Raw genomic sequence first — 57,671 nt, 5'->3', positions numbered from 1 at the left:
GCCTCGACGAGATGAAGGCCCGCGCGGCCGAGTATCCGGTTGAAAAGGTCTCCGAGATCACTGACGTGCCGGTTGAGGACATCAAGCGCGTCGCGCACATCATCGGCACCGAGCGCCCGATCGGCTGGGCGTGGGGTTTGGCATTCGACCAGAACAAAAACGGCGTGCAGCTTTCCCAGGCGTTCATCGTCTTGGCTGCTCTCGCCGGTTCGATCGACCGCCCCGGCGGACTGACCCTCGGACCTCCGTCGGCGCTTCTCGGCAAGTGGCGTATGGAGCAGCGCGGCGCTATGGACGACGATGTATGGTCGAAGCGCATCGGCGCCGCCGCATGGCCGGGCCTGTCGACCGGCATGGCGACGACCCAGCCCGACGAGACGTTGAACACCATGGAGTCCGATGAGCCCTATGCCTTGAAGATGGGCTGGTTCAACAGCTCGAACTTCCTGACTCCCACCTGCTCGGCGCAACCGAAGCGCTGGCATAAGGCCTTGCAGAAGCTCGAGTTCGTGGTTGTCCAGGACCTCACCATGACCCCGACGGCCATGGCGGTGGGCGATTACTTCCTGCCGATGGCGACCTGGGCCGAGCACAACGGCATCGTGCTGACGCACTATGGTCGCAACACCGTGTTCATGGGCCCCATGAACAAGGCGCTTGAAGTCGGCGAGTGCAAGTCCGACGTCGAGATCTGCCTGATGTTCGGGCAGCGCCTCAACCCTTCGTGGTGGCCGTGGTACAAGCCCGCCGACGGCAAATCGCTCGATCTTGATGCTTTGGCGCAGGCCGTCGAAGACTTCTACAGCGATCAGCTGAAGGAAGTCGGCTACGACTGGAATTCCTTCCGCGAGGCGGGGCTGTATCAGCCCGGCGCCCATGGGTTCGAGTATGAGAAGTACGAGAAGGGCCTGCTCCGTTTCGATGGCGAGCCTGGCTTCAACACCATCACCGGCCAGATCGAAGCCTATTCGATTCTGTACGAGTCCTGGGGCGAGGATCCGCTGCCGTACTACGAGGAGCCGAACTACAGCCAGATCAGCAAGCCCGATCTTGCTGCTCAGTACCCGCTGTTCTCCACCTCGGGTTCGCGCCGCTACAGCTCGTTCCACTCCGAGCATCGCCACGTGCCGTCGCTGCGCCAGATCGATCCGTGGCCGTGGGTTCAGATCAACCCCGAAACCGCCGAAGAGTACGGCATCACCGACGGCGATTGGTGCGAGGTTTACAACATGTTCGGCGAAGCCCGCTTCAAGGCCGAGATAACCCCGGTCATCAAGCCCGGCATCTTGAACTGCGCCCACGGCTGGTGGTTCCCCGAGCAAGATGGCGAAGAGCCCAACCTGTTCGGCGTGTGGAAGTCCAACTTCAACAGCCTCGTGCCGCACTTCAACGTCGGCAAGCTCGGCTTCGGCGCTCCGTATAAGGGCGTTATGTGCAACCTTCGCCGCGTCCGTAGTCTCGACCAGGACTAACAGAAAGGAAGTGGCATAAATGGCAGATCAGAAATACGCTTTGCTCGTTGACTACACTTATTTCTCCGGCAATCACGCCGCAGAGATCGCCTGCAAAGAAGAGCTCGGCCTTCCCATCGACCAGTTCGGCATCAAAGAAGTCGAGATCGGTCCGTTCAAGAAGGGCGAGGGCAACGACGGCGACGCGTGGGAGTGGTTCTATATTCCCTGCCCGACGTCGATCTTCTCCGATCATTGGGGGACGAACGGCGACAAGGCCGGTCAGCGCCCATTGGCCGTGCAGGTTGAGGAATCCGCATCCATGTACTACGGAACCCTCGAGGACATGACCGCCAAGATGGCCGAGTTCGACCGTCCGATGGTTCTGTTCCAACTGTAAGCAGTACGAATGCAGCGACTGCCGCGGCCGTCGGCCCGCCTGGCTGATGACCGCGGCATCCGTGTTGAAGACCGACGAAGGAGGGCAACATGACCGAAGATGAGTTCTTGGCGCTCGACGCTCGCGAGGGCGCTGAGATGCTGAATGCGCTTTTGGCCGAAGGCAAGAGCCAGGATGAGGCGATGGCCGAGTTCGATCTGACTAAAGCGCACCTTATGAAGGCGCAGATCTTCTTTGTGAAGGATAAGTTCATCGCCCGCGCGTGGGGCGGCTATACCTCCACGAAGCGAACCGGCAACGAAGCCGGCGATGCTGAAAACGGCGTGGGCGCCAGCGATCCGTCGAAGGGCATCCTGGGCGTTTAACCGTCGTTCGCCGACTGCGGGAGGCCCGGCGAGGTTTGCGGGCCTCCCGCGGCGGCCGACGGCGCATGATTCGCGGATCCGCTCGATCGCCGCGGCGGAGATGCGCGCGGCGGCGATCGCAAACGAATGCAGGACAGGAAACAGGAAAGGTGGGCGCATGGCAACCGAAGAGGACATTCTGACGGAAATCGAACGCTGCGGGCGTTTGACCCCGGAGCAGGAGAACATCCTGTACAACATAAGCTTGAAGCAAGACGAGCTGGGAAGGGAACCCGTGAACATGCTGTTGAGCAAGGTGCGGGGCAGCTCGGTTTACGAGCCGATGATCGAGCGCGAGTTTTTGACGTACGATGTTTTCAACCACGGAAGCCGCCATGAGATCGCCTGCCTCTACGTTACCCTGAAAGGCCTGCGTTACTGCATCATGTTCGCCGACGAGCTTTCGCGCCGCCGCAAGCTGAATCCGGCAGGTGCGCCTTGGCAGACCGTCGCCGCAGGTGCGGAGGTGTAGGCTATGGAGCTTGGTTCTACGGTAACGCTCGCCTATACGGGAAGGCTCGACGACGGCACGGTTTTCGGCTATGCAACGCATGAGAATCCCATGAAATTCCAAACCGGCATGGACATGGCGATCGAGGGCTTCGAGAATGCCGTTCTCGAAATGAACGAGGCGGGCGAGAAGAAGACGTTCATCGTCGACGAGTACGAAGCGTACGGCGAATATCTTGAAGGCCATACGGCTCGGATTCCGATCGAACAAATTCCCGTAGACGGGATCGGGGTGGGAAAACGGGTCTGGCTCTCGAACGCCGAGGACGGCGCACCGGTTCCCGCAACGGTCATCGGGGTCTCGGACGGCGTGGCCACGTTCGATCTCAACCATCCGCTCGCGGGCAAAACCCTCATATTCGAAGTGGAGCTCCTCGAGGTCGAGGATGCGCCTGAAAACTTCGTTTCCGCAGCCGAGAAGGCTGCTCATATGAAGGAGCAGGCGAAGATGCTGGGCGGTGATCAGGGCGACGACTACCGCTGAGAACGCAGCGCGCCCGCTTTGCGCCTCGGTACGGCATGGATGCGCGCCGAGGCGCGGCATGCCGGTGGGCGTTCGTCCGGGAAGGCCGAAAGGAAGCGAAACGTATGTGTTGGTCCTGCAATCCGATATGCGGCGGCTGCCGACCCCCGCGCAAGCGGCCGGTGAAGTGCCCCGAATGCGGCGCCTTCAACGCGGTCGACCTCGAGCGGGGAGGCCGAAAGCTCTGCGTGAAATGCGAAGCCGACCTCACCGAGCTGGCTACGCCGAAACCGAAGGTCTGCCGCTATTGCGGGGAGATCTGCTACAACCCCTGCCGCAAGGCCGATCAGGATCCGCCCGGCGGCGAGATCGGCAGATGCCAGGTGAGGGTGAGAGAGCCGCTGTAGGCGCTGCCGCGCGTTCGACGGGCGGGCTTCGGGGCTTGCGATGCCGATCGGCGAAGGCCTGCGGGTTGATCCTTGGGATCGCTCGCAGGCCTTTCGCGTTCTTGCAGGCGATCAGCGCGTTTGGGGAGCGTCGGATTCGGGGATGAGGCGATTATCGCTATTCTTATGCCAGGCTAATATGCGCGATTCAGTTGATTTTTCGTTGACTATATACTAATTAAAGAATAATATTGACGGCATGCCGGACCGAAAAACGGCATTCGAACTGTAAGGACCAAGGAAGGGAACATATGAAAAAGCATATGCGCATCGTGCTTGCCGCCGTCTTCTCGTTTGCGCTCGTCGGAGCGTTTGCGCTTGCCGGCTGCTCGTCGCAGCCAGCTGAAGAGCCCAAGCAGGAAGAGAACACGCAGACCCAGGAACCGCAGGAGACCAACGACCCCGTTGAACTGCAGATCTTTGCGGCCAACTCGCTGTCGAAGGCGATGGAGGAAGTTCAGGATCTTTATAAGCAGGATCACGATTGGGTGACGTTCGCCGATACACAGTACGAGGCATCGGGCACGCTCAACGAAATGCTCGGCGCCGGCTCGTACGCCGACATTCTCATCACGGCGTCCAAGGGCACCATGGACACGGCCGTCGACGAAGGCTACGTCGATGCGAACACCCGCTTCGACATGTTCACCAACGAGCTCGTCATCGTGACGGGCGAGGGTTCCGACATCGAGAAGTCCTCGCTCGAGGACATCGCGACCGGTGAGTACAAGATCTCGGTGGGCGATGACAACGTTCCCGCCGGCAACTACGCCAAGCAGGCGCTTTCTACGACCGATCCGGCGTGCTGGATCGACCCCGACGGTAAGACGGGCTCCGATTCTGCGGGCAAGGGCGGCACGTTTGCGGGAACTCCGCTTGAGGGCATGGTCACCGAGGGCTCGAGCGTCGGCAACGTGTGCTCCTACGCCAACTCCGGCGATGTTGACCTTGCGATGGTCTACAGCTCCGACGTGTACCGCTTCGGCGGCGTGAAGATCGTGGGCACCGTTCCCGCAGACACGCACAAAAACATCATCTACCCGGCCGCCATCTGCGCCGATTCCGCCAACTCCGAGGCCGCACAGGAATTTTTGGATTGGGCCTTCACGAACGAGGATGCCATCAAGATCTGGCAGGAGTGGGGCTTCGAGCTGGCTGCGTAAGCCGTCGTTTGCGGTATGATTAAGCGCAACGCGCTTTCGATGGGGGATGGGAGGCCGCGCTTTCCATCCCCCGTTCTTGCGCGGGGCTCTGCGGTGATGGATGCGATGAGAATGGGGAAACGGGATGGGAAAACGCATAAGCGCCCTTGCGATGGCTTTCATGCTGGTGTTTGCCACGCTCTGCCCGGGCCTTGCGTTTGCGGATGACGATGCTTCTCTCGGGGACGTTCTTGCAGGCGAGCCCGCGATGCCCGGGGGGTCGGGCGGTTCTTCTTCGAACGATTCGACGGTTACCGTCGACGACGTCGTCGTTTCAGCCGAAGGCGAGGCGGCTGCCATAGAGGGGGCCTCGTTCGCTGTCGACAGCTTCAGCCGCGCCCAAAAGGGCTCGAACCGCGAGATTGACGGCCGGTATCTCGGGTACAGCTATTATCAGGGCTCATCGCCCGACTACGCGGTTGCCGTTGCAACCGATGATTACGTGCTCGCCTACATCCCGCCTTCCGCGCATGCGCTCTGCGATGTTGAAGACTCCGCTTCCCAAGACACCCTGAAGCGGTACTTCCTTGCGCTCGACGAGGTATCGCTGACGGGTGGTATCGTTATGGACGATACGGTTCCGTGGTATTTTACCAGCGAGTCCAGCATGGCTCTCGACGGCATTCTTTACCGCTTCGCCGTCGAGGCGGGCGAGGGCAAATACTACGTGTGCGCTATAGGCGAAGACGGAAGCGACGTGGTGTCGGCTGCCGCCGAGGGCCTCACGCGTCCGACCCACGTTGATTTTCTCAAGATCGTCGAACCTGGCGCCGTCGATATCGTGGCGGCATCTTCGGGGCTTGCGGCGTTCCAAGAGTTTCTCGGCGGCATCGATTTATCGCCTTTGTGGGTGACGCTCAAGACCACGGGCACCGCGATCGTGTTCATTTTCGTGCTCGGTCTGGCTGCCGCGTATTTTACTCTGCGCATCTCGAAGCGCGCTCAGGACATCTTCGATACCGTCTTCACGATTCCGATGGTGCTGCCCCCGACTGTCTGCGGCTTTCTTCTGTTGTTGCTGCTCGGTCGCAATACGGCGCTCGGGCAGTGGTTCATCGATATCGGTTTCCCGCTTATCTTCAGCTGGCAGGCGACGGTCATCGCCGCGGTCGTTGTGGCGTTTCCCCTTATGTACCGCAGCGCGCGCGGCGCGTTTGAGGGGCTCGATCCGAACATGCTCGACGCGGCGCGCACGCTCGGGTGGTCGAATGCCAAGATTTTCTTCAAACTCATGCTTCCGCTGTCGTGGAGTTCCATCGCAGCCGGCACGGTGCTCGCGTTTGCCCGTGCACTCGGCGAATTCGGCGCTACGCTGTTTCTGGCCGGCAACTACGTCGGCATCACGCGCACCATCCCCATCGCCATTTACTTCGAGTGGATGAGCGGAAACATGGACGTCGCGCTGTTCTGGACGGTCGTCATTCTGATCTTCAGCTTCGTCGTCATCCTGTTCATCAACCTGTGGTCAAGACGGACGACGCGTTACCGTAAGGGGGCGGCCGAATGAGCCTCGAAGTTGCCATCAAGAAACGTTTTTCGGGTTTTCAGCTCGACGTCTCGTTTTCGGCCGAAGACGAGACGCTCGGGTTCCTCGGCGCATCGGGATGCGGCAAGAGCCTCACCATGCGCTGCATCGCGGGAATCGAGAAACCCGACGAGGGCCGCATCGTGGTCAACGATCGGGTGTTCTTCGACTCGGATGCCAGAATCAACCTCACGCCGCAGGAGCGAAAGACCGCTCTGCTGTTCCAAAGCTATATGTTGTTTCCCAATTTGACGGTTGCCGAAAACGTTGCGGCGGGCATAGGGAAGGATGTCTCGAAGACGGATCGCAAAGCGATCGTGCTGAGCGAATTGAAGCGCTTCGGCCTCCAGGGGTTCGAGAATCGCTATCCCGCGCAGCTTTCGGGTGGGCAGCAGCAGCGCGTTGCGCTTGCGCGCATGCTTGCGGCCAAGCCGGGCATCCTCATGCTCGACGAGCCGTTCTCGGCGCTTGACGCCCATCTCAAAGGCGTGCTCGAGCAGAATCTCGTAAGCCTGTTCGACGCCTACGACGGTACGATCCTCTACGTGAGCCACGATATCGACGAGGCGCTTCGCTTCTGCGATCGCATCGCCGTGGTGGAGGACGGCCGTATCGTGGAGGAGGGTACGGGCGACGATCTGGTGAACCGCCCGCAGAGCCAGGCGGGCATCAAGCTTTCAGGGTGCAAGAACGCCACGCCCGCCGAGTATCTGGACGATCACCATGTCCGCCTGCCCAAATGGGGCATCGAACTGGCTACCGAGCAGGAGGTTCCGAAGGATGTCAAATGCTTGGGGGTGCGCGCTTTCTTTCTCGAACGCGCCGATGCCCCCGGCGAAAACGTGTTCCGCGTGCGGGCCGATCGCGTGAGCGATTCTCGGTTCGATCGTACGGTGCTGCTCGGTTTCGCCGAGCGGAACGAGACGGACGCTCCTGCCGTAACCGCCGACGAAGACGATATGAAGTACTTGCATCAGCACGTGTTCTGGCGCGTCAACAAGCTTTCCGTCGAATCGGGCATGCTGCCCCAGGAGGGCGACGAGCTCCTTATCCGCATTCCGAAAGACAGGCTTTACCTGGCGAGCCGATGACACGTTGTTCTGAACGCACCCGATGGGAGTCCGCAGCAGGTTGTCTGTCCGCGTTTTGGGCGGGCTTCGGGGCGGCTTGGATGTATGAAACGATACGAAACGGGGCGAATTATGACATTCGCCTCTGTTTGTTGCCGATGGCGCGGCTCTTTTCTCCGAGGAGCGCTATAATATCCTTTGTTGAGGAGAAGGGAAGGCCGGCATGAAAGACTCACATGGCCGCACTATCGATTACCTGCGCATCTCGTTGACCGATCGGTGCAACCTGCGTTGCATATACTGCATGCCCGAGGAGGGCGTCGATCAGATGTCCCACGAGGATATTCTCCGTATCGAGGAAATCGAGGAAGCTGTCGCCGTTGCCGCTCAGATGGGCATCACGCGCGTGCGCCTTACCGGTGGGGAGCCTTTGGTGCGCAAAGGCGTCGTCGACCTTATCCGATCCATCAAGAACACTCCCGGCATCGAGCATATCGCCATGACCACCAACGGCGTGTTGCTGCCTCGCATGGCGGACGAGCTGAAGGAGGCGGGTCTTTCGCGCGTCAACATCTCGCTCGACACGCTCGACCCCGATCAGTTCGCCATGATCACGCGGCGCGGCAAACTCGAGGATACGCTTGCGGGCATCGAGGCGGCGCTCGCCGTCGGGTTCGACCCCGTGAAAATCAATGCGGTCGCTGTGCGCAGCCTGAATCAGGATTACCTCGCCTTTGCGAAGCTCTCGATCGATCGAGAGCTGCACGTGCGGTTCATCGAGTACATGCCCGTGGGCGAAAGCTCGGGCGGCACGGGGTGCGGCTGGGGCAAAGAGGACGTCGTTCCTTCCGAAGAGCTCATCGAGATCATCGATCGGCAGGCGCGGGCCGAGGGAATCGGCGGTTTGATTCCGGCGGGGGGATCCCGTCCCGAGGGCTGGGGGCCGGCGCGCTACTATGCATTCGAAGGGGCACGGGGCACGGTTGGATTCATCTCGCCTCTTTCGCGTCATTTCTGTTCGGAGTGCAACAGGCTCCGTCTGACTGCCGACGGCAAGCTGCGCCCCTGTTTGTTCTCGGATGTCGAGTTCGATCTAAGGCCCGCTCTTCGAGCCGGCGATTTCGACGGCGCAAAGGCGGTGTTCGCCGAGGCGTTGGGCGCAAAACCCGATGATCATCACGACAAGGTGGGCACCGAGCGCGGCATGTCCCAAATCGGGGGTTAGGACGATATGCGGAGGCGGTCGGCAGGACCCTCTGCCGCATTGCGCGGAAAGCGAAAGGAAATGAGGATACGATGACCGAACAGAATCTGACCCATATCGACGAAAAGGGCGAAGTGCGCATGGTCGATGTGTCGCAGAAGGCCGACACGGAACGCGTCGCCGTGGCCGAAGGATTCATTGCCATGAATCCTGAAACGCTCGATCTCATCGTCGAGGGGAAGGCGGCCAAAGGCGATGTTCTCGCGTGCGCGCGCGTGGCGGGGGTCATGGCGGCCAAGCAGACATCGTCGCTCATCCCCATGTGCCACCCGCTCAACATCACGAAGGCGAAGGTCGATCTTGCGCCGGTTGTCGCAGGGGAGCGCGAGGATGGCAGAGTCGGCGTTCGCGTTCTTGCCACCTGCGGTGTGACCGGCAAGACCGGAATAGAGATGGAGGCGCTTACCGCGTCGAGCGTCGCATGCCTGACCATCTACGACATGTGCAAAGCGGTCGATCGCGGCATGGAGATCATGGACGTGCGCCTGCTCAAGAAGGACGGCGGCAAGTCGGGTTTGTGGGAGCGCAGCTAGTCGGCTTCGGCGACTTCCTATTCCGCGCTGCATTCCAAAAGATCCGTCTGTTTCGGCGGCGTTTTGAAAAACGGGCATCAGCTCGCTTCGTCTGAGGCGAGCTTTTTCATTTCGTCCACAAACAGGGCGCCGTTTTCGGACGAGGCGAACTCGTCGGTGTAGACGGCGTAGAAATCGGTCTTGAACGGCAGATCGACGAGCGAGAACGCGCGGCACTCCTCGCGCTCTCCGATGCCGAAGCGCGGCATGAGCGTTGTGGGGACGATACCGAAAAGATCCTGAAAATCGTAGTTGAAGTATTCGAAGTGATCGCTGAAGCTCATGGTTTGCAGCGCCACGCGCGCGCCGTGTTCCTCGAATCGCTCGACTACGCCGTCCCGCAGGTACCCTTGGTAGATGTCGGGAGGTACCATGATCGTCGATCCGTCGAGGTCGGCAGCGCAAACCGTATCTTTGCAAAAAAGCGGGTTATCCTGCGTCATGAGCAGCTTGATGTCTTCGGTGCGAAGCTTGAACCCCTGCATTCCTTCGGGGATCACGCGGTTCGCGCTGCCCGACGTATAGCTTTTGCAGCCTGCAACTACGATGTCGTTCGCCTGTTCGCGCAGCGCATCGATGGTGCTGTGCGGTCCGTTGGCCGTCACGATGTCGATTCTCTTTTCGGGATGCCGCCCTTGGACGGCGTGGCGCGCCTTGTAGAGAAGCGATTCGAGCCAGGGGAGGTTGGTTTGGGCGACCGTCACGGTGAGCAGGTTGTCGGCAAGCGTTTGGTACTCGTCGATTATCCCTTGCACCGTTTCAACGAGCTTTGCGCCCGTTTGCACGAACCGTCTGCCCGCCGGTGTGAGCGCGGCTTTACCCTGGCATTTTCCGACGAGTTCGCATCCGAGCTCCGTTTCGAGTTCCCGTATATGGTCGGATAGCGTTGGCCGGGTGATGAACAGCCGCTTCGCGGCGTTCGAATAGTTGAGTTCCGCCGCAAACACGAGAAACTCCTGAACGTAACGTGTATCCATCGATCCCCTTCCAGACGATGAATTCCGGCCCCTGCCTTTCCTGTCGAACCGCGGGCTTCGAAGCCGGGTTCGACCTCCAGCGGCGGGCGCCGACTCCGGTTGCCCCCTTCCCGAGGCGACGGGAGTTGTAAAAATTATTTTACATCGTTTCGACACTTTTGAACATGGGAGGCAAATATCGCGACACGCGTGGAAAAGAGCCTCCGGCATCTCCGATGGCAACGGGGATACGATTGGTGGTGAGTTTGGCGCCGGGATGACGGCCGGCGCCGTTCAGGGAAGAGGAAGGGGATTGTCATGGAGCTTGATCGCAGGAGTTTTCTCAAGGGCGCTGCGCTGCTTGGGGGCGCGGGGGCGCTGGCCGGCATTGCCGGTTGCGCGCCCGCTGCGGAAAAAACAGCGGGCGCAGGCGAGGGGGGCGTAGCGCCCGAGGCATCGGCGTTCGAGGCCGCCGCTTCCCCCATCGAGCCGGTGGAGCCGCCCGCAACGTGGGATGAGGAGGCCCAGATCGTGGTCGTCGGTTCCGGGGCGGGTGGCATGAATGCTTCGATTCGCCTTGCTCAGGCAGGTTATCAGGTGCTTATGCTCGAACGCAGCGAAGAGACGGGCGGCAACTCGAAGCACTCGTCGGTATTCTCGAACATCGGGGGGCACAAGCAGGCCGAAGAGCTCGGGTGGGCGTATCCGTCGTATCCTTACGACGTCGACAACATCGTCGAATTCTTCATGGATTGCCAGCAGATGACCGGCGACCCCGATCTTCTGCGTGCGATGGCGACCGAGGGCCCGAAGTGCATCGATTGGATGAACGAGAAGGCGGGCGCAAAGTGGGTTCCCATGAATCCCTCGCCTGCGGGTGCGGGACTGCTCGAGTGGGAGGGCATGTCGACGCCCACCAACGGCATCAACGTCAATCTCATTCCGTTCCAGGAACTTGAGCAGACGGCGCGCGATGCCGGAGTCGAGATCCGCACGAGCTGCACGGTCGATACGCTCGTGTTCGATGGATCCGCAGTTGTCGGCGTGAAGGTAACCGACCAGAAGGAGGAGAAATTCATCAAGGCCGATCGCGCCGTCGTGCTCACGGCGGGCGGCATGGAGATGAACCGCGCCATGATGGCGAAGCATTCGGCGACGTGTTTGCACGGCATCGCGAACATCGCCACGCCGCCGAACGGCACGGGCGAGTGCATCAGGATGGGGCAGGGCGTCGGCGCCGACTTGTCGGGCTACGATTCGACCGGCGCGTTCGACGGCGGCGTATGGTGGCGCGACTACAACGAATTCGACACCATGATGGACTCTCACATAAACAAGGACGGAAACCAGGCGCTGCGTCAGCCGTGGTTGCGCATCAACCGCGATGGTCAGCGGGTGCCCTTCATCTCGACCTCCGCGACGAGCTATCCCTACAACACCGATGCCGCGCCTTCCTCGGCGGGGCTGTGCGATACGGCTGCGATCGAGATGAACCAGCCGGGCGGCAAAACCTATTGCTGCTTCGATTCGAAGTTCGATCAGCTGGTGACCGATAACTTCTTCGGGCAGATCATCTGCCGCAAAGCGAAGATCGTTGCAGACGACGATCCGTACATCGATCGCGTGCCCGAGTGGCTGCGCGATTGGCATACGGGCTTCCAGCAGATGGTCGATGCCGGAGCCATTGCGAAATGCGATACGGTCGAGGAGCTTGAGGAGGCGCTCGGGTTGCGCGGCGGCGTGCTCGTCGATGCGGTGAGGCGATGGAACGAAGCGTGCGAGGCGGGCGAGGATTATGCGGCGTCGTACAAGTATCCGCCCGAGTGGATGATCGCGATCGACGAGCCGCCGTACTACGGTGCGAAGCTGGGCGGCCATGTGTTCGGCTCGAAAACGGGTCTGCGCATTACGCCGAAGATGCAGGTGGTCAACACCGACGGGCAGGTCATCCCCGGCCTGTATGCGGGATGGCATACAGCTGGGGGATCAGCAGGCGAGGGCAACCCCTCCGGCAAGCCTCTGACCGGCATGTACGCCGATCTCGGCCTTGCCTTTGTCGGAGGATACATGGTGGCGGGCGGCATCCTCGACGAAGACGGGAAGAGCGAAGCGTAAAGAGGCATCTTCGCGCAAGAGGGCTTCTCGCGCGTGCGCGCGAAGCGCCGCCGGGTGCCGCGGCATGCGCGGCGATACCCCTGCTGTCAAAACCGACGACGCAAGGCCCGGCTCTCTTCTGCAAAAAATCTGAATTGGGGTCTTGTCAACTAATAGACATGATCATATAATTGGTATGGTCTGAAACACAGGAAAAGCCGCATTCCCCCAATGCGGCTTTTCCTGTGTTTGATGCTGCTGGAAGGAAATCGGATCGACGGGACCCGATTTCCTTGTTTTCCGAATAGCTACTTCGAGAGTATTTCGCCGGCAAGATATCCCCATGTGAGTGCTCGGCCGTTCGAGTTGCCGGCCATGTTGATGGGGTAGTCGACCGCGTAGATGTCGCCCGATGCGTTGCCGATCGCGTACAGTCCCTCGATGGGCTGCTTGTTCGCGTCGAGCACCTGCAGATCGGTGTTGATCTTGAGTCCGCCGACGATGGCGAGCAGTGCGACGCCCACCTTGGCAGCGTAGAAGGGTGCCTTCTCAACGGGGAAGAGGTACTCGCTTTGCTTGTGGAAGTCGTCGTCTGATCCGGCGGCCACGAGTTCGTTGTAGCGAGCCACCGACTCCTTGAGCTTGTCTGCGGGAATGCCCGTGAGCTCGGCGAGCTCGTCAAGCGTATCCGCCTTGAACACCTTGCCGTCGTCGGCTTCGAGACCCGTGTTGACGAAATCGATGTAGTCCTGTGCGACGAAGGGCGCTCCCACATCGCCGCCCATGATGTCCCAGAACATGCCTCCGCCGCCGGAGAACTCGAGCGTTTTGACGTTTTGCTCGCCGAAGTCGGCGTCGAAGATCGACCAGGCGATATCATCGGTCTGGTGCATGACGTTCATCGATTTGCCCTGAACCCAGGTTGCTTCGTTCATGAAGCGCTCGCCTTCCATGTTGAGGAACATGAACGCACCGTGGAACTGCAGGCCCGCCTGCGGATGGAGCATGAGGGGGAAGGGTCCGTCCTGCACCGTGCCGCCTGCCCACATGCCCATTTTGATGCCGTCGCCCGTCGAGTAGCCAACCGGCGTGTTCTGGCATTCGAGTACGTGATGAACGTTTTCCTCGCAGTAATAATCGACCATCTCGGGATCGTCGTGGATGCCGCCGGTGGCTATGATGACGCCCTTGCTCGCCTTGAAGAGCAGCACGTTGTCGTCTTTGTCGGTAGCGAATACGCCGACGACCTTGTCTCCCTCTTTAAGAAGCTGGGTTGCAGTGGTTTCGAAGCGGTACTCTGCGGGCTTGCTGTGCTTTTCGGCGTCCTTCGAATCGACGTAGAGCACGTTGGTTGCTTGGAAGTAACTGCATTCGGCGGGCCACTCGGGCGTCGCGTCGGTTTTGTGAAATTGGTGGTACGAGAACGATTCGGGGATGATCGCCTTGGGCGCATAGGCGCGGAACGAATCGGGTTCAACGCCGTATTCGGCGGCTTTGTCGATGAGCCAGTCGCCGGCTTCGCCCGATTTGTTGAACCACAGGGAAACGAGCGCTTCGTTCACGCGGCTGCCGCAGCTGCGAACCCAGAGATGCTGGGCCTCGGGAATGTTGACGGTGAGATCCTGTCCGATCGATTCTCCGTAGGATTTGGTGAACTTGGTGTTGCACAGGCCGATTCCGCCGCCGCGCCCCTGTACGGTGCTGAGCTTTTCGAGCACGATGACGGATAGGTCGTGGTCTGCGCACGATGCCGCCGCCGCACACCCCGCATTGCCTGCTCCCAACACGATGACGTCTGCTTCCAGAACCTCTTTGGCATCGCTTTCCGAAAGCGGGGCGGGCGCGGTCATGAACGACGGGTTGGCGATTCGCCCGTAGCCCATGGTGGTGGAACCGCCGCCTCCGCCGAAGCCGATAGCCTCGGACTGGGTTGCAGCTGCGCCGTTTTCGGCACCCTTTTCGCCTGCCGCCCCCGTGGCTGCAGGCGCGCATCCAGCGAGCCCTGCTGCGCCCGCAGCAAGAGCCGCCGTCGCTCCAAGTCCGAGAAACGAGCGTCTCGACAGCGTGTTCTTCTCTGGCATGAATCCTCCTTTGTCGGTGATCCGAAGGCGCGTCGAGCGCCTTCTGCGACTCCCTTAGGCCGCAATGTCAAAGTACCTCTCCGATTCCCGATGCGCAGCGTATGAAACCTGCCGTTTTGCGAATCGGGCAAAAATGAGAGGTTTCCTGCTATGCGTTTGACAGGGCAAAACGACGGCCATGTAGTATGCTGTGTCGATATGTGAGGAGGGAGCCGCATGAAGGTAGACGCTGTGAAGCAGCCTGAAACGGATGGGACGCCGTTTTCGTTTCGTCTGCTCGGCATTGGATTTTGGCAGGCATGGTGGATGCTCGTGCTTTGCACGACGATCGTGGTACCGCCCGACCTGTCGTTTCTCGGCGTAAGGCCAAGCGTTTGGACGCTGCTGTTCACTTCGGTCGGTTTCGCGCTTGCGGCGGCCGCCGCCCCTCGGGTCGGATCGTTTATAGAGCGCGCGTCGATGTTCAAGCTGGCGGCTCTTCTGTGCACGGTTGGGACAGGGGCCTGCGTGGCGATGCGAAGCTTTTCCGGCCATGACGCCCTTGCGGTCTTGCTGCTGGTGTTTCTGACGGTCGCGGCGTTCGGCAACGCGCTTCTTCTGGTTATGTGGGGCGAGCTGTGGGCGACGCTGGCGACCGATCGGGTGAGCCAATACCTGTTCTCCTCGTACGCGTTCGCGTTCGTGCTGTTTTTCGGAGTCCAGCTTTTGCCCTGGATGGTAACGGCGGTTCTCGTATGCCTGCTGCCCCTTGCCTCGTGCGCCATCCTGTACGCTTCGCGCGATGAGACGCGCAGGGCTCCGTCTGCGGCGGACTTCGCGGTTGACCGGCCCCTTGTCGTCAAGGCTATGGGTGCGGTTGTGGTTGCGGGGCTGGCGTACGGCATCGCCCAGTCGTTTTACGCGAACATGGCGTCTTTGCACGTCGCCGAGGGCCGCCCTGATTTGCTTGTTGCGGGAGCGTGCTTCATAGCCCTTGCCGCCCACATCGCCTTCGAGCGCTCGGCGGCGGCTCCGATCGCAATGTATCGGCCGATCGTACCCGCGCTCTCGGTCGGATTGATCCTGTTCGCCATCCTTCCCCTCGCATACGGATACTTTGGCAACGGACTCATCATCGTGGGCGGATACTGCCTCGACATCCTCATCATGCTCGTTTCGGCGGATTTGGCGTTTCGGGCGAGGCGGTCGGTGGCGTTGTTCTTCTCGTGCTCCATCCTCGTGTTGCGACTGGCGACGATCGCGGGGCTTGCGGTCGTAGACATTGCGGTGGGGCGGGGCGTCGTTTCCGCCGAGAGCCAGCTGCATCTGCTGGCGGCCCTTGCCATTTTGGTGATTTTGGTCGGAACGCTGGTTTTTTCCCAGGGAGAACTGCAGAGGTTCTACCAGCCCCAGCCGGCGATTCGGGAGAACCGTGATCTGGATGATCACTGCAGGGCGCTTTCCGAACGCTGCGGTCTGACAGCCCGGGAAGCGGAGGTTCTTGTCCTGCTGGCGAGCGGTCGCAACGTTCCTTTCATATGCAAGGAACTCTGCATTGCGGAAAGCACGGCTCGCCATCATGTGGGCAGCATATACCGCAAACTCGGCGTCTACGATCGGCAGGGCATGATCGACGTGATCCTGCAGAGCTGAAATGTTCTTCCGTCTGCATTGCGACGAGGGGTTTCGATCGTTCTCAGGCAATTATGATGGAAAACATCATAATTATCCATGTTAATGAGGCGAGGGATCAAGTACCATCTACTCAGTCGTAATTATCAGTTGATGCGCGTGCGTTCGGCAGCGGGTTTGACTCGATGTCCGCATCACCTTGAATGGGAATGTGGGGTGCGAGCGTACAGATGCATCGCAAGCCAAGGGCTCGGAGCCCATTTGCACTTGCCGTGGCCGCTTTCGTGCTGGTATGCGCTGTTGCCGGGGGATTCTGCTTCCGGTAGGCTCTGCGCGAAGGGCTTGCGGGGACGGTGCGGGGCAATTTGGCCAAAGCCGACGCGGTGTACTCTATCGCCGTTATGGAAAACAGCGTGCCGGGCGAGTACGTGATCGAGAGCGTTTCGCTCGATGCAACCGTTACCGAAATGCTGGCCGAGGCGATCGAATCGTCGGGGACCGTATCACCGCCGAGCGATGGGCGGTTCGCGCTCGCAGGATAGCCTTCGTTTGCTTCGGCGCTGCCTTCCTGCCGTTTCCAGGCGCCGTGCACAACCTGGTGTTAGCGGTTCATCTGCGACGATGGCAATCTTTCGAGATTTTTACCTGCGCTTGACGGGCTTCTGATCGCCGCGGCGTACAGTGGTTTTCGAACAGAACGGCGAACGACATGAAGGCAAGGAGAATCCATGCAGGTATCGGGAGTGATCTTCGACTGCGACGGAACGTTGCTCGACACGATGGGTGCGTGGCGCGGCGCCGAGCGCGAACTAGCAAGCCGTGCTGGGGCGAAGCTTACGGGAGACGACGTTGCTTTGCTCAACACGCTGACCGTCGGCGAAGCGGGCGAGTTCTTCCATCGGCGTTTTTCCATCGGTGCGAGCGCGAGCGAGGCGGCCGATGCGCTGCAGGGCCTCGTTGTCGGCCATTACGCCTTGGCCGTGCAGGCGCGCAGCGGCGCGCTCGAGTTCGTCCGCGCGCTCCACTCGCTTGGCGTGAAGATGGGCGTGGCATCCTCGAGTCCGAAGCATCTGCTTGAAATAGGGCTCGGGCATGCGGGGATGAGGGAGTGCTTTTCGATAGTTGCCTCCACCGACGATGTGGGAGCATCGAAGCGCCGGCCCGATGTCTACGATTACGCCCGTGCGTTTCTCGGCACGCCGAAGGGGGGCACGTGGGTGTTCGAGGATGCCCGTTACGCGCTCGAAACGCTTTTGAGGGCGGGGTATCGCACGATCGGCGTTCACGATCGCGACGATTCGGGCACGTTCGACGAGCTGAGCGCCCTTGCCGACAAGGCCGTATGGGGCTTTGAGGATATCGATCTGGTCGAGTTCGTTGCGGGGCGGTATGCGAAAGACCGCGTTGGCCAAGAAACCCTTGCGGGCATCTGCTGAGGCCTCGGCGCCCGCCGCGGGTGCCGTCGGCGCTTTCGGCGACATCCATATATGGAGAGCATTCGCAGCGAAATGGGCAATTGCCGCCAGTATGCTACAATAATTCGCTGGAAATGCATCAGAGAGTTAGGGTAAACATATGTCAGGGCATTCAAAATGGGCAACCACGAAGCATCGTAAGGCCGCGCAGGACGCAAAGCGTTCGGCTTTGTTCTCCAAACTGTCCCGTAACATCACGGTGGCAGCCAAGGAGGGTGGCGACCCGAACCCTGACAACAACGCGTCGCTTGCGGCCGCTATCGAAAAGGCCAAAGGCTATTCGCTTCCTAAAGATAAGATCAAGACCGCGATCGACAAGGCGTTCGGCAGCGGAAAGGACGCCGCGAACTACGAGACGGTCATCTACGAGGGCTACGGTCCGGCGGGCGTAGCGGTTTATCTCGAAGCGCTCACCGACAACCGCAACCGCACCGCCGCTGACGTGCGCAGCGCGTTTTCCCATGCCAACGGAAGCCTTGGCACATCCGGATCGGTTGCGTTCCAGTTCGAGCGCAAAGGCCAGATCATGATTCCGAAAGAGGTCGAAACCGGAGACAAGAAGGCGCCCGTGAAGCCGAACGGCGCAGCTGCCGACGAGGAAGAGTTCATGCTCGCCGTTGCCGAGGCCGGCGGCGACGATTACGAAGACGCCGACGAGGAATGGATCGTCTACACGAGCCCCACCGATCTCATGGCCGTCAAAAAGGCCATCGAGGAAGCGGGAATCGAGACGAAGGGCGCCGAGCTCATCATGGAAGCTGCCACGCCGACCGAGGTGAGCGTCTCCGATGCCAAGAAGGTCATGCGGCTCATCGACAAGTTCGAAGAGCTCGAGGATATCCAAAACGTGTACCACACGATGGATATCACCGACGAGATCGCCGAAGCCCTCGACGAGTAGGACGATACTGCAATAGAGAGCCGATGCGGGCGCGCCGACAGGTGCGCCCGTTGCTTTTTCGGGCGTTTGATGCAGTTTCTATCGGGTGGGGGATGCGTTGCTCGGGCTGCTCTCGTCTGATTCGAGCAACGCCATAAGCTCTGAATGGGAGTGGATGCCGAGCTTGGCGTAGATGTTGCGCGAGTGCGATCGCACGGTGTTGAGCGATACCTGAAGATGGTCGGCGACGTATCTGCGACCATGGCCGCGGGCAAGCAGCACGAGGACTTCCTGCTCCCGTTCTGTCAGGCCGTAGCGCTGCGATACCGATTGGGAACGCAGGATCAAGCGGTCCTCCGCATCGGCCGGCTCTGATTTTCTTTTCGCAAGGTCGATCGCATCTTCATACGAAACCGGCAGCATGAGTTTATCGAGCTGCTTCGGGGGCGAGACGAGCAGGGCGAGCAGGATAAGGGCGTACGCTCCGACGAGAAACGGCGTGGAGGACAGGTTTTCTTCGGCGAGCAGGGGGCCGACATCGCCTCCGATAAGGTATCCGAGCAAGCTTCCGAGCAGTACGGCGGAGTATCCGAAGCCGAATATCCGCAGCGGGGAGGACTTCGATTGAAAGCAGATGTAGGCGAAGATGCAGAACGCGATGTTTCCCGTGATGCCGCTGAGGGTGCCGTTGAGCGCGTAAAACAGCGGAACGTGATCTTCGAACAGCGGGAGCACTACCAGGATGATCGTGGTGCCGACGAACAGGAAATAGCATACGCGCCCGTAGTCGACCTTTTTGCTGGCGTTGAACGCGTAGCAGACGAAGATGAGGGCGACGAGCATTTTCAGCAGGATATTGCCGACGACGCCAAGTTCGATCGCTTCTGAGGTTTGAAGCGTCGCGAGCATCGTTTTGATGTAGTTCGAGCAGAAGCGAAACGCGAAGATCATGAATACGAGCCGTGCGAAGGTTCTGCCGAACGATTTGGCGGTTTTGGGGCGGGCGACGGGGTTCTTCTTCGTGGGAACCAGTGCGAACGTGATCGCTCCGAACGCCGGCAGGAGGCAGAAGAGCACGGTTGATATCGGGGTGGGTGCAACGGTGACGATGAGGTACAGGCATGCCGCCACGAGTTGGGAAGTCATGAACAGGAGCATCGCCCTCCAGGGGGAAAGCGCGCTGTACAGGATGCCCGCTTTGATGAAGAGGACGGCGGCGCCGACTCCTGCGAGCAGAGAGCCGGCATGCAGCAGCATCGAACCCGACTCGGGGACAAGCCAGGATACCGCCAGGCAGACATCTCCTGCAACCGCCAGCGCGGCGATTGCAGGGATCGACCATCTCTTTTCGAAAAGCCGCGAAAGGCTGCTGCTGAGGATGCCGCAGGCGATGAGCGCGGCTATGAGCACCACCCTCGTTTCGACGTAGGCTGCAGAAAACGTCGATTCGGTTCCCGATGAAGGCGATATCCAGTCCTGGACGCCGCTTGTCGAAAGGATCCACGCCGACCAGAACGCGATGCCGAGATAACCCAGGAACGGCGCCTGGTCGTTCACCGATTCGAAGTACGATGCAATGCGTTGTTTGATGGAATCGATCAAGGCACCCCTTATTCCAGTCAGCTCACCCCGTTCAGCAATTGTAGGGAAAGAACCGCGTGCGCACAAGGATGGTTCAGTAAGAACTTCGCGGTGCGGCCATTGTCGTCTCACCCCGAAAAGACTAGTCCTCTTTTAAGCATTTCAGCTGCGAAAACAAATCGCATTGGTCCTTTTTTGACGTTTCTGCCATGAGGCGGGCGGGCTATCGTGCAGGTCGTCGATACGACAGAGGGAACAAGATATAAGGAGGAACCGATGGAAAAGGTAACTACGAGGCGCAGCTTTGTGGCGGCAACGGGTTTGGGCATGCTCGGTTTGGCGGGCGGAGCTCTCGGCCTTGCAGGTTGCAGCTCCGAGCCTGCGCAGAAAAGCTCGGGCGCTCAGGCGTCGGAGGTCGCGTGGGATGAGGAATACGACGTAATCGTCGTCGGTGCGGGCCTTGCCGGCCTGGCTGCCGCCATAACGGTGGCGACCGAGGGCGACGGGGCGACGTGCCTTCTCCTCGAAAAGAGCGATCAGCCCGCAGGCGGCGGCAACAGCCAGTTCTCGTCGGGCAGCGTAACCTATACCGATGACGCCGAAGCATTCGGGAGCTATCTCAAAGAGCTGCGGGGCGATTATACGGGTACGCCCGACGACATCCTCGAAGTGTTCGCACAGCGCAGCGCCGAACTGCGCGACTGGGTTGTCGGCCTTGGCGCCGACGAGTCGGATATGAAGTTCACGAACGAAGACGGGTCGAAGAAAGGCGAGTTCGGCGAACTCGAGAACTCGGAATCGTATCGCTACATGAGCTTCGACAAGAAGGAATCCAAGAGCTTCACCCACATATCGCACTTTGCCCTGTCGGTCGTCGAGGCCCATGCCGACGTCATCACCGAAAAGACAAAGGCTCCGCTGACCGATCTTGTCTGCGACGCCGAGGGCGCGGTTGTCGGCGTTGTGTACGACGACCGCGGCAAAGAGATGAAAGCGAAGGCGAACAAGGGCGTCATCATGTGCTGCGGCGGCTTCGAAAACGATACCGTCATGCGTCAGGACTACTTGTCGGCACCGCACGCCCACCCCGTTGCGGGCATCAACAACACCGGTGACGGCCATCGCATCTGCGCGAAGATCGGTGCCGACATGTGGCATATGCACTCGTGCGCCGGCTTCTGGACGAACGCCGTTTCGCTCGACGGCGAGAAATACTGCGCATACCGTAAGATCAACAAGCAAAACGGCATCACCGTCGGCATAAACGGCCGCCGATTCTTCATGGACTACGATATGGCGGTTTCGGGCTGGCCTCAGTCTGACGAGCTCGTGAGCCTCGAAGGGGATGTCGGCTGCCGTCACGGACATCAGCAGTTCGGCGGAGAGTGGCCTTTGCTGCCGCTTCCTTCGGTCATGTGGTTCGTCTACGATCAGGATCATGCGGAGGACGCCTACACCGACGGTTCGGGCGATCCGGTAGCCGACGGGTTCGCCGTGTCGGCCGACTCGATCGAAGAACTGGCGGCGCTCATCGACGTGCCCGAATCCGAACTGAGGGAAACGGTCGATTTGTGGAACTCCTACTGCGAAGGCGGAAAAGACCTTTCGTTCCACCGCCCGCCCTCCACGTTGAACCCTGTTGCCAACGGGCCGTTCTATGCGATGAAGTGCTGTTGCGAGTTGCTGAACACCGATGGGGGCCCGCGCCGCAACGCGAAGGCCCAGATCCTCGACACCGCAGGCGAGCCGATTCCCAACCTGTATTCGGCGGGAGAATTCGGATCGCTGTGGGCCCATCTCTACCAGGGTTCGTGCAACCTCTCCGAGTGCTTGGTGTTCGGCCGCGTTGCCGTGCAAAGCGCCCTCGGCATAGCGTAGGGTTGCCGAACTGCGCTGTTCTTGCCGCCCGCGAAACCTGCTTCCCAGGGTTTTCGCGGGCGGTTTCTTTTGCGGCGTCGCGCAGAGCGCACAGGGTTTGCCGTCGCCGTGCTCCGATCGTGGGGATTGCGTTCGAGGGCTTTGCGTTGCCGCCGTTTGTGGTATCATTCGAACAAGTGTTTGTTGATTTGCCAGGTGATTTTCGGACGGCGGGCCATTCTGCCCGCACGGCCGGCGGCTGGCTGGTATCGGAAAGGGCCGCATGTCTTCGGTGCGTCGCGTTGTTCTCGGAATCGATCCGGGGTTGGCCAATACGGGCTGGGGGATTGTCTCCCAGCAGGGCATGCGCCTGTCGTGCCTTGCCTACGGGTGCGTTTCGACGTCGAAGGATATGGAACTGGCGCAGCGCTTGAAGAAGATCCACGATCAGATGAGCGCCGTGATCGCGCGATTCGAACCCGAATGCGTGGGCATCGAAACGGTTTGGTTCGGCGAGAACGTAACGGCGGGTATCGGCACGAGCCAGGCGCGCGGAGCGGCGCTTGTCGCCTGCGCCGCAGGCAGCCTTCCCGTCGGCGAGTTCACTCCTCGCCAGATCAAGCTCGCCGTCGTCGGCACGGGCTCCGCCGAAAAAGAGCAGGTGCAGTACATGGTGAAGCAGCTGCTTTCGCTCGACGCCGTTCCCCATCCCGATCACGCAGCCGATGCGCTGGCGGCCGCAATATGCTATACGACGCACGAAGGAGTGCTATGATCGCGTTTCTCAACGGAATCCTTGCCGGGAAAACACAGGATACGGCGTATATCGAGGTAGCCGGCGTCGGGTATGCGGTCGGCATGGCCGCAGGCAGCCTTGCGAAGCTTCCCGAAACGGGGGAGCGGGTGCAGGTGCACACCCATCTGTACGTGCGCGAGGACGCGCTTTCGCTGTTCGGGTTCCTCACGGTGGAAGAGAAGAGCTTGTTTCTGCGCTTGAACAGCGTGTCGGGCATCGGACCCAAGGTTGCGCTTTCGGCGCTTTCGGTATTTTCGCCCCAGCAGCTCGTGACGGCTATCACCTCTCAGGATGTCGCGCTGGTTTCGAAGATTCCGGGGGTGGGGAAGAAAACCGCCTCGCGGATCATCCTCGAACTCAAAGGTTCGCTCGACGCCGACCTGCTCGGCGAGGCAGCGGGCTCTGCGGCTGCCGCTGGAAGCGCGATGCAGGGCGTTCAGGATGCGCTTCTCTCCATGGGGTTCACCACTGCGGAGATCGAAATTGCGCTCAAGGGCGCTCCTGCGGCAGCGGATGAGGGCGTCCTGTTACAATACGCACTGAAGCGGTTGGGCGAATAGGCCCGATCGCGCGTCGATACGGATGGCATTCAAGAACGGGCGGAAATGGCTAACGAAGGAATAGAAATAGAGGGATTGGTTTTTTCGGCATCGGAAGCCGATGCGGCCATGAGCGCATCGCGCGCGGTCACTCCCGACCTCGTCGAAGACGATCTCGCCCTCGATCGCAGCCTCCGTCCCAAGCTTTTGGCCGACTATGCGGGGCAGGAGAAGGTGAAAGATTCCCTTTCCGTGCTCATCGAGGCCGCTAAGGCGCGTGGCGAATCGGTCGATCACATCCTGTTCTCGGGTCCTCCGGGACTTGGCAAAACCACGCTTGCCACCGTTGTCGCAAACGAGCTCCATGCCAGCATCAGAACGACGAGCGGTCCGGCCATCGAGCGCACGGGCGATCTGGCGGCGATCCTCACCAACCTCGAAGAGGGAGATGTTCTGTTCATCGACGAGATCCATCGTCTGAATCGCATGGTCGAAGAAGTGCTGTATCCCGCCCTCGAGGATTTCGTGCTCGACATCGTGGTGGGGAAGGGTCCTGCGGCCCGATCGATCCGTCTTGATCTGCCGCGTTTCACCCTTATCGGCGCCACGACGCGAACCGGGCTTTTGACCGGGCCTTTGCGGGACCGGTTCGGCATGCTGTTCCGCCTTGATTACTACACTCCCGACGAACTCGCCACCATCGTGTGCCGATCCGCTTCGATTCTCGATATCGGCATCGAGCAGGATGGCGCGCTTGAGATCGCCCGTCGCAGCAGGGGGACGCCGCGTCTGGCCAACCGCCTGCTCAAGCGCGTGCGCGACTGGGCGCAAGTGCGCGGCGACGGCACCATCGACGAGGACGTGGCGGCGCAGGCGTTGAGCTTTTTCGAGGTTGATTCCCTTGGTCTCGACATCATGGATAACCGCATTCTCGAGCTTTTGGCCGTCCAGTTCGCCGGTCGGCCGGTGGGGCTCACCACGCTTGCGTCGGCGCTTTCGGAAGACCCCGAAACGCTCGAAGATGTCTACGAGCCGTACCTTTTGCAGCAAGGGCTCATGATCCGCACGCCCCGAGGGCGGCAGGCAACCGAAAGAACGTACGACCATCTGGGCATCGCCGTGCCGCCGACGAACTGATCGCCGGCCAGCGATCCCGTGCAACCGCGACCGAAAGAGAGACCATGTTTCAGCAAGATTACCTTATGCGCATCTTCCTTCAATTTGCCGAAGCCATCAGGCGCAGCATGCTTAAAGCGAACGGCGAGCAGGATCCTGCTTCTGCTGCTGGGATGCTCGAGGCGGCCGTCGGCGAGGCGACCGAGCTTGACGGCGATGTGTTCTTGTCGCTTGCCCCCGAATCGATGACGAGCATTCTCTCCGTTTCCGGAACCGATCCGCGCGTAGTCGAGTACATTGCGCGCAGCCTGCTGCTGGAATCCGAATACTTGAAGGATGCCGGACAGCCGGAAAAGGCGGAGCTTCGTGCAGAACAGGCTGCCGCGCTCGCGCAATCGTGCGGCATCGAGCTCGACGAGGATGCGATCACGCCCGAGGAGCTCGATGCGTTTTTCGAGGAAAGCCAAAAGGGCTTGAAGTAGGAGCATGGGGCCGGTTTCGCAAAGGAGCCGAATCCTGCGGGGCGTTTTTGGCAGGTTGGCATCCGATCGATGGACGAAAGCGCAAGACGATGGCCCTGAAAAACCGTCTTTGCGTCAACGAACGCCCGTCCAAAGCCTTACGGGACGGTAAAAAAACGCGAATCCCGATAAATGAGGGGTGCAACCGCACGACTTTAGTGTAAAGTGGAACAAAGCCCCAGCAATGGGGGCCAAGTGTTGCCGCCATGCAGCACGAAGAGTGACCTTCCCCGGGTAGGGGAAGAGGAAAGAGGAAACAATGGCGGAAGGTACTGTTAAGTGGTTCAACCCGGAAAAAGGCTATGGGTTCATCTCCCAGAACGATGGCGAAGATCTCTTCGTTCATTTCTCTGAGATCAAGATGGACGGGTTCAAGACCCTCGACGAAGGTGCTGCAGTGCAGTTCGACGTCACCACCGGTCAGAATGGCAAGCTCCAGGCGAGCAATGTGACGAAGGCTTAACTTTCGGGTTTGTCTTACATATGCCAGAAGCGGCCCCGCGAAAGCGGGGTCGCTTTTTTGTGCAAGAACTTGAGTCTGCCGGGCGTGATGCGCGCGAAGCGCGCCGTATGCAACGCTGCGTGCGAAACGTGCGAGATGCGGTATCTGCGATGCGATGCGCGGCAGCCTACACGATGAACATCGCATCGCCGAACGAGAGCATGCGGTATTCATCGGCGATCGCATGCTCGTAGGCCGCCATGATGTTCTCGCGCGTAGAGAACGCGCTCACGAGCATCATGAGCGTCGAGCGCGGTACGTGGAAGTTCGTTACGAGCGCGTCGACTACGTGGAACTCGTAGCCGGGAAGAATATAGAGCGACGTTGCCTCGCGGTCCCGCGCCTTGAGCTCGCCTGCTTGCGCATCCCAGGCGCTTTCGAGGCTGCGAACGCTCGTGGTGCCGACCGCGACGACGCGTCCGCCGCATTCTTTCGTGCGCGCGATCGCGTCGACGACGCGCTGGGGAACGGTGTAGTACTCGGTGTGGATGCGATGCTTCTCGGGATCTTCTTCATCGACGATGCGGAACGTGTCGAGCCCTACTTCGAGTTCTACGGTTTCCCAATCGACGCCCTTCTCTTTGAGCCGGGCGATCAGCTCGGGAGTGAAGTGAAGTCCCGCCGTGGGCGCGGCTGCCGACTTCTCGCGAGTCGAGAACACGGTCTGGTAGAGCTCCTCGTCGCCTGCGTAGTTTTTGATGTAGGGGGGCAGCGGCGTGTGGCCGACCGCGTGCATCGCTTCGTCGAGCGTGCCGTACGATTCGGTGGCGAGTCGGGCGAGGCGCTCGCCCTTCTCGGCGTTTTCGACCCAGTCGACGATTTCCGCCGCCAGCGCCACATTGCCTGCGGCGTCGCGGAACTCGACGGCGGCGCCTGGTTTCAGGCGCTTGCCCGGGCGCACGAGCACCTCCCAGAATGCGGTGGTGTTCGAAGCTTCGCCGTGCCCGAACGACTCGCGCAGAAGAAACACCTCGGCGGCTCCGCCGGTTCCCCGCTTCGCGCCGAGCAGCCGAGCCGGCATGACGCGCGTTTCGTTTGCGACGAGCAGATCGCCCGGCTCGAGGTAGTCGTAGATGTCGCGGAAGATGCGATCTTCGAGCGCTCCTGTTGCGCGGTCCATGACGAGCATCCTGCATGCGTCGCGTTCTGCGGCGGGTTCTTGCGCGATGCGCTCTTCGGGAAGGTCGTAGTCGAAATCGCTGGTTCTCATCTGCAATCTTTCTTCGGTGGCTAAGCTTACCGGCATCGGGTGATTCGGGTTCGCTCTCGCGCGCGGTTCGGGCGTCGGATCTCCCTTTGGCCGTCCGCCTTCGAGTACGTTGGATGCCGGGTTGCCATTATAGGCGTTTCGCTCGCGATTGCCCGGCTCAATCGTCCCGCTTTTTGCGGAGCTCCTTGAGTATGCGCCGTTTGCGCTCCTGTTGTTCGGCATAGGCTTGCCGCGCCCGCTTTTTCTCGGCGCGTTCGGCTTCGGTCGCGGCGCGCTCTTCGGCGTGCGCTTCCCGCTTCGCTTCGCGCTCGGCGGCCCGCGCCGCTTTCCTCTCGCGGCGCTCCGCTTCCGCTTCCGCCTGCGAGATGCGGCATCCGCAGTAATTTTGGCGATACATGCCGAGCGCACGGCTTCGGCGCGTGGCTTCGTCGTAGAAAGGACGGAAATCCTCGAACACCGAATCGACGCCGTATGCGCGGCTCGCTCGAACAAGCTCTTCTTGGATGACCTCGGTATACTGGTAGGGGCTTACGGTGAGTGTGGTGGAAATGCCATCGAAGCCATGCCCCGCGGCGCAGCGGGCGGCTTCCTCGAGCCGCAGGCGATAGCAGGCGCGGCATCGATCCCGCCTATCGGCTTGCGGGTCGGCCGCAACGGCGCCCGCCCGATCCTCCCATTCGCGTGCGTCGTATGCGCCCTCGATGACCGGAATACCGGCCTCTTCGGCCCATGCGCGCAAGGTCGCAAGCCTACGAGCGTACTCGCTTACGGGATGGATGTTCGAATTCATGTAGGCGATGGTTATGTCGTGGCCTGCCTGCGCCAAGAGCCTCGCGGGTTCAAGCGAACAGGGGCCGCAGCATGCATGGAGTAGTAATTTCATATGCTTATCGCTCGCTCCTTTTCTCCTGCCTTATACTACCATGCGAACGTATACGCAACCTGATACATAAGGATTACCACATGGAGCAAACACCCTATCGCGCAGTGTTCTTCGATTTGGACGGTACGCTGCTGCCGATGGATCTCAGCGAGTTCATGCAGTCGTACTTCGAGAGCCTCGCCGCCTACGTTGCCGCGCGGGGGATAGATCCCGCCGTGTTCACGGCGGGCCTCAAGAGCGGCATCAAGGCGATGGCGGCGCACGATGACGGACGTCTCAACGCAGAGGCGTACTGGGATGCCTTTTTCGAGGTCGTCGATCGCGGCGAGATCGATTGGACGCCGTTCATCAACGAATTCTACGAGAACGATTTCGGGAAGATCGGGAAGGGCGTCGTGCCGAATCCGGCTGCAGCGCGCGTGATCGAGACGCTTGCCGCAAAGGGCTATCCTCTCGTGCTGGCCACCATGCCCATGTTTCCCTTGCGCGCCGTGCAATGGCGCCTTGCCTGGGCGGGGGTCGACCCGAATGCGTTTGCGCGCATCACCAACTACGAGAACTCGACGTCGGTCAAGCCCAAGCTCGCCTACTATGCCGAGAACCTTCGTGCGGCCGGGCTCGAAGGCGCAGATGTGCTTATGGTAGGCAACAATACCAAAGAAGACCTCGCTTGTCTCGGCGTCGGCATGGACGCCTATCTTGTGACCGACCATCTGCTTGATCCCGAGAAGTTCGATCTGTCGCAGGTGAAGCACGGTACGATGGAGGAATTCGCCGCATGGGTGGACGCTCTTCCGGCGTGCGAGAATCCGGCAACCGGCATCGTCGCCGGTCCCGTGGACGACGAATTGTAGGCTCAGGATGGCATTGTTCGATTTTACCGTAGAAGCCGCGAGCGGCTACGCCCGCGCGGCGTCGTTCGAAACCGCCCACGGAGTTGCGAAAACCCCTATGTTCATGCCGGTGGGCACGCATGCGACCGTGAAGGGCGTCACGACCGACCAGCTTTCCGACCTCGGTGCGCAGGTGGTGCTCGCCAACACCTACCATCTGTCCATGCGCCCTGGCGCCGATCTCATCGCCGAGGCGGGCGGGTTGCATGAGTTCATGCAGTGGCACGGGCCGATTCTCACCGATTCGGGCGGGTTCCAGATATTCTCGCTTGCCGATACGCGCAAGCTCGACGCCGACGGCGTGACGTTTCGATCCATCTACGACGGTTCGAAGATCCGCTGGACTCCCGAAAGCAACATGGAGATACAGCAGAAGCTCGGCGCCGATATCGTCATGCAGCTCGATCAATGCGCCCCGTATCCCGCAACGCGCGAGTTCGTGGAAAGCGCCGTCGATCTTTCGGCCCGCTGGGCGGCGCGATGCCTGGCGGCGCACACCAGGGAGGATCAGGCGCTGTTCGGCATCGTGCAGGGCGGGATGCATCTCGACCTGCGCCTGCAGTCGGTCGAGCGCCTCAAGGAGGCGGGCCGTGCGAGCATCGAATCCGGGCATAAGGATTTCCAGGGTTTCGGCATCGGCGGCTATTCGGTCGGCGAGGAACACGACGTGATGTTCGAGACGCTCGGCGAAGTTGCTCGCGCCCTTCCCGATGACAAGCCGCGCTATCTCATGGGCGTCGGCAACCCCACCACGCTCGTGCGCGCCGTGCGCGAAGGCGTCGACATGTTCGATTGCGTGCTTCCCACCCGAACCGCCCGCATGGGCACGGCGTTTTCGTCGACCGGTCGCATGAACATGCGCAACGCGAAGTACACGCGCGATTTCGGGCCGCTCGACGATGCGTGCACCTGCCCGGTGTGCGCAAAGTACACTCGTGCCTACATCCGTCACCTCGTCAAATCGAACGAGATGCTCGGCGGCATGCTGCTTTCGGTGCACAATCTGCACTACCTGCTCGATCTCATGCGCCGCGCTCGAAGCGCCGTGCTGGCGGGCGAGTACGAAGAGTTCTACCAAGCGTGGATGGCATCGCCGGCGGCGAACGACTATTGATCGGGTAAAGGTTCGGCATCGACTCCGCCGGTCTATCTGGTTATGGGAGTGGACTTGTGGCACAATATGAAGGTTCGTGCACCCGAACGCCGTTGAATACGGCCATGCGGGTGCGCTCATCGCAATGAAACGACTCCGTGTAGACGTACGAGGAAGAAGAATCAGCATGGCGGTACAGACGAAGAAAAAGAAAAAAGGCTCTGCCGACAGGCGAAACATATGGCTCCTTGTGGTCACGACGCTTCTGGTGGTGGGATCGATATTTTTGTTCACGCCCCCCGCAGAGAAGATCAACCAGGGTCTCGACATCCAGGGCGGCCTTTCGGTCGTGTTGACTGCGAAGAGCACCGACGGGGGAGAGATAACCACCGAGGACATGGAGGCCAGCCGTTCCATTATCGAGAGCCGCGTCAATGCGCTCGGTGCCTCTGAAGCGACCGTGCAGGCGCAGGGCACCGATCAGATTCTCGTGCAGATCCCGGGGCTCTCCGATACGGAAGCCGCGCTCAACACCATCGGCAAGACCGGCAAGCTCGAGTTCGCGCGACTCGATTCGTTTACCGACGAAGCGGTGAAAACCAAGATCGAGAACAATCAGTTCTCTACCGAGGAGACCTATACCGACGAGGCGGGCAATTCGCTCCCGTCGGGTAAGACGACCCATCTCGAGGTCGAACCCGGTACCTATACGCCGATCGCCACCGGCTCCAACATTGAAAGCGTATCGATCGGGCAGGAGTCCACGACATCGACCGACTACTCGGTCAACGTGAAGCTCGATAGCGATGGCGCGGCCGCATTCGCCGAGGCGACCAAGGAGCTCGTGTCCGACCATGGCAAGATCGTCATCATCTTGGATGGCGAAGTGCAAAACGCGCCTGCCGTGTCGTCGGAGATCCCCAACGGCGAGGTGTCCATCACGGGCGGCTACACGCTCGACGGTGCCAAATCGCTGCAGACCGTGCTCCAGAGCGGCTCTCTGCCCGTGAGTTTCGAGTACGCGCAGAGCCAGGTCGTCGGACCTACGCTCGGTCAAGAGGCGCTCTTCGCGGGTGTGGTTGCCGCGGCGATCGGGTTGCTCGTCGTCATGCTGTACCTGTTGTTCTTCTACCGCGGACTCGGCCTCATCACGGCTGCTGCCATGGCCATATTCGCGGTCATCTACCTAGGCATACTGGCCGCGCTTTCCGCTTTCGGCTTGTTCAGCCTTTCCCTTGCGGGAATCGCGGGCATCGTGCTCACCATCGGCATGGCGGCCGATTCCTCGATCCTCACGCTCGAACGGTTCCGCGAGGAGATTCGCATGGGCCGAAGCGTGCGCGCCTCGTCGATCACCGGTGTTCGCCACGCGATCGTCACCTCGGTCGACGCCGACCTCGTCACGCTCGTGTCCGCGCTCTCGCTGTTCTTCCTCGCTTCGGCGTCGGTCAAGGGCTTCGGTCTTACGCTCGCGCTCGGCATCTTTTGCGACATCGTGATGATGCTGCTGTTCAAAGCGCCGCTCATCCGCCTGCTCGCCCCGCGTTCGATCGCCAAGCATCCGGGATTCTGGGGCATCAAGGATAGCCTTGCGGCTGCTGACGATTACAAAGCGCTCGCTGCGGCCGAAGGCGAATCCGTTGCCGCCGCAGAGGAAGGCGCGGCACTCGATGCGAAGGCAAGCGAAGAGGTTGCCGAGAAGCTCGATGGCGCAGAGGGCGCCCGTGCCGCTGAAACCGCGTCGAAATCGCGCGGGAAGTTCATCAAGCACGACATCAACTTCCTCGGTCATCGCAAGGTGTTCTTGACGGTGGCCGCTGTGCTCGTGATCGCATCGTTCGCGATCGTGGGGGTGAAAGGCCTGAATTTCGGCATCGAGTTCGTGGGAGGCACGTCGATCGCGTTCCATGGGACGGGCGATGTAACGACCGAGCAGATGCGCACAGCCTTCGACGATGCGGGCGAGCCCGACGCCGTCGTCCAGACGACGACCGCCGAGGGTGAAGCCGGATTCCTCGTGCGCACCACGACGACAAGCGCCGAAGACGCCGCAGCAACGGCGAACAAAGTTGCAGACGGGCTCGGCCTTGCGGCCGATAGCTTCGAAGTCACGACGATCGGTCCCGACTGGGGGGCAAGCGTCATCCAGTCGTCGATCATCGCGTTTCTCGTGTCGATCATCCTCATCATCATCTACATCGCAATCAGGTTCGAGTACAAGATGGGCGTCACGGCCATCATCGCGCTTCTGCACGACCTCGTGCTTGTGATGGGCATTTACGCGCTTGTGGGCCGCGAGGTCAACCCGAACACCATTGCGGCGCTGCTCACGATCCTCGGGTATTCGCTCTACGACTCGGTGGTCGTGTTCCACCGCATCAACGACAACATGAAGGAAACCGACATCAAGTGCACGTTCATGACGATGGCGAACCATTCGATCAACCAGGTGCTCGTGCGCACCATCAACACGACGCTGACCTCGCTGATTCCCGTCGTCGCAATGCTTTTGTTCGGCGGCGAGACGCTTAGGGACTTCGCGTTCGCCATGACCATCGGCCTTGTGTGCGGTTCGTACTCGTCGATCGCCGTGGCCACGCCGCTTTATGCCATGTGGAAGACGCGCGAGCCTCGCTACGCGAAGCTGGCGAAGAAGTACGGCCCCGAGATCGGACGCTTCGAGTTCGCCCATCCGAGCGTGAGCGCTCCGGTCATGGCGACCAAGAAGCCGTCCAACGTCAAGGCGGGCAAAACGGCCGAGAAGGCCGCTTCCGCCAAGAAGGCATCGGGCTCGGCAGGTTCGGCCGGTGCCAAGAGCAACCATCATTACCGGAAGAAGAAGCGATAACGGCAATGGATCAACGATTGGCGGGCCTGCATGCGCGGGCCCGTTTGAGCGACGGCGGAAGGAGCCGATCATGAGAGAGGGTAGCGCCCCGAATTTCTGCCCGCCTACCGAAGAGGGCATCACGCTTACGTTCGAAGACGAGGGAGGAGAGCGCATCGACCTCGAATTCCTCGGTTTGATTCTGCATGAGGGGAAAAGCTACGGCTTCTTCTTCCCGATCGACGAGGACGTGCCTGCGGGCTCGTCGGGCGAGGTCGTGCTGCTTGAAGTGACCGAGCTTGATGAAGACGGCCAGCCGGCGGCTTTCGAGCTCGTTGAAGACGAGGCCATCGCCGCGGAGGTGTACGATGATTTCCGCACGGCAACTGCGGAGCTGTACGATTTCGAAGACTAGGCGCTGCGAAGTTTCATCGGGGTGCGCAAGGCGGGGCTTTAGGGCGGGGCTTTGAAGCCCCGCCTTCGCGCTTCCGGAATCTCAGAACTCGATCGGAACCCAGCTGCCGTCGATGTCGCACATCCAGGCCTGGGGTTCTTCGACTGAGAAGAACGTGAGCACGGGGTCGTTTTCGTCTTCGTAGGTTTCGCCGAGACCGCACATGTGCTCGTATCCCGCTTTCCGAACCTCCGCGTTTGCGCGATCCTCGAGCCCTGCCTTTCCGCGCAGGATGATCCATCCGTGTCCCGGATGCCAGCCCGACAGCTCGAACTTCGGATTTGCCTGAAGCTCGCGATAGACGTCTTTGGTGGTGGCCGTGCAGAACCATATCTTTCCGTCCTGTTCGGCGGCGAAGCTGAACGGGCGCACGTGGGGCTGATCTCCCTCGCAGGTGGCGAGGTACCATGCGGGGATGTTGGTGAGGTAATCGAGGACCTGTTCGTTTCCGGTCATGCTCTGTTCCTTTCTCTGCTTCGAGCGTCGAGGCTCGTTTCTGGGCGGCAAGCCCGTTTTCATCGGATTGCGAATGTTCGCTGAAAGCGCTCGTCTTAGAGGGGGATGAAATTCGTGGCGAAGACGACGGCAAACATGATTGCGAGTACGATAACGGCATTGCGGTCGAGCGCGGTGTAATGCAGCGGCTTGAGGCGCGTGCGCCCCGGGCCTCCGTGGTAGCAGCGCGCATCCATGGCGAGCGACAGTGTTTCGGCGTGTCTGAAGGCGCTTGTGAACAGCGGGACCATGAGCGATGTCAGCATGCGCAGGCCGCCCTTGAACGGGCTTGAGGCGAATGCGGCCCCGCGACTGATCTGCGCGCGGTAGATCGTCTGCAGTTCGGTGGTGAATTGGGGAAGGAACCTGAGCGCGATACCCATGATCATCGAGAGCTCGTGTGCGGGTACGCCGACGCGCGCGAAGGGCTTCAAGAGGTACTCGAACGCATCGGTTATGTCGAGCGTCGCGGTGGCGAGCGTGAGCAGGCTCATGCTGAGCAGCAGCAAAAACAGGCGCACGGCGATGAAGGCGGCCTGCACGAGGCCCGCCTCGCTGATCTGGATGATCCACCACTGGAAGTACACGGTGCCGCCCTGCACGAAGAACACGTTCAGAAGCGCGGTGATGACGAGGATGAACGCGAGCGGGGCGATCGATCTTACGGCTTTGCCGAGCGGGATCTTGGCGATGATGAAGAACGCCGCTGTGAACGCCGCGCACACGGCGAGGCCGACGAAGGACTGGGCGACGAAGATGATCGCCATCACCGCAAGCGAGAGCAGGAGCTTCGCTCTCGGATCCATCCGGTGGATGGGGCTCGTTCCCGGCCAATATTTTCCGAACATGGCTATTTCGGGCACGACGCCTCATTCCCTTCGATACCCGATGCGAAAGGAGCGTCTGCGGTTCGCGGCTCTTCTTGCGCGTTCGGCACATCGAGCGCATCGGGCGACGCAGAGGAGCGCTTGCGGTACAGCGTTGCAAGCGCGTCTGCCAGAGATTGGGTATCGTAGAGCTCGCCGTTCAGGTGAATGCCCGCTTCTCTGAGGTCGTTCGCCAGCTTTTGGGCCGAGGGCACGCCCAGGCCGATATCGCGCAGCTCTGAGGCATGCGAGAACACTTCCGCAGGTGTTCCGAGGGTGAAAAGCGACCCCTCTTTAAGCACGAGGACCCGATCGCAGTAGCGTGCGAGGTCGTCCATCGTATGGGAGACCATGACAACAGTAAGACCGCTTTCGTGCAGGTCAGAAATCAGGTTGAGGAAATCGTTGCGCGCGGCGGGGTCGAGTCCGGCCACCGGTTCGTCGAGGATGAGCTTGGTCGGGCGCATGGCGAGCACCCCTGCGAACGCCACGCGGCGCTGCTGGCCGCCCGAAAGCTCGAAGGGACTCTTGTCGCGGATCTCGTCGAAGTCGAGGGCGACCTGCGCAAGCGATTCCCGGACGCGCGCATCGACCTCGCTTGCGGCAAGGCCCATGTTACGCGGGCCGAACGCCACGTCGTCGTAGACGGTGGCCGCGAACAGCTGGTGCTCGGGGTACTGGAACACGACGCCCACGTTGCTGCGCGCCGCTGCAGCGGCCTTCTTGTCGGCGATGTCGACGCCGTCGACGAGCACGCGCCCCGAGGTGGGGTGGATGAGCCCGTTCATGTGCTGGATGAGAGTGCTCTTGCCGCTTCCCGTATGCCCGGCGATGCCGAGGAATTCCCCGTCTTCAAGGGTGAAGGTGATGTTGCAAAGCGCCCATGTCTTGCCGGCGGGGTTTCCCCAGAGCGGCTTCGGCGCGTCGGCGCCATCGCTTTTCGCCGTGTCGATGGCGCAAGGCGATGCGCTGTCTGCCCCGACGGACGCGGCCCCCGGTTCGACCAACGCGTCGAAGCCGCCTGAATCCGCATCGCCCTTGCGCCGGCGCTTCTTTTTCGCGGGTGCGCTGTACGAGTAGCTTACCTGTTCGAAAGCAATTGGCATAGCTCCTCCTCAAGGCTCTGGTCGTCGACGTGCGTTGCCACGGGCACGCCTCTTTTCTGCAGCTCGCGCGAGAGTTCGCAGGCGAACGGCACGTCAAGGTTCAGGCGGTCGAGCTTCTCGGTCTGGGTGAGCACCTCGTCGGGCGTGCCGTCGAGTGCGATCTTTCCGCCGTCGAGCACGACCACGCGATCGGCAAGTCCTGCTTCTTCCATGAAGTGGGTGATCATGACGATGGTCATACCGCGATCGTTCAGCTCGCTGCATACGCGCATGAGCCCGCGCCTGCCGCGCGGGTCGAGCATGGCCGACGCCTCGTCGAGCACCAGTATCTGCGGGTTCATGGCCAGCACGCCCGCGATGGCGACGCGCTGCTTCTGCCCGCCGGAAAGCGCGTTGGTTTCGTGCTTCTCGAACCCCTGCAACCCCACTTCGTCGAGCGACGAGGTCACGCGGGTCCTCAGCTCGTCGGTGGGGACGCCGAGGTTTTCGGGGCCGAAGGCGACGTCGTTTTCTATCAGGCTCGCGACGAGCTGATCGTCGGGGTTCTGAAACACCATGCCCGCATTGCTGCGGATCAGGTATAGAGCGCTCTCGTCGCGCGTGTCGTGTCCGAGCACGCTAACCGCTCCTTCGTCGGGTACGAGCAGCGCGTTGATGTGCTTGGCAAGCGTTGACTTGCCTGAGCCGTTGCCTCCGAGGATGCAGACGAACTGTCCTGAGGGTATCGAGAGCTCGATGCCTTGCAAGACGAACGTCTCACCGTCGTAGGTGAAGCCGGTCTGTTCGAATTCGATCATGCGTTTCGTTTTCCTTCCATGGGCTCGCTTTTCTGCTGCGAACCCGCTTCCCGCTTTCGGGCTGAGCTTCGTACGGGTGGCAAGAGAAGCGGGCTTCGCCTGCTCGATGCTGCCGCGCGCCTGCGGCCGTATTCGGCTACTTGCCCTTGATCTGCTTTTTCTTAGGTGTGATGAGGTTCGATATGCTCTTGTACACGATGAGCGTCAACACAGAATTGATCAGAGCCTTGATAAGGTTGAACGGTGTCAGTATCGGGATGATCATGGCGACAACGGCATCGAGCGGCACGCCGAGCCATGCGGGGGTGATGATGAGGTTTCCGAGGATCGCGGCAAGCGTTGCGCAGATCGAGGAGATGACGAGTCCGGCGATGGCTCCCTTGTAATTGTGCACTTTCTTGTAGATGAGGGCGGCGGGCAGAATGTATCCGGTGACGACGATGATGTTCATAACCGCGCCTGAGAAATCTCCGAGCATGATGCCGTGGATGACGGCGCCGATGATGCCGACCGAGAGTCCTGCCGCGGGTCCGTATGCGAAGCCGCAGACCATGGCGGGCATGGCCGAGGCGTCGTACTTGAGCCAGGTGACGCCGGGAAGGAGGGGGAACTCGATGAACGAGAGGAGCACCCCGATCGCGCAGAGGAGCGCCATTGTCACGAGTTGGCGCGTTTCCCATTTGTTCGTGTTCTTGAATTGGTAGTTGTTCGTGGCTTCAGCCATAGCGTACCCTTTCTCTTGCGAGCCCCGTGTAGAGCAGGTGTCGATTCCGGGCCCAGAAAAGAAACGAACCTGTATGAATTCCTCTTTCATACAGGCTTCTCGGGTTTGCAGAACTCCGCCTTACGGCGAAACGTCCCTGCAAGCTCTGCCTCTTCCATCCGGACTGTAACCGTTGGTTTTGGAATCTCACCAAAATCAGCCTGCGTACCCGATGCCGCCGCGTTGCGGTTGATCGATGCCGCAGGGTCGCGGACTCTCGGTTCGGCCGCTTGCGCGGACCGACCGAATTACCGCCAGTGAGGAATTGCACCTCGCCCTGAAACAGAATTCAATGCCCGTATTGTATCGGGAGTGCGCGCAATGCGCAAGGGGGAGGTGGGCCGCCGTCGATGCGGGATGCGCCCGATCGTCCGATCGGAGTATGCGCTCCCGGGTTTTTTGGGGAATTCTGCAGGGAAATATGTATTCTTTGCCCCATTCTACGAGCTGTTGTATGATGGCACGAACGTAGATTAATCGCACCAGGAGCACTCCGCCATGGCATTTGACACCGATCCGAACAATCAGAGCGATCAGCCCATCGGTCGCCATGCTGCGGGCAACCATGCCCGCCAGCAACCCCAATCGACGCAGAGCATGCCGTCCCAGTCGGCACCTCCTCGCCGCCCGCAGCAGACCGGGGCGTTCTCGCCTGTGGTGAGCCCGGCCGAAGTCGGCCGTTCGCGCAGGGGCAAAGGGGGAGGGCAGGGCCCCTACATGAACCTCGGACCCAGGAAACGCTCGGGCGCCAAGGTCGCCGTGATCGCCGTGCTCGTCATCGTCGTGTTCATCGGCGCTCTCGTCGGCCTCGAATTCGGCCTTAACGATGGCAAGGTCCACCATGGCATCAAGGTGCAGGGTGTCGAAATCGGCGGCATGGACAAGGCCGAGGCAACGCAGACGCTCCAGACCGCCCTCGATTCGAAGCTCGCCGGCGCAACCGTGCGCGTCACCCCGAGCGCCGATGTGGTTAAGCGCCTCGAAGAGAGCACCGTCGACGATGCGAGCGGCGAGGTTCCCGCCGGGGAAGAGGGCGCCGAAGAGGGTTCCGTCGACGGCGAGGCATCGGGCGGCGGATCTTCGTCAGGCGGCGAATCGCTCGCGTGGTCTTTCTCGGCTGCCGACCTCGGCGCGAGCGTGGATGCCTCCGCGCTTGTCGATGAGGCCATGGAGGTCGGCCGCATAACCGGGTTCGACGATTTTGCGAGCGGTGCGGGCGCGCGTCTGAGCAGCTGGCTTGGGCAGGTTGACCTTTCCGCTACGGTCAACTACGACGAAGCGGCTCTCGAGACGGCGCTGCAGACCATAGACGACGCCATTGGCGTTTCCATGGTGAACTGCGGCATCGCCATCAACGCCGACGGCGTTGCGCAGGTGACCGCCGGACGTGTGGGCGAGAAGGTGGACGCAGAGGCATTCGCGCCCAAGGCGACCGCCATGCTGCTCGGTGCGACCACGACGTCGTTCGACGTTCCGATGACCGAGATTCCGCTCGACATCGATAGCGATGAGGCGCAGGCCGTTGCCGATTCGATTACGGCCGCCATAGCCGATCCCGTGACGTTCACCTACGGGGACGACTCGTGGCAGATCTGGGCTCCCATGCTCGGCGAGTGGACGAAGATCGAGACCGAGGGCGAAGGCGACAACGCGAAGCTCGTCGCTTCCATCGATGCGGCCAAAGCTTACGACGGCCTGCAGGGCCAGATGGGCTCGGTTGGCTACGGCACGGCGGGCAATGCGACGTTCGACGTGTCGAGCGGCGTTCCCGTTATCACGGGCGGCACCATGGGCATCGGCCCCGATATCAAGACGGGCGTCCACACGCTCGGGGATATGCTCTACGGAACCGCCGAGGCGGGCGATCGAACCATCGTGCTCGAAGAGGCCGAGGTCGAACCCGAGATCACGGCCGAGGATGCCGAGAGCATGGGCGTCGTGGAGCTGATCACCTCCTACAAACTCGGCTACGGATCGAACGGGGGCACGAATCGCGAGTACAACATCGAGCTGTGCCTCGATACGCTCAACGGGTCGCTTATCGCTCCTGGTCAGAATTGGAATTGGAACGATATCGTCGGCAACTGCGACGAGGCCGCTGGCTACAAGGAAGCCAACGTCATCGTGAACAACAAGTACGAGAAGTCGTCGGGAGGCGGCATCTGCAATGTCGCTACGGGCGTGTTCAACGCGGCGTACGAGGCGGGCCTTCCCATCGTCGAACGCACGAACCACAGCCTGTACCAGCCGAACTATCCGCTCGGTCGCGACGCTGCCGTGTCGTGGGAGTATCCGACGCTCATCTTCACGAACGACACCGATCACTACATTCTCGTCACCGCCGACTACGATGGCGTCGATATGACGATCAGCATCTGGGGCACGAGCCCGCACCGTACGGTGGAGAGCACGAACAGCGATTGGTCGGGCACCGATAAAGACGGCAAGTCGATCACGAACTACCGCACGGTGAAGGATGCCGACGGCAACGTGATCTCGGAGGATACGTTCCCCTCGTACTTCCCGCCCGTTCCGGAAGACGACGATTAGGCTGAAAGCTCGTTCGAGCGGTTTCGGTTTGGCAGCAGGTCTGTGAAGACCTGCGGATTTTATCGTGCCAAAGCAGCTGTTCGGGTACAATCGTGCAGTTATGATCGAATTGCTCAACACAATAGACAGTTTCGTATGGGGTCCGGCCATGATCGCGCTTCTGCTGGGCAGCCATCTGTTCCTCACGTTCAAGACGGGGTTCATCCAGCGCAAGCTTCCGAAGGCGATCAGGCTCTCGTTTAGCTCCGATGCGAATGCCGAGGGCGACATCTCCCATTTCGGAGCGCTCGCGACTGCGCTTGCCGCCACTATCGGCACCGGTTCGATCGTCGGCGTGGCGACGGCTATCCTTGCAGGCGGACCGGGCGCCGTGTTCTGGATGTGGCTCACCGGCGTGTTCGGCATTGCAACCAAATACTCCGAGGTGTTTGCGGCAATCAAATACCGTGTGAAAGATCACAAAGGCGAGATGCTCGGCGGCGCGATGTACATCTGGGAGCGCGCGTTTTCCAAAAAGGAAGGGANAACACCAAGGGCGAAAGGCGGGGCGGCGAGATGTACACCGGGGAGCGCGATTTTTCAAAAAGGGAGGGGAGGGCCCCCGGGGGGGCCCGCCTCGGCGCGATCGCCTTCGCGGCTTTCGCGTCCATCGCGGCCATCGGCACGGGTTCGGCGGTGCAGGCATCGGCCATGACCGGCATCATCGCGTCGAACGCGCCGTGGATTCCCGCCTGGGCGATCGGCATCGCGATCGTCGTGCTGGTTTCGGTGGTCATCTTCGGGGGAGTGGAGTCCATCTCCAAGGTATGCGAGAAGCTCGTCCCGTTCATGGCCGTCGCCTACGCGCTCGGGTGCATCGTGATCCTGGCGCTCAACGCGCCGTTTCTCGGCGCGGCGCTCGGACTCATCTTCGAATGCGCGTTCACTTCGAAGGCGGCGTTCGGCGGAGCGGTCGGGTCGGGCCTCATGATGGCTTTGCAGTTCGGCTGCGCCCGCGGCCTGTTCTCCAACGAATCGGGTCTGGGCTCGGCTCCCATCGTGGCTTCCGCCGCTGCGACGCGCAATCCTGCGCAGCAGGCTCTCGTCGCCATGACCGGCACCTTCTGGTCCACGGTCGTCATCTGCGCGCTCACGGGCGTCGTGCTCGTATCGACGCTCGTGGCGCATCCCGACATCCAAGGCGAGATTCTGGCGAATCCCACGCTGTTCACCGGTGCTCAGCTTGCAAGCACGGCGTTTGCGAAGATACCCTTTGTGGGCACGCCGATCCTCGTGTTCGGCATGGTTGCGTTCTCCTACACCACGATCCTCGGCTGGTCCTACTACGGCAACCGCTGCATCACCTACCTGTTCGGAATGAAGGCGATCCGGCCCTATCAGGTGCTCTACGTGGCCGTTGCGTTCCTCGGGGCCATCGGTGTGGGCGATGTGGTGTGGACTATCTCGGATATCGGAAACGCCCTCATGGCCATTCCCAACATCATCGTCGTGCTTCTGCTTTCGGGCCTTGTGGCCCGCGAGACGCGCCACTACGTTTACGAGGGGCATCTCGACGAGNAAGACAGCGCCCCTACTTTTCCGGGGGGCATCCGGCCGGGGCCGACAAACCCCCCACCCCCTGCGTGGCGGGAAAATACCCCGGCGAACGCGGGTTTGCCGCCGCCCGCCCCCGTGCCGCCCGCCTCGCCCTCGTCGTCCGCACACGTGCGGCCCGCCTCGCCTCCGTTGCCCGCATGCGCGCAGTCCGCCTTGCTTTCGCCGCCCGTATGACGCCGTTCCCCCCGTACTTAGGTGCGAATTTCCCTGTTGTTAACAAACCACCGTAGGGCGACTGGCTATAATGTGCGTCATTACTTTAGCGCGGAAAAGTGCTTATACCGAAACGGCATTCCCGGCTTCGCCCTGCTGCGGGCGGCAATCGGTTTCGGCGTCGGCTCTCTTCTCGTTTCTGTGGGGAAAACGCAATCGGAGAGAAAGGGGTCTGCATGGACATCGTTCAGCTTATCAACGATATCGACGCAGCGGTATGGGGTCCTCCCATGATCATCCTGCTTCTGGGATCGCACTTGTTCCTGACGATCAGGACCGGGTTCATCCAGCGAAAGATTCCGAAGGCCATCAAGCTTTCGGTTACGAAGGATCCCGATGCAGAGGGGGATATCAGCCAGTTCGGCGCTTTGACCACGGCGCTTTCGGCTACGATCGGAACCGGCAACATCGTCGGCGTTGCAACGGCCATCCTCGCAGGTGGCCCAGGAGCGGTGCTTTGGATGTGGCTCACCGGCGTATTCGGCATCGCGACCAAGTATTCTGAAACCTACGCTGCGGTGAAATACCGCGTGAAGGACCATAACGGCAACATGCTCGGCGGTGCGATGTACGCGTGGCGCCGCGCATTCGAGAAGAACGGAAAAACCCCGTGGTGGGCGCTGTTGGGTGCAGGCGCATTCGCGCTGTTCGCATCCATCGCATCGTTCGGCATCGGCTCGGCTGTGCAGTCGAGCGCCATGACGGGCATCATCACCTCCAACATGCCTGGGATCCCGACCTGGGGAATCGGCCTTGCCATCGTCATTATGGTGTCCATCGTCATCTTCGGCGGCATCAAGGTCATCTCGAAGGTATGCGAGAAGCTCGTGCCGTTCATGGCGATCGCCTACGCGTGGGGTTGCATCGTCATCATCGGGATGAACTGGGAGTACGTTTGGCCGGCCATCTGCCTGATCTGCGAATGCGCCTTCACGCCCAAAGCTGCGTTCGGCGGAGCGGTCGGGTCGGGCCTCATGATGGCGTTGCAGTTCGGCTGCGCCCGCGGCCTGTTCTCCAACGAGTCGGGCATGGGCTCGGCACCCATCGTTGCCTCTGCGGCCACCACCCGCAACCCCGCCCGGCAGGCGCTCGTTTCCATGACCGGCACCTTCTGGGATACGGTCGTCATCTGCGCGCTCACGGGCATCGTGCTCGTATCGACCGTGATCGCCCACCCCGACATCATGGCGGGTGGCCAGATTACCGCGGGCGCCGATTTGACGAGTGCCGCGTTTGCGAGGATTCCCTACATCGGCACGCCGATCCTCATCTTCGGCATGATCCTGTTCGCCTATTCCACGATCCTCGGATGGTCCTACTACGGTAACCGTTGCGTCACCTATCTGTTCGGCAAGCGTGCCATCCGCCCGTACCAGGTGCTCTATGTGGCCGTTGCGTTCCTCGGCGCCATCGGCATCGGCGATTTGGTGTGGACCATTTCCGATATCACCAATGCGCTCATGGCCGTGCCCAACATCATCGTGGTGCTGGCTCTTTCTGGTCTTATCGCGCGCGAAACAAAGCATTACGTTTGGGATAAGAACCTCGACGAGAAGGATGAAACCCCCATTCCGGTTCTCGAGAACAAATAGCTTGCGCGCAAGCGCTTCGACGGAAAACGGCTGCAGGAGAGAAATCCTGCAGCCGTTTTTTTCATAGCGGTTCCCGATTTCTCGAAACCTGGCACAAAATTGGACCTGTGGCAAAGTGTAATAGAATACCGTGTGGGAAAACCGCATCGGTGATTTTTACCATCAGGCATTATGCAAACATTTCAGGGGAATTTATTAATGTAATATATTTCTAAATTGCCACAGGTCCAATTTTGTGCCAGAATTCCAGGTTTTGGGGCATGGCGGGGTTCTGCTGCGCAAGCGCTCCCGCACGAGGGGCCCTTGCGGTCGATTCCCGTCGCATGAGGGCGCCGCGGTACGTTGCGGGCATTCGAGGTTTCGAATGCATCGGGAGGGCGGGCGACTACCTTATTTCCCGAATGTTGCTGGCGTTTTTCCTGTTCAACGCCTCTCTACCCAAGGCAGTATGAGTATCCTCACGCAAATATAAATAGTGGTATTACCCTGTCTCGTATGAGCCCGTTTCCAAAAGTTCATAGCGGGCATGGTAAGGCCGTCTTTCCGACGATCGTATGCTCCGGCTGTCCATGAAACGTGGACGCACGGTTCGAGTTGCATGGGCTTATCCATGCGCAAGAGGCGAGAGGAGCATTATGTCGATGAAAAAGGAATGGAAACGCGAACAGGCAGATGGCACCACCATCTTCAGGACCTGCGCCTGGTCTCCTCCGGGCGAGCATCCGGTCGGATGGGGCATGGAGCTGACTGTTGACGCGGAGGGGAACCTCATCAAGGTCGAGGGGGACAAAGAGCATCCGATCTACCAGGGGCGCCTGAACGCTACAGGTCTCGATCTGGTCGAATACGTCAACCATCCCGATCGCATCATCTATCCCATGAAGCGCGCCCGCGAAGACCGCGGCAAGGACAAGTGGGAGCGCATCACATGGGAAGAGGCTTACGACATCATCGAGGAGCAGGTTAAGGATATCAAGGAAAAGTACGGCGCGCGCTCCATCATGGTTCACGGGGGGACGGGCCGCGAAGCGGTCATGTACAGCTACCCCCTCGCGTTTTCCGTGCTGCAAACTCCGAATTACTGCTATTCGCAATCGGGTTGGTCGTGCTACGGGCCCCGTACGACGGTGTCCGACTTCATTTTGGGTGCAGGCTATCCCGAGATCGACTACGCGGGCTTCTTCGAGCAGCGCTACGACGATCCGAACTACGTCGTGCCCGACTACATCGTATGCTGGGGCAAGGCTCCGCTCGCATCGAATCCCGACGGTCTGCACGGCCATGCGCTCATCGACCTCATGAAGCGCGGAACCAGGATCATCTGCATCGATCCGCGCGTTACGTGGCTCGGATGCCGCGAAGGCAACTGGACGATTCAGATCAAGCCCCAAACCGACACGTGCCTGGCGCTGGGGCTCATCAACATCATCGTCAAAGAAGACCTCTACGATCACGACTTCGTTGAAAACTGGTGCTATGGCTTCGAAGAGCTCGCGGAGCGCGCTGCGGAGTTCCCGGTTGACTACGTGTCCGAAGTGACGTGGATTCCCGAGGATCAGATCATCGCCTTGGCGCGCTATCTCGGCACGCATCATCCGGGTGCCATGGCATGGGGCCTCGCCATCGACCAGCAGTCCAACGGCATCCAAGCGGGGCACGCCATCCTCGCGCTTGCGGCCATCACGGGCAACCTCGACGTTCCCGGCGGTCTGACGGTCGGCGCACCCAACAGCTTCATGGGCAAGTGGCGCATGGACAGCAGGCAATTCGTCGCGGAAGAGGATTGGGCGCAGCGCATCGGGGCCGAAGAATATCCGGCGCTCGCGTACACCCATGCAACCACCCATCCCGATGTCACGCTCGACGTGCTCGAGACGGGCGATCCCTACGAGATCCATATGAGCTGGTTCAATTCGACGAATCTGATCGCTCCCACCAATTCCGCCCAGCCGCATCGCTGGTACGAAGCCCTCAAAAAGGTCGACTTCGCCGTATGCACCGACTTGTTCATGACCCCCACCGCCATGGCGTTTGCGGATATATTCCTGCCGCTTTCGGCCTTCCCCGAGCATGACGGCATCGTGCTTCCGCACTACGGGCGCAACTCGGTGTTCCTGGGTTGCATGAACAAGGCTTCAAGGCGCGGTGAATGCAAATCCGACCTCGAGATCGATCTCGAGCTGGGCAAGCGATTGAATCCGGCCGGCTGGCCCTACGATTCGGTCGAGGATTTCTTCGATTCGCTGCTCGTTCCCGAATACGGTTTCACGTTCGACGATCTGCGCCAGATCGGTTGCTATCAGCCGAGCTATACGTACAGGAAGTACGAGAAGGGCATGCTGCGTCCCGACGGCGAACCCGGATTCAACACCGTGACCGGCAAGGTCGAGCTGTATTCCATCGTGTACGAGGCGTGGGGCGAGGATCCGCTGCCGTACTTCGAGAAGCCCCGCTGGGACGAGACGAGCCATCCGGAGCTTGCCGAGGAATACCCGCTTATCATGACCACCGGCGCCCGCGATTACGCCTCGTTCCATTCCGAGCACCGCCAATTGGCCCAGATGCGCGAGATCACGCCGTGGCCCGTCGTTGAAATCCATCCGGAAACCGCTGCAAGCTACGGTATCGAAGAGGGCGATTGGGTTGAGATCGCAAGCCCGTTCGGCAAAGCGCGCGAAAAGGCGCACATCACCGCCATCATCGATCCGCGCGTCGTGCACACCCGCCATGGCTGGTGGTATCCCGAGCAGGACGGCGAGGAGCCAAACCTGTTCGGAGTTTGGAAATCGAACATCAACGAGTTGCTCCCGCATAAGGAGATCGGCAAGCTTGGCTTCGGGGCTCCCTACAAAGGCGTGATGTGCGAGATCAGAAAAGTAGACGGACTGAGCGATTAGACGGAAGGAGAAGCAGATGAGCAAGGATTTTGCACTGCTTGTGGACTATAAGTACTGCTCCGGCTGCCATAGCTGCGAGGTCGCATGCAAAAACGAACACGGCTTCGAGATCGGCGCGTACGGCATAAAACTTCTCGAGACCGAACCGATGAAGATAGGCGAGGGCGCAGTCGATGCTTGGGATTGGATATACCTTCCCGCCCCGACGGCTCTGTGCGATCACTGCGCCGCGCGTCTGGAGAAAGGCGAGGAGCCGACGTGCGTGAAGCATTGCCAGTCGTTCTGCCTCGAGTACGGCAGTTTGGAAGACATGCAGAAGCGGGCGGCCGAGCTTGATCGCAAGGTTGCCGTTTACCTGCCTTAACCGAGAACGGAGGAACATCATGACGATTGATGAGTTGCTCGAGCTCGATGACGACGCGCAAATCGAGTATCTGAACGGCCAGCTGGACGACGGCAAGTCGGTCGACGAGATATGCGCCGACCTTTCGACGACCCGCATGGACATGGCTCGCGTTGGATTCTTCGTGGTGAAGAACCGCTTCATGCTGAAGCCGACCCGCGGGTATGCGCGTACGAAGCCAACCAAGCTGGGCTGATCGGCTGGCGCTTCGCCGTAAGCGCTGCGCCGCTTCGAACGGAGGCGGCGCAGCGCACCACCGAACCCCGAGAGAAAGGTATATACTTACCATGTGTTTTAGACCTGCTGACGCATCCGCTACGGGGCCTTCTGCGTGTCCCAGTTGCGGTAAGACCATCCAGAGCATGGGTGGCATCGCTTTGAAGAAATGTCCGTTTTGCGGAGTTGAGCTCGCATCCGCGCCCGAATCGCAGAAACCCGCTGCTTCAGCTCCATCCGCTCCAAAAGCACCCGGTGCTCCCGCCGCTCCGTCGGCTCCGAAGCCGCCCCAGTAGGCGCGGGCAGCACGGCGTTCGAGTAAGGGGAAACCATGTGCGGTTATTCGTGTACCGGTTGCGGCGAGTGCAAGGGGGCCGGAAAGCGCAAGAGAATCGTTCCGAGGGGATTGTGCCGGCACTGCGGTACGCTGAACGGACCGCGCGCCCTTACGTGCTCCGCATGCGGAAAAGAGCTTTCCGCAGCGCAAGGACGCATGGAAGAGGTGCTCCGTCCGAAATCGCGTTGAGTTTCCACGCTCAATAACCACCTGTTTCATTTGACTGGAAGGGGATTTGTATGGAAATGACTACAGGCACGGCATCGAAGCCTGCCAAAGAAGCCGTTCCGAAAGGCGCATGGGCTATTCTCATCGCCGTCTGGATCGTTGCGATTGCGGCACCTTTGAACATGTTCAAGCCCGCAACGATATCGGTCGAAATCATCCAGGCGCTCAACATCGCAGGGTCTTCTTATGGCTGGATCATGTCCGTGTTCTCCATCATGGGTTTGATTTTGGCTTTTCCGGCAACGGGGCTCGTGTATCGCTTCGGATTGAAGAAATCTTTGGCGGTCTCGGTGATCTCGCTGTTCGTGGGATCGCTGATCGGCGCGTTGTCGACAAGCTTCGAAATGCTGCTCGTCTCCCGCGTTATCGAGGGTTGCGGCATGGGCTTCATCGGCGTGGCGGGCCCGACGGCCATCAGTCTGTGGTTTCCGAAGAGCCGACAGGGCTTTGCGGTGGCCGTGTTCCAGACCTGGATGCCGCTTGGCACGCTCATCACCATGAACATAGCCCCCGTGATGGCCGCTTCGATGGGATGGAAGTCGATCTGGTGGCTCGCATGCGCGTACTGCGTGGTCGCCTTCATCGTGCTCATGGTGCTGTTCAAAGAACCGTCGAAAGAGGTCATGGCTGCGGCGGCCGGCAAACGCGTCGAGGATGTTGCCGCCGACAACAAGTTCGCCGCCTTCAAGAATCCGTCGCTGTGGATTCTCTGCATCATGTTTCTGGTGTTCGCCCTCACGACAACGGGCACCACGAGTTCGTACTGGTCGCTGTACCTGCGCGAGGCGGCGGGCATCGACGCTTCCGTTGCGGCGTTCGCGGTCAGTCTCTGCACGGTGCTCGGCGCGATCGGCATACCGTTCGGCGGATGGCTGTCAGACAAGCTCGGCACGCGTAAGTGGATGATCATCGCGGCGTGGGTGGTTGTGCTCGTGTTCCTCTGGTTCGCGTTCTCTACGACCGATCTGACGCTCATCTACGTGATCGCGATCGTAAACGGGTTCTGCCAGGGATGGATTCCCGCGATGGTGCAGACATCCATTCCCGAGATTCTCAAAGACCCTTCCCAGAATGCCATGGGCATGGGTCTCATGAACGTGTTCCGCAACGGCGGCAACATTTTAGGCGGCATGGCGCTCGGCTACTTCGTCGGTCCGTTCGGCTGGTCGCTCGGCTCGCATATCCTGTGCCTGCCCCCGATCATCATCGTCGTCGCGCTCATGCTCATCATCACGCGCAAAACCCTTCGGTAAGGCAATTCGGCGCGGCTTCCGCAGAGATATGCGGAAGCCGCGTGCATGGCTGACAACTAGTGTGGGGGTGAATTGACCATGTTGAAAGACAAGTCAGTAGCTGCACGGATTGCATGCATTCTCATCGCGCTCGGCATCGTCGTCGTTGCTTTGGCGCTGCCGTTGCCCGAGGGGCTTTCGTTTCCGGGGAAGATGAGCCTTGCCCTGCTCGTCGCGGGCATCATCCTATGGGTGGCCGAGCCCGTTCCCTTCGCCATAACCGGTATCGCCATCATGATATCGCTGCCGGTATTCGGCATTCTTCCGTTTTCGGCAAGCGAGGGGACGACGGTATGGCTCGCTTGGGTGAGCAGCGTCATCTTCTTCGTGCTCGCTTCGTTCGGGCTCTCGGCTGCTCTGCTCAAAACCAAGATACCGATGCGCATCGTGTCGTTTCTGCTCAAGTTCGCAAAGGGCAACGAGAAGCGCGTCATCTTCTCGTTCATGGCGGCGACGTTCGTCTGCTCGATGTTCATCTCCGATCTGCCTTGCAGCGCGCTGTTCGCGGGCATCGCGGTGAGCAGCGTCTTGCAGATCGAGGGTGCCGAGCCGGGAAAATCCCGCTTTGGGCGCGCGCTCATGATCTCCATTCCGTACGCCGCCTGCATCGGCGGGCAGGCATTGCCGTCGGGCAGCTCCATGAACATCATGGCCATGGGCATGCTCGAGGCGAGCACGGGCATCCAGATATCGTTTCTCGATTGGTCCGTCATCTGCACGCCCATCGCCATCGTGCTGCTGTTCGTGGCGTACTTCTCGGTCGTGCTGGTGCACAAGCCCGATCCTCTGTCTGCGAAAACGCTCGAGCGCATCGCCGAATTCTCGGCAAACAAGGAGAAATTCGAAGCGCTCGATTGGAAGGTGCTCGCCATTTTCGTGCTGACGTTCGGGCTGTGGCTCGCCAGCAACTGGACGGGGTGGGATCTGACCGGCATCGCGCTGCTGGCGCTCGTTTTATGTTTCGTGCCCGGCATCGAGGTGCTTTCGTGGGACGAGTTCGTCGAGAGCGTTTCGTGGAACGTGATCCTGCTCATCGGATCAGTGCAGGCGCTTGCCGGCGGCATCCGCCAGCAGGGTTCTGCGAGTTGGTTTCTGCAGGCGTCGATCGGCAAGCTTGCGGTGGGAGCGGGGCTGCTCGTGGTGGCAACGGCGGTCGTGGTTCCCCTTATCCGCCTGTTCATACCGGTGGGCCCGGCGCTTATCGGAACGACGCTTCTGCCCTTGTGCATGATCGGCGAGACGTTCGGCATCAGCCCGGTGTTCTTCACGATCGTGGTTGCCATCAGCGCATCGACCTCGTTTGCAAACGGTTTGGAAAGCGCGAGCATGGTGGTGCACAAGTACAACTACTGGACGCTCGTGGATTACTTCAAGTCGGGCGTCATCCCGACGATCGCCCTCATGATCCTGCATGCAACGGTGTTGCTGCCACTGGTTACGATGATGGGCTACTGACGAAAGCCGCACTGCCGTTTGCGGCTGCGATACGCAGGCGTTTTGGGTTGTGCGCAAGGGCCTTCGCAATGAGCGCTAGGCGATGCGCTCTGGGACCCTGCCGACATCGGCGTCGGCAGGGTCCTTCCGTTTCGGTCGGGCTCGCACTTGTCGCGCCTATCGGCTGAAACGGGATTTTGCTCGCCGCCCAGGTCATGCGGCTTGTCTAGTGGTGCTCTATCGTATCGACGAGATCCATGAGCTCCTGCTGGCTGTGCACGTCGAGTTTCCGATAGATGTTACGCATATGGGTTCTTACGGTTCCCTCGGATATGACGAGTTCCTTTTGCACGTGGGCGGCGTTGCGCCCCTTGGCCAGAAGGCAGAGTATCTCAAGTTCGCGCTGCGAGAGGAGAAACGTGTCCGCTACCAGATGGCAGCGTTCGCTGAACGGTGCCCGCCGCCTCTGCGGCCAGTCCGAAGAGGCGCGTTCCTCCGTCTGGGAATTGGCGAGCGTTGCGATTTCGCGCATCTGCTCGTTGGTGACAAGCGAAAGGAAGCCGAGCGTGACCAACGCGAGGCGGACGAGGGTGATCAGGTAGTAAGGGATCGAATCGAGAGGCATGAGGCTGTTCGCGACGAACACTGCGAGCAGGCCCAAGACGAGAAAGCCGTTGAAGAACCCGAACGTGATCATGGACGAGATGCGGTATTTCATCGTGAGCTCTGCCGGGTACAGCCAGAACACGACGCTTGCCAGAGCGAGCAGGGCTATGCAGGTGTAGTTCGGATTCCCTGCGTCGAGCAGGCCCTGCGAGCAGGAGAACAGGAGGAAGACAAGCAGGAAGGGAACGAGCCGATGGGAGGCGTACGAGCCGTCCTCGTTTCTGTACGGCCAGAAAAAGAGTCCTGTGAACAGCAGTATCGCAAGCAGGGGGCACAGCGTCTCAACGGGAAAATCTTGCGTGAGGGGCGCTTTCCACAGAAGCGAGCGATAGCCTTCGAGCAGCAGCGACCCGTAAACGATGCCGAAGGGAACGGCGCTTTTCCCCAGCCGCAAGGCGAACGCCCGCTTGCTGATGCGCAGATTGTGAAACGTTTCGACCCAGGCTTTGCCCTCTTTCGCCCGCGTGGTGCCGTCGGGCAGGGTTACGAACTCTTGCGGTTTGAAGTAGCTCTCGTTGTCGTGCTGCGCCTTGTAGACGAAAACGACCGAGAAGAGGGGTCCGAGGCATGCGATAACCACGGCTCCGAAAGGGCTCGTTTCGACGAAATAGGCCAAGGCGAGTATGAGTGCGAACGCCAAAAGCAGCGAAAGGATGGTTGCGAGTGCAAGCTTGCTCTGGTCCCGGCGGCGGGCGGCCTCGCCCCAGAGAAGCGTCGCGGGCGCGCACGCGAAGCTTGCCAGCACGGTTCCCGCCAGGGCGAGCGCGAACGGTGCTTGGCCATCCGACAGCATGACGCTGCCCGCGCACAGCATCCCGATCGCCCCGCACAATCCCATGAGGAAATGCACCGATTTTTTGCGCAGATATCGAGTGACCCTATCGCGGTAGTAGCCGATGGCGAAGCAGGTCGCGGGAAACACGATCAGGAAGGAGAGGCCGAGTGAAACGAACTGCAACTCGTTGATTGCGCGTGCGTTGTCGTGGAGGAAGAACGCTTGGAAAAACAGGATGAACAGCCAGAAAAGCTGGACGGCGAAGCCGATGACCAGTGGGCTTTCTATGTACACCGCGTTGCTGAGGGCAGTGGTTTTATTCCGAAATGCCCCCGCGTTTGTATTGAGCATGGCGCCCCCTGATGCGCATGTCGAATGAATCTGCTGCACTCTACCCGAGCAGGACTTGCTTCCACTGCTTGCATTATAGGGCATTTGGGAGCGCGGTGCCCTGGCGCGGCGCGCTCGCCTCGGTTTGGGCGCGGGCCGCGCGCATTCGCGGGAGTTTGCGCTATTATGAATTCATGAAAACGTTAGCGATCATAGGCGGCGGCGCTGCGGGCCTTGCGGCAGCCGTCGAAGCGGCGCGCGAATCCCGTCGGCGCTCCGCAAGGATGGAGATAACCGTATACGAGGCGTCGGATCGCGTCGGCAAGAGCATTCTTGCGACGGGGAACGGCCGCTGCAACCTGTCGAATTCGGCGATCGATGCCGCCGTATACCGAAATGCGGAGTTTGTCCGCGAAGCGTATCGGGCATTGCCGCCCGAGAAGGTTCGATCCTCTTTCGCGGATCTGGGCCTGGTCATGCGTGAGGAGGCCGAAGGCCGCATCTATCCGCTGACGAACAAGGCGACTTCGGTGCTCGATGTGCTGCGCTTCGCCATCCGCGAAAGCGGCGTGCGCGAATCGTGCGGCACCGAGGTCGTTGCCGTCACGCCCGTCGAAGAAAGATTCCTCGTTTGCTTTGCCGACGGGGGCACGGTTTTCGCCGACGCCGTCATCCTCGCGTGCGGGGGAGGACCCGCGCAATCGCTTCTGCCTCCCGCATACCCCTATGCGGGCGTTCTGCCCGTGCTCGGTCCGCTCAAAACAGATGTCGCGCCCATCAAGGGCCTCAACAACATACGCGTGCGCTGCGAGGTTTCGCTGTACGGCCGCCCGTGCGAATCGGGCGATAAGGCGGCTGGGAGGCGAAAGGCTTTGCCGTCGCCTTCGCTCAAGGCATGCGAGGCGGGCGAGGTCCTGTTCCGCGATTACGGCGTTTCGGGCATCGCGATCTTCGATCTTTCGCGTTTTGCAGAAGCAGGCGACGTCCTTTCTCTGGATCTGGTTCCCGAAACGAGCGAGGATGCCCTTGCGGCCGATCTCTCGCTGCGCGTCGAGCGGTTCGGCTCACGGGGCGCCGTAGAGCTTCTTTCGGGCATGCTGCTGGCTCCGGTCGCCCGAGCCGTGTGCGCGTCGATCGGCATGCGTGCGGACGACCCCGTTGCCCGCGGCCGGACAGCGGATCTCGCCTGCGCCGTCAAATCGTTCAGGCTCGAAGTTCGGGGTGCCGGGGATGTGCGGCAATGCCAGGTGAGCCGCGGTGGCTTCGAGGTTGCGCCTTTTTCGCCCGATACGATGGAATCGCGGCTCCACGCGGGTCTGTACGTTGTCGGCGAAGCGCTTGACATCGATGCTCCCTGCGGGGGGTACAACCTCCATTGGGCCTGGACAAGCGGCGCTCTTGCGGGACGGGCCGCCGCGGGGCGGTGCGCGCCATGATCGAGGTATCGAATCTGCGAGTCGAGCTCGACGACTTCGCTGCGGGTGCCGATGTCGATTCGGCGCTGCGTGCGGCGGCGTCGCGTGCGCTGCGGATTTCATTGGACGATGTGGCCGAAGCGAGGCTTGCGAAGAGAAGCGTCGATGCCCGAAGGAAGAGCGACGTTCATTTCGTCTGCACGGTTGCGGTTTCGCTCGCTGACGAAGCGCTCGAAGACCGTCTTGTTGCAAAAGGCGCGAAGCGCCATGCTCCCTACGAGCCGCTTGCCATCCCCGACCTTTCCCAGCGGGCTTTCGTTCGGCTTTGGAGCGCGCAGGGCTTTTCGGTGCAAACGTGCGGAGCAAGGCCGCTTGTCGTGGGTGCGGGTCCGGCGGGGCTTTTCGCGGCGCTGTACCTTGCGCGGGCGGGGCTGCGCCCGCTGCTGATCGATCGGGGCCCCGCCGTCGAGGACCGCGTTTCGGCCGTCGCCGAGTTCGAACGCACGGGCGTGCTCGACGAGGAGGCGAACATCCAGTTCGGGGAAGGCGGAGCGGGAACGTTTTCGGATGGCAAGCTGACGACGAACACCAAGAACCCCTACACCAAGCATGTGCTGCGCTGGTTTGTCGAAGCGGGAGCTCCCGAGGAGATTCTCTGGCAGGCGAAACCGCACATGGGAACCGATAGGCTCGTTAGCGTGGTGCGCTCGATGCGCGAAGCCATCGTAGAGGCGGGCGGAAGCGTCAGGTTCAAAACCCGCCTTGAGAGACTCGTGTTTTCCGACGGTGCTCTTTCTCGTGCCGATCTGATCGATGGGGAAACAGGCGAAACCGAAGCTGTGAATGTGGATCGGGTCGTTCTCGCATGTGGGCATTCCGCTCGCGACACGTTTTCGATGCTGCGCGATGCGGGCGTAGCCATGGAGCGAAAGCCCTTTTCGGTCGGCGTGCGCATCGAGCATGCGCAGAAGGCGATCGACCGGTCTCAGTACGGGGCCTTCGCATCGCATCCCGCCCTCGGCGCCGCCGAATACAAGCTGGCGGTGCACCTGCCGAGCGGGCGCGGCGTGTACACGTTCTGCATGTGTCCGGGCGGCGAAGTCGTCTGCGCGGCGAGCGAGCGCGACGGCGTGGTCGTCAACGGCATGAGCCGATATGCGCGCGATGGCGCAAACGCCAACAGCGCACTGCTCGTGGGTGTGGATCCGTCTGATTTTCCCGGCGACGATGTGCTTGCCGGCGTTGAATTCCAGCAGCGCATCGAGCGTGCGGCGTATCGGTGCGCCATCGAAGCGGGGGGCTCTCCTTATGCGGCGCCTGCTTCGACGGTTGGGGATTTCCTCGCGGGGGGCCGCACGGCTTTCGCACCATCCGTTTCGCCCACCTGCGCGCGCGGCGTTGCCTGGTGCAACCTTCGGGAGTGCCTTCCGGGCTTCGTGGCGGATGCGATTGCCGAGGCGCTGCCGTTGCTTGACAGAAAGCTGCATGGCTTCGCCGATCCGCAAGCGGTTCTGACAGGCGTCGAGACGCGCAGCTCGTCGCCGGTGCGCATCGTTCGAGACAGCGGATTCCAGGCGTCGCTGGCGGGTTCGGCCGCACCGGCTGCATCCGCCGTGTCGACTGCGCCGCCCGCATCTGCGACGGGCTTGTATCCTTGTGGGGAAGGTGCGGGGTACGCGGGCGGCATCATGAGCGCCGCCGTCGACGGTCTTCGCGTGGCCGAGGCGCTGGCGGCCGAGGCGATGCTCTAGCCGAATGGCCAGCGCACATGCGGCCAACCATGCGTGCAAACCCTCGATGTTTCATCTTTTCCCGACGTTTTGCTCCGGCTTGCCCGCTCGTTTGGCGTCGGCGTGCCCGCTAACTTGTTCGTTGGCTTGCCCGCCGGTTCCTATAGGCCCATCTCTTTTTTCCAGTCGATATCGGACGGCGGGACAAGGCGGTCGGCTTCTGGCGCCCAGAGGCAGGATTCCATGTCGACGTGCATATCGTCGACAAACGCCACTCCCTCGTCTTCGAGGAGCTTGCGCTGCACGTCCGGGCCGCCGAACGCGTATCCTTCGCAAATCCTGCCGTCCTTGAAGATGACGCGATGGCAGGGCGTGGGCACGGGTTCTTTGTTGCCGCGCAGCGCCCAGCCCACGTAGCGGGCCGAGCGAGGGGAGCCCATCATGCGGGCGATCTGTCCGTAGGTGGACACTTTTCCTTCGGGAATCTGCTTTACGATATCGAACACGCGCTCCGAAAACGTCGGCATGGGTTCTCCTTCGTGTAATGCTTTGCGGCTTATCTTTGGCAAAACCGTAGGATAACACAGGCGGTAGTCGCGTTTTCATGAAGGACAAGCGCGTTTTGCAGTGTATAATCTCCCGAACAAAAGAAGACGTCTCAGGCGAGGAAAGCCGGGTGCGAATCCCGCACGGTACCGCCACTGTGATTTGGGCGCCAGCCCATTCAGCCAGAACACTTGCCGAGAAGCGTGTCTGCGTGAGCAGCGAGCTACTGCAATCGCAAACCCGGGTGCTGCCTACGGGCTGCCTCGGCTTATTTTCGAGAGCCGAAACGGGCCACGACGCAATGGTCGCGGTATCGATGCTGTCTTCTTTTTCGATGGGGTACACGACGAAAGGAGCAGGACAGTGATTCGATCAAACGACCGCGCCGCGCTCGGCGCGCAGGCGGGCCGCACAATCCATGCGAAGATCGGGGCGGTGCTTCTGGCGCTCGCGCTGTGTTTGAGCTTGGCGCCTCGGACGGCATTCGCCGAAAACAGCGCCTCGGGCGATGCGCAGGCGGCGCCGATGGCTTCATCCGAGCAGACGGCCGGCACCGCCACGTTGACGATCGTCTACGGCCTCGATTTCGACGGCAGCCCGAATGTCGTGGTGAATACGAAGTACCGGTTTTCCGAAGGTGCAACGGTGGAGGGCTTGTTTGCCGCAGCGAAAGCCGCGGGGGAGATCAAGGACTACGTCTTCGTCGACGAGGGCTACGGATCCTACATTCGGTCGGTTACGCTGAAAACCGGAGCAGTCGTGGAGAACGCGCCTGACGGGTCTCTGTATTGGGGAAGCTACAAAAACGGAGCGTATGCGGTCGATGCGGAAGCCCAGGGCACCGAAGCGCTTGTCGACGGCGCATCGTACCAGTTCGCATGGTCGAGCTATCCGACGGCAGCCGCTCCTTCCGATTGGACTCCGATCGTTGATGCAGCGGATGCGAGCACGCAGATTGCGGGAGGCGATGCGAAGAAGGGCGTCGCAACGCTTTCCGTTGTGGCGGGCCTTGATCTTTCCGGCGAACCGATCATTGCGGTGAACAAGCAGTATCCGTTTGCGGAGGATGCCACGGTGGAGGATCTGTTTGCCGCAGCGAAAGCTGCAGGCGACATACAGGATTACTCGTTCAAGGATATGAGCTACGGCCCCTATCTTTTCTCCGTTACCCCCAACAAGGGAGCAACGCTTGCAAATGCGGCTGGATCGCCTCTATCCTGGTCAACTTACAAAAACAAGCAGTATGCGAGCGGTACCGAAGGACAAAGCGGGGACGCGCTCGTCGATGGAGTAACCTACCAGTTTGCCTGGTCGAGCTTCCCCACCGCGCAGGCGCCCGCCGACTGGGCCGCCCTCATCGCTTCGGCGACCGATGGCTCCGAGGTGGCGGTTCCCCCGATCAAGCCTCCGACAACCGACGAAACCTATGATCCGGTTGCTCTTGACAGCGAGGCTTACGCGCAGCTTTTCTCGTCGATTGCCAGCTCGTTTTCGGCGACGTCCGAACCATGGGAGGCGCTTGATCTCGCCGCCATCGGCCAGTCCTCGGCCGTCGACAAGGATGCGCTTGTCGATTCGGTACGCGAATCGATCGGCGTTGCCAATCCGACGGCTCTGCAGAAGAACATTCTCGCCCTCACGGCCATCGGCGTCGATGCCGATGGCATCGCAAACCAGGATGGAACGAGTTTGATCGACTCGCTGGGTTCGACCGCGATAGCGACCAACGGGATCAACGGGCGAGCGTTTGCCCTGCTCGCATACAAGAGCGGACCCTATGCCGTTCCTGCTGGCGCTTCGTCTGAGCAGCAGCTCATCGACGACGTGCTTGCAAGCCAGCTTCCCGATGGCGGGTTCGCGCTCGACGGCACCTCTGCGGCGGATCCCGACGTAACGGCCATGGTGATTGCGGCTCTTGCCCCGTACCGCAGCGATGCGCGCGTTGAGGCGGCGTTGCAGGATGCCCTTTCCGCGCTCAAGAGCCTGCAGCTTGCCGACGGAGGTTTTCCCTCGCTGGGCAATGGCGGCCTTGCGACTCAGTCGAATGTGAACTCGACGGCAGTTGCGGTGATCGCCCTTGCCGCCGTTGGAATCGATCCAGCCACGTCATGGGCCGTCGAGAGCGGCGAGACGCCCCTGTCTGCGCTGCTGTCGTTCGCAAACGAGTCCCGAACCGGATTCGTTTTCGGGGCGAGCGAAAACGAGATGGCCACCGAGCAGGGATTCCGTGCGATGGTCGCCTATCAGGGATTCAAGAACACCGGTGCCGCCTACAACGTGTATCTGCAGGCCGCGGATGGCGTTGCGGGGTTGCCCGGTGCGGCGGAAGCGCCTGCGGCCAATGACGATAGACTGGCGAAAACCGGCGACGCGACTCCCGTGGCGAGTGTGGCGGGGATCGCGCTGTGCGCGCTCGTCGGCCTCGCGGCTGCGGTTCGCCGACGCGGCGTTTGCAGCCAGCGGGCAAGCATGAGGTAGGAGACCTTCGTGGACGATATTCCAAAGCGAACCGTCGGCCCCGATGCCGAATCCGGCGATGATCCGTTGAAGACCGAGCGGATCGCATCCGTCGCAATTCCCCATGGTGAAAAGCCGGGCGAGTTGGATCCGACGGGTGCCGAGGCGATCGAGCCGGCCGTCGAGAAGGGCGGGGATGCTGCCGATGCGCAGGTCGATCCTGTCGGACTCGATTTGGATGCGGCGGGAGTCGAACCCGCAGAATCGCGTGCCGAAGACGATGAAGCCGCC

Annotated in this window: 49 protein-coding genes, 1 pseudogene and 2 riboswitches (1 of these 52 running past the window's edge); of the genes and pseudogenes, 38 read left to right on the top strand and 12 right to left on the bottom strand. The window is 60.9% G+C overall.

All coding sequences use genetic code 11. The annotated features are described in order from the left end of the window. From C1719_RS11400 to moaC, 11 genes are all read left to right on the top strand, one after another. Positions 1–1,472 carry the 3' portion of a molybdopterin-dependent oxidoreductase gene (locus C1719_RS11400; protein ID WP_102375222.1) on the top strand. The gene continues 841 nt to the left of window position 1, outside the view, so the window shows 1,472 of its 2,313 coding nt (coding positions 842–2,313); the start codon falls outside the window, past its left edge; the stop codon is at positions 1,470–1,472. Positions 1,473–1,491: 19 nt separating this feature from the next. Continuing rightward, on the top strand, positions 1,492–1,851 hold the full coding sequence (locus C1719_RS11395) for an oxidoreductase (RefSeq protein ID WP_102375221.1): 360 nt from the start codon (positions 1,492–1,494) through the stop codon (positions 1,849–1,851). A gap of 89 nt (positions 1,852–1,940) precedes the next feature. Next, a complete protein-coding gene (locus C1719_RS11390) occupies positions 1,941–2,216 on the top strand; it encodes a hypothetical protein (protein WP_102375220.1) in 276 nt (91 codons plus the stop codon). A 157-nt stretch (positions 2,217–2,373) separates the two neighbouring features. Beyond that, on the top strand, positions 2,374–2,727 hold the full coding sequence (locus C1719_RS11385; protein ID WP_102375219.1) for a hypothetical protein: 354 nt from the start codon (positions 2,374–2,376) through the stop codon (positions 2,725–2,727). 3 nt (positions 2,728–2,730) lie between these two features. Then, on the top strand, positions 2,731–3,249 hold the full coding sequence (locus C1719_RS11380; RefSeq protein ID WP_102375218.1) for an FKBP-type peptidyl-prolyl cis-trans isomerase: 519 nt from the start codon (positions 2,731–2,733) through the stop codon (positions 3,247–3,249). 104 nt (positions 3,250–3,353) lie between these two features. Next, positions 3,354–3,635 (top strand): hypothetical protein, encoded by a 282-nt coding sequence (locus C1719_RS11375; protein ID WP_102375217.1) that lies wholly within the window; start codon positions 3,354–3,356, stop codon positions 3,633–3,635. A gap of 290 nt (positions 3,636–3,925) precedes the next feature. Continuing rightward, positions 3,926–4,837, top strand: a complete 912-nt coding sequence (locus C1719_RS11370; RefSeq protein WP_102375216.1) for a molybdate ABC transporter substrate-binding protein — start codon at positions 3,926–3,928, stop codon at positions 4,835–4,837. Between the two features lie 124 nt (positions 4,838–4,961). Continuing rightward, entirely contained in the window at positions 4,962–6,383 is a 1,422-nt protein-coding gene (gene modB / locus C1719_RS11365; RefSeq protein ID WP_102375215.1) for a molybdate ABC transporter permease subunit, read from the top strand. After that, a complete protein-coding gene (locus C1719_RS11360) occupies positions 6,380–7,492 on the top strand; it encodes a sulfate/molybdate ABC transporter ATP-binding protein (RefSeq protein WP_102375214.1) in 1,113 nt (370 codons plus the stop codon). The genes modB and C1719_RS11360 overlap by 4 nt, the downstream gene beginning before the upstream one ends. A gap of 202 nt (positions 7,493–7,694) precedes the next feature. Further along, positions 7,695–8,696 (top strand): GTP 3',8-cyclase MoaA, encoded by a 1,002-nt coding sequence (moaA, locus tag C1719_RS11355; RefSeq protein ID WP_102375213.1) that lies wholly within the window; start codon positions 7,695–7,697, stop codon positions 8,694–8,696. Positions 8,697–8,767: 71 nt separating this feature from the next. After that, positions 8,768–9,268 carry a cyclic pyranopterin monophosphate synthase MoaC gene (gene moaC / locus C1719_RS11350; RefSeq protein WP_102375212.1) on the top strand — a complete coding sequence of 167 codons (501 nt, stop codon included), beginning with the start codon at positions 8,768–8,770 and terminating at the stop codon, positions 9,266–9,268. 77 nt (positions 9,269–9,345) lie between these two features. Here moaC and C1719_RS11345 read toward each other — a convergent pair whose 3' ends face one another. Further along, a complete protein-coding gene (locus C1719_RS11345) occupies positions 9,346–10,284 on the bottom strand; it encodes a LysR family transcriptional regulator (protein ID WP_102375211.1) in 939 nt (312 codons plus the stop codon). Positions 10,285–10,581: 297 nt separating this feature from the next. Between C1719_RS11345 and C1719_RS11340 the strand changes: the two genes are divergently transcribed. Then, positions 10,582–12,378 (top strand): FAD-dependent oxidoreductase, encoded by a 1,797-nt coding sequence (locus C1719_RS11340; RefSeq protein ID WP_102375210.1) that lies wholly within the window; start codon positions 10,582–10,584, stop codon positions 12,376–12,378. 287 nt (positions 12,379–12,665) lie between these two features. Here C1719_RS11340 and C1719_RS11335 read toward each other — a convergent pair whose 3' ends face one another. Beyond that, the gene (locus C1719_RS11335) at positions 12,666–14,438 is read right to left on the bottom strand and encodes an FAD-dependent oxidoreductase (RefSeq protein ID WP_102375209.1); all 1,773 of its coding nucleotides are present in this window, start codon (positions 14,436–14,438) and stop codon (positions 12,666–12,668) included. 216 nt (positions 14,439–14,654) lie between these two features. Here C1719_RS11335 and C1719_RS11330 point away from each other — a divergent pair, with 216 nt between their 5' ends. From C1719_RS11330 to C1719_RS11315, 4 genes are all read left to right on the top strand, one after another. Beyond that, complete coding sequence (locus tag C1719_RS11330; protein WP_102375208.1) at positions 14,655–16,070, top strand: helix-turn-helix transcriptional regulator; 1,416 nt, start codon at positions 14,655–14,657, stop codon at positions 16,068–16,070. Between the two features lie 344 nt (positions 16,071–16,414). Continuing rightward, positions 16,415–16,591 carry a hypothetical protein gene (locus tag C1719_RS15760; RefSeq protein WP_180963572.1) on the top strand — a complete coding sequence of 59 codons (177 nt, stop codon included), beginning with the start codon at positions 16,415–16,417 and terminating at the stop codon, positions 16,589–16,591. A 186-nt stretch (positions 16,592–16,777) separates the two neighbouring features. After that, positions 16,778–17,485: an HAD family hydrolase gene (locus C1719_RS11320; RefSeq protein WP_102375206.1), complete on the top strand. Its 708-nt coding sequence runs from the start codon at positions 16,778–16,780 to the stop codon at positions 17,483–17,485. Between the two features lie 139 nt (positions 17,486–17,624). Further along, positions 17,625–18,425: a YebC/PmpR family DNA-binding transcriptional regulator gene (locus C1719_RS11315; RefSeq protein WP_102375205.1), complete on the top strand. Its 801-nt coding sequence runs from the start codon at positions 17,625–17,627 to the stop codon at positions 18,423–18,425. 78 nt (positions 18,426–18,503) lie between these two features. Here C1719_RS11315 and C1719_RS11310 read toward each other — a convergent pair whose 3' ends face one another. Beyond that, positions 18,504–20,006, bottom strand: coding sequence for a helix-turn-helix transcriptional regulator (locus tag C1719_RS11310; protein ID WP_102375204.1), 1,503 nt, complete (start codon positions 20,004–20,006; stop codon positions 18,504–18,506). 255 nt (positions 20,007–20,261) lie between these two features. On the opposite strand from C1719_RS11310, the gene C1719_RS11305 reads away from it, so the two are divergent. The 6 genes from C1719_RS11305 (at position 20,262) to C1719_RS11280 (ending at position 25,277) form a co-directional block, all read left to right on the top strand. Further along, on the top strand, positions 20,262–21,863 hold the full coding sequence (locus C1719_RS11305; RefSeq protein WP_102375203.1) for an FAD-dependent oxidoreductase: 1,602 nt from the start codon (positions 20,262–20,264) through the stop codon (positions 21,861–21,863). 262 nt (positions 21,864–22,125) lie between these two features. Continuing rightward, the gene (ruvC, locus tag C1719_RS11300; RefSeq protein ID WP_102375202.1) at positions 22,126–22,617 is read left to right on the top strand and encodes a crossover junction endodeoxyribonuclease RuvC; all 492 of its coding nucleotides are present in this window, start codon (positions 22,126–22,128) and stop codon (positions 22,615–22,617) included. After that, positions 22,614–23,198, top strand: coding sequence for a Holliday junction branch migration protein RuvA (gene ruvA, locus C1719_RS11295; protein WP_102375201.1), 585 nt, complete (start codon positions 22,614–22,616; stop codon positions 23,196–23,198). Before ruvC ends, ruvA begins: the two co-directional genes overlap by 4 nt. A 45-nt stretch (positions 23,199–23,243) precedes the next feature. Continuing rightward, positions 23,244–24,314 carry a Holliday junction branch migration DNA helicase RuvB gene (gene ruvB, locus C1719_RS11290; RefSeq protein WP_102375200.1) on the top strand — a complete coding sequence of 357 codons (1,071 nt, stop codon included), beginning with the start codon at positions 23,244–23,246 and terminating at the stop codon, positions 24,312–24,314. A gap of 44 nt (positions 24,315–24,358) precedes the next feature. Continuing rightward, positions 24,359–24,775, top strand: a complete 417-nt coding sequence (locus C1719_RS11285; RefSeq protein ID WP_102375199.1) for a hypothetical protein — start codon at positions 24,359–24,361, stop codon at positions 24,773–24,775. A 298-nt stretch (positions 24,776–25,073) separates the two neighbouring features. Further along, on the top strand, positions 25,074–25,277 hold the full coding sequence (locus tag C1719_RS11280; RefSeq protein WP_102375198.1) for a cold-shock protein: 204 nt from the start codon (positions 25,074–25,076) through the stop codon (positions 25,275–25,277). A 166-nt stretch (positions 25,278–25,443) separates the two neighbouring features. Here the strand turns inward: C1719_RS11280 and queA are convergent, their stop codons facing one another. Then, a complete protein-coding gene (gene queA / locus C1719_RS11275) occupies positions 25,444–26,526 on the bottom strand; it encodes a tRNA preQ1(34) S-adenosylmethionine ribosyltransferase-isomerase QueA (protein WP_102375197.1) in 1,083 nt (360 codons plus the stop codon). Positions 26,527–26,683: 157 nt separating this feature from the next. Further along, complete coding sequence (locus C1719_RS11270) at positions 26,684–27,409, bottom strand: epoxyqueuosine reductase QueH (RefSeq protein ID WP_102375196.1); 726 nt, start codon at positions 27,407–27,409, stop codon at positions 26,684–26,686. Between the two features lie 80 nt (positions 27,410–27,489). Between C1719_RS11270 and C1719_RS11265 the strand changes: the two genes are divergently transcribed. The 4 genes from C1719_RS11265 to C1719_RS11250 all read left to right on the top strand — a co-directional run bounded on the left by C1719_RS11265 (position 27,490) and on the right by C1719_RS11250 (position 32,637). Then, the gene (locus tag C1719_RS11265; protein ID WP_102375195.1) at positions 27,490–28,263 is read left to right on the top strand and encodes an HAD family hydrolase; all 774 of its coding nucleotides are present in this window, start codon (positions 27,490–27,492) and stop codon (positions 28,261–28,263) included. Between the two features lie 7 nt (positions 28,264–28,270). Continuing rightward, positions 28,271–29,416 carry a tRNA guanosine(34) transglycosylase Tgt gene (gene tgt / locus C1719_RS11260; protein WP_102375194.1) on the top strand — a complete coding sequence of 382 codons (1,146 nt, stop codon included), beginning with the start codon at positions 28,271–28,273 and terminating at the stop codon, positions 29,414–29,416. Between the two features lie 166 nt (positions 29,417–29,582). Beyond that, the gene (gene secD, locus C1719_RS11255; RefSeq protein ID WP_102375193.1) at positions 29,583–32,243 is read left to right on the top strand and encodes a protein translocase subunit SecD; all 2,661 of its coding nucleotides are present in this window, start codon (positions 29,583–29,585) and stop codon (positions 32,241–32,243) included. Between the two features lie 70 nt (positions 32,244–32,313). Next, positions 32,314–32,637, top strand: coding sequence for a DUF1292 domain-containing protein (locus tag C1719_RS11250; protein WP_102375192.1), 324 nt, complete (start codon positions 32,314–32,316; stop codon positions 32,635–32,637). Positions 32,638–32,718: 81 nt separating this feature from the next. Here C1719_RS11250 and C1719_RS11245 read toward each other — a convergent pair whose 3' ends face one another. The 5 genes from C1719_RS11245 to C1719_RS11225 form a co-directional block, all read right to left on the bottom strand. Next, positions 32,719–33,132: a pyridoxamine 5'-phosphate oxidase family protein gene (locus C1719_RS11245; RefSeq protein WP_102375191.1), complete on the bottom strand. Its 414-nt coding sequence runs from the start codon at positions 33,130–33,132 to the stop codon at positions 32,719–32,721. A gap of 95 nt (positions 33,133–33,227) precedes the next feature. Further along, the gene (locus tag C1719_RS11240; RefSeq protein WP_102375190.1) at positions 33,228–34,034 is read right to left on the bottom strand and encodes an energy-coupling factor transporter transmembrane component T family protein; all 807 of its coding nucleotides are present in this window, start codon (positions 34,032–34,034) and stop codon (positions 33,228–33,230) included. Then, complete coding sequence (locus C1719_RS11235; RefSeq protein ID WP_102375189.1) at positions 34,022–35,143, bottom strand: energy-coupling factor transporter ATPase; 1,122 nt, start codon at positions 35,141–35,143, stop codon at positions 34,022–34,024. Before C1719_RS11235 ends, C1719_RS11240 begins: the two co-directional genes overlap by 13 nt. Continuing rightward, positions 35,119–35,940: an energy-coupling factor transporter ATPase gene (locus C1719_RS11230; protein ID WP_102375188.1), complete on the bottom strand. Its 822-nt coding sequence runs from the start codon at positions 35,938–35,940 to the stop codon at positions 35,119–35,121. Before C1719_RS11230 ends, C1719_RS11235 begins: the two co-directional genes overlap by 25 nt. Positions 35,941–36,076: 136 nt before the next feature. Beyond that, positions 36,077–36,664, bottom strand: a complete 588-nt coding sequence (locus C1719_RS11225) for an ECF transporter S component (protein ID WP_102375187.1) — start codon at positions 36,662–36,664, stop codon at positions 36,077–36,079. Positions 36,665–36,806: 142 nt separating this feature from the next. Further along, positions 36,807–36,992: riboswitch (FMN riboswitch) on the bottom strand. Positions 36,993–37,201: 209 nt separating this feature from the next. Here C1719_RS11225 and C1719_RS11220 point away from each other — a divergent pair. The 8 genes and pseudogenes from C1719_RS11220 (at position 37,202) to C1719_RS11180 (ending at position 49,482) form a co-directional block, all read left to right on the top strand. Further along, positions 37,202–39,253, top strand: a complete 2,052-nt coding sequence (locus C1719_RS11220; protein WP_102375186.1) for a VanW family protein — start codon at positions 37,202–37,204, stop codon at positions 39,251–39,253. A 100-nt stretch (positions 39,254–39,353) separates the two neighbouring features. After that, positions 39,354–40,825 (top strand): annotated as a pseudogene (locus tag C1719_RS11215) (alanine/glycine:cation symporter family protein); the annotation flags it as partial. A 413-nt stretch (positions 40,826–41,238) separates the two neighbouring features. Beyond that, on the top strand, positions 41,239–42,654 hold the full coding sequence (locus C1719_RS11210; RefSeq protein WP_102375185.1) for an alanine/glycine:cation symporter family protein: 1,416 nt from the start codon (positions 41,239–41,241) through the stop codon (positions 42,652–42,654). Between the two features lie 635 nt (positions 42,655–43,289). After that, a complete protein-coding gene (locus C1719_RS11205; protein WP_245874502.1) occupies positions 43,290–45,551 on the top strand; it encodes a molybdopterin-dependent oxidoreductase in 2,262 nt (753 codons plus the stop codon). 16 nt (positions 45,552–45,567) lie between these two features. Next, the gene (locus C1719_RS11200) at positions 45,568–45,915 is read left to right on the top strand and encodes a 4Fe-4S dicluster domain-containing protein (RefSeq protein ID WP_102375184.1); all 348 of its coding nucleotides are present in this window, start codon (positions 45,568–45,570) and stop codon (positions 45,913–45,915) included. Positions 45,916–45,934: 19 nt separating this feature from the next. After that, positions 45,935–46,150 (top strand): hypothetical protein, encoded by a 216-nt coding sequence (locus tag C1719_RS11195; protein ID WP_102375183.1) that lies wholly within the window; start codon positions 45,935–45,937, stop codon positions 46,148–46,150. Between the two features lie 596 nt (positions 46,151–46,746). Continuing rightward, entirely contained in the window at positions 46,747–47,988 is a 1,242-nt protein-coding gene (locus tag C1719_RS11185; protein ID WP_102375181.1) for an MFS transporter, read from the top strand. A 78-nt stretch (positions 47,989–48,066) separates the two neighbouring features. Next, positions 48,067–49,482: an SLC13 family permease gene (locus tag C1719_RS11180; protein ID WP_146007889.1), complete on the top strand. Its 1,416-nt coding sequence runs from the start codon at positions 48,067–48,069 to the stop codon at positions 49,480–49,482. Between the two features lie 205 nt (positions 49,483–49,687). On the opposite strand, the gene C1719_RS11175 is transcribed toward C1719_RS11180, so the two are convergent. Then, positions 49,688–51,253 (bottom strand): response regulator transcription factor, encoded by a 1,566-nt coding sequence (locus tag C1719_RS11175; protein ID WP_180963571.1) that lies wholly within the window; start codon positions 51,251–51,253, stop codon positions 49,688–49,690. A 173-nt stretch (positions 51,254–51,426) separates the two neighbouring features. Between C1719_RS11175 and C1719_RS11170 the strand changes: the two genes are divergently transcribed. Then, complete coding sequence (locus C1719_RS11170) at positions 51,427–52,668, top strand: aminoacetone oxidase family FAD-binding enzyme (RefSeq protein ID WP_102376043.1); 1,242 nt, start codon at positions 51,427–51,429, stop codon at positions 52,666–52,668. Next, positions 52,665–54,398, top strand: a complete 1,734-nt coding sequence (locus C1719_RS11165) for an NAD(P)/FAD-dependent oxidoreductase (RefSeq protein ID WP_102375178.1) — start codon at positions 52,665–52,667, stop codon at positions 54,396–54,398. Before C1719_RS11170 ends, C1719_RS11165 begins: the two co-directional genes overlap by 4 nt. Before the next feature lie 140 nt (positions 54,399–54,538). On the opposite strand, the gene C1719_RS11160 is transcribed toward C1719_RS11165, so the two are convergent. After that, positions 54,539–54,904, bottom strand: coding sequence for an MGMT family protein (locus tag C1719_RS11160; RefSeq protein ID WP_102375177.1), 366 nt, complete (start codon positions 54,902–54,904; stop codon positions 54,539–54,541). Positions 54,905–55,018: 114 nt separating this feature from the next. Next, positions 55,019–55,164, top strand: a riboswitch (adenosylcobalamin (AdoCbl) riboswitch). Positions 55,165–55,286: 122 nt separating this feature from the next. Between C1719_RS11160 and C1719_RS11150 the strand changes: the two genes are divergently transcribed. Continuing rightward, a complete protein-coding gene (locus tag C1719_RS11150) occupies positions 55,287–57,401 on the top strand; it encodes a prenyltransferase/squalene oxidase repeat-containing protein (protein WP_102375175.1) in 2,115 nt (704 codons plus the stop codon). A 9-nt stretch (positions 57,402–57,410) separates the two neighbouring features. Further along, positions 57,411–57,671 (top strand): hypothetical protein (locus C1719_RS15755; RefSeq protein ID WP_219717858.1); only part of this gene is annotated, 261 nt, incomplete at its 3' end.

The organism is Raoultibacter massiliensis, assembly GCF_900199545.1.
Classification (GTDB): domain Bacteria; phylum Actinomycetota; class Coriobacteriia; order Coriobacteriales; family Eggerthellaceae; genus Raoultibacter; species Raoultibacter massiliensis.
The sequence above is the reverse complement of the archived record's forward strand: the minus strand, read 5'-3'. Positions and strand labels throughout refer to the sequence as shown.

What these genes read in the sequence shown, in the direction of transcription:
- C1719_RS11390 (WP_102375220.1), top strand. Translation starts at nt 1,941, where the DNA reads ATGACCGAAGATGAGTTCTTGGCGCTCGACGCTCGCGAGGGCGCTGAG.
- C1719_RS11245 (WP_102375191.1), bottom strand. Translation starts at nt 33,132, where the DNA reads ATGACCGGAAACGAACAGGTCCTCGATTACCTCACCAACATCCCCGCA.
- C1719_RS11165 (WP_102375178.1), top strand. Translation starts at nt 52,665, where the DNA reads ATGATCGAGGTATCGAATCTGCGAGTCGAGCTCGACGACTTCGCTGCG.
- secD (WP_102375193.1), top strand. Translation starts at nt 29,583, where the DNA reads ATGGCGGTACAGACGAAGAAAAAGAAAAAAGGCTCTGCCGACAGGCGA.
- C1719_RS11345 (WP_102375211.1), bottom strand. Translation starts at nt 10,284, where the DNA reads ATGGATACACGTTACGTTCAGGAGTTTCTCGTGTTTGCGGCGGAACTC.
- C1719_RS11370 (WP_102375216.1), top strand. Translation starts at nt 3,926, where the DNA reads ATGAAAAAGCATATGCGCATCGTGCTTGCCGCCGTCTTCTCGTTTGCG.
- C1719_RS11270 (WP_102375196.1), bottom strand. Translation starts at nt 27,409, where the DNA reads ATGAAATTACTACTCCATGCATGCTGCGGCCCCTGTTCGCTTGAACCC.
- C1719_RS11220 (WP_102375186.1), top strand. Translation starts at nt 37,202, where the DNA reads ATGGCATTTGACACCGATCCGAACAATCAGAGCGATCAGCCCATCGGT.
- C1719_RS11175 (WP_180963571.1), bottom strand. Translation starts at nt 51,253, where the DNA reads ATGCTCAATACAAACGCGGGGGCATTTCGGAATAAAACCACTGCCCTC.
- C1719_RS11235 (WP_102375189.1), bottom strand. Translation starts at nt 35,143, where the DNA reads ATGCCAATTGCTTTCGAACAGGTAAGCTACTCGTACAGCGCACCCGCG.
- ruvA (WP_102375201.1), top strand. Translation starts at nt 22,614, where the DNA reads ATGATCGCGTTTCTCAACGGAATCCTTGCCGGGAAAACACAGGATACG.
- modB (WP_102375215.1), top strand. Translation starts at nt 4,962, where the DNA reads ATGGGAAAACGCATAAGCGCCCTTGCGATGGCTTTCATGCTGGTGTTT.
- C1719_RS11250 (WP_102375192.1), top strand. Translation starts at nt 32,314, where the DNA reads ATGAGAGAGGGTAGCGCCCCGAATTTCTGCCCGCCTACCGAAGAGGGC.
- C1719_RS11315 (WP_102375205.1), top strand. Translation starts at nt 17,625, where the DNA reads ATGTCAGGGCATTCAAAATGGGCAACCACGAAGCATCGTAAGGCCGCG.
- C1719_RS11320 (WP_102375206.1), top strand. Translation starts at nt 16,778, where the DNA reads ATGCAGGTATCGGGAGTGATCTTCGACTGCGACGGAACGTTGCTCGAC.
- C1719_RS11205 (WP_245874502.1), top strand. Translation starts at nt 43,290, where the DNA reads ATGTCGATGAAAAAGGAATGGAAACGCGAACAGGCAGATGGCACCACC.
- C1719_RS11305 (WP_102375203.1), top strand. Translation starts at nt 20,262, where the DNA reads ATGGAAAAGGTAACTACGAGGCGCAGCTTTGTGGCGGCAACGGGTTTG.
- C1719_RS11210 (WP_102375185.1), top strand. Translation starts at nt 41,239, where the DNA reads ATGGACATCGTTCAGCTTATCAACGATATCGACGCAGCGGTATGGGGT.
- ruvB (WP_102375200.1), top strand. Translation starts at nt 23,244, where the DNA reads ATGGCTAACGAAGGAATAGAAATAGAGGGATTGGTTTTTTCGGCATCG.
- C1719_RS11225 (WP_102375187.1), bottom strand. Translation starts at nt 36,664, where the DNA reads ATGGCTGAAGCCACGAACAACTACCAATTCAAGAACACGAACAAATGG.
- C1719_RS11375 (WP_102375217.1), top strand. Translation starts at nt 3,354, where the DNA reads ATGTGTTGGTCCTGCAATCCGATATGCGGCGGCTGCCGACCCCCGCGC.
- C1719_RS11170 (WP_102376043.1), top strand. Translation starts at nt 51,427, where the DNA reads ATGAAAACGTTAGCGATCATAGGCGGCGGCGCTGCGGGCCTTGCGGCA.
- C1719_RS11335 (WP_102375209.1), bottom strand. Translation starts at nt 14,438, where the DNA reads ATGCCAGAGAAGAACACGCTGTCGAGACGCTCGTTTCTCGGACTTGGA.
- C1719_RS11385 (WP_102375219.1), top strand. Translation starts at nt 2,374, where the DNA reads ATGGCAACCGAAGAGGACATTCTGACGGAAATCGAACGCTGCGGGCGT.
- C1719_RS11360 (WP_102375214.1), top strand. Translation starts at nt 6,380, where the DNA reads ATGAGCCTCGAAGTTGCCATCAAGAAACGTTTTTCGGGTTTTCAGCTC.
- C1719_RS11185 (WP_102375181.1), top strand. Translation starts at nt 46,747, where the DNA reads ATGGAAATGACTACAGGCACGGCATCGAAGCCTGCCAAAGAAGCCGTT.
- C1719_RS11340 (WP_102375210.1), top strand. Translation starts at nt 10,582, where the DNA reads ATGGAGCTTGATCGCAGGAGTTTTCTCAAGGGCGCTGCGCTGCTTGGG.
- C1719_RS11285 (WP_102375199.1), top strand. Translation starts at nt 24,359, where the DNA reads ATGTTTCAGCAAGATTACCTTATGCGCATCTTCCTTCAATTTGCCGAA.
- C1719_RS11195 (WP_102375183.1), top strand. Translation starts at nt 45,935, where the DNA reads ATGACGATTGATGAGTTGCTCGAGCTCGATGACGACGCGCAAATCGAG.
- C1719_RS11200 (WP_102375184.1), top strand. Translation starts at nt 45,568, where the DNA reads ATGAGCAAGGATTTTGCACTGCTTGTGGACTATAAGTACTGCTCCGGC.
- C1719_RS11380 (WP_102375218.1), top strand. Translation starts at nt 2,731, where the DNA reads ATGGAGCTTGGTTCTACGGTAACGCTCGCCTATACGGGAAGGCTCGAC.
- C1719_RS11230 (WP_102375188.1), bottom strand. Translation starts at nt 35,940, where the DNA reads ATGATCGAATTCGAACAGACCGGCTTCACCTACGACGGTGAGACGTTC.
- C1719_RS11265 (WP_102375195.1), top strand. Translation starts at nt 27,490, where the DNA reads ATGGAGCAAACACCCTATCGCGCAGTGTTCTTCGATTTGGACGGTACG.
- moaA (WP_102375213.1), top strand. Translation starts at nt 7,695, where the DNA reads ATGAAAGACTCACATGGCCGCACTATCGATTACCTGCGCATCTCGTTG.
- queA (WP_102375197.1), bottom strand. Translation starts at nt 26,526, where the DNA reads ATGAGAACCAGCGATTTCGACTACGACCTTCCCGAAGAGCGCATCGCG.
- tgt (WP_102375194.1), top strand. Translation starts at nt 28,271, where the DNA reads ATGGCATTGTTCGATTTTACCGTAGAAGCCGCGAGCGGCTACGCCCGC.
- C1719_RS11160 (WP_102375177.1), bottom strand. Translation starts at nt 54,904, where the DNA reads ATGCCGACGTTTTCGGAGCGCGTGTTCGATATCGTAAAGCAGATTCCC.
- C1719_RS11395 (WP_102375221.1), top strand. Translation starts at nt 1,492, where the DNA reads ATGGCAGATCAGAAATACGCTTTGCTCGTTGACTACACTTATTTCTCC.
- ruvC (WP_102375202.1), top strand. Translation starts at nt 22,126, where the DNA reads ATGTCTTCGGTGCGTCGCGTTGTTCTCGGAATCGATCCGGGGTTGGCC.
- C1719_RS11180 (WP_146007889.1), top strand. Translation starts at nt 48,067, where the DNA reads ATGTTGAAAGACAAGTCAGTAGCTGCACGGATTGCATGCATTCTCATC.
- C1719_RS11280 (WP_102375198.1), top strand. Translation starts at nt 25,074, where the DNA reads ATGGCGGAAGGTACTGTTAAGTGGTTCAACCCGGAAAAAGGCTATGGG.
- C1719_RS11330 (WP_102375208.1), top strand. Translation starts at nt 14,655, where the DNA reads ATGAAGGTAGACGCTGTGAAGCAGCCTGAAACGGATGGGACGCCGTTT.
- moaC (WP_102375212.1), top strand. Translation starts at nt 8,768, where the DNA reads ATGACCGAACAGAATCTGACCCATATCGACGAAAAGGGCGAAGTGCGC.